Raw genomic sequence first — 57671 nt, forward strand, 5'->3', positions numbered from 1 at the left:
GTGGTGATGGACCGCTGGTCGAGCAGCCCCACCCGCCCGCTCGACCAGCGGTCCATCACCACCTGGGCGACCTGGTCGAGGTAGAAGTCCGGGGTGTCGTCCAGGTGCGCGAGGATGCGCGGGGTCAACCAACCCATCCCGGCCATCCGCTCGCGCAGTAGGCGCTTCTGGGCCCCGACGTCGCGGTAGTCGACGTCGAGGTCGGCCGCGGCGAAGGAGAACATGGCCATCGCCCGGGTGGCGTCCTGGATGGGCCGCAGACCGGCGGAGCGCCCGGACTCCTGGCAGTCGATCACCCAGCGGTCCAGCCCGAACTCGTTGGGCACACTGTAGAAAGCCAGCACGAGACCGAGATGGCGGACGAACCGCTCGCGCGGCCCGAAGACCATCGCTCGCAGCGCCGAGTGCAGCCCGTCCGCCCCGACCACCAGGTCGAAGCGCCGCCGGTCGCCGCCCGCGAAGACCACGTCGACCCCGTCCGAGTCCTGGGTCAACTCGGCGATTTGGTCGCCGAAGATGTACTCGACACCGTCGCGGGTGTCGTCATAGAGCACCCGGGACAGGTCCCCGCGCAGAATCTCGATCTCCGCGATGAACCCGTCGCCGCCGTCGTCGTCCGCGCGAAAGGTCTCCAGCACCGTCCCGTGCACGTCCACGGTGTACGCGCCAGCGGTCTCGGTGCGCGCCGCGCGCACCGCCGCGTCCAGCCCCATCCGCCGGATGACCTCCTTGGCCACCCCGCGCGCGTCCACCGCCTGCCCTCCCGGACGCAGCGCTGGGGCCCGCTCCACCACGGTCACGTAGGCCCCCCGCCGATGCAACCAATGCGCCAACGCGGGCCCCGCGATGCTCGCCCCCGCCACCAACACCCTGACACCACTCACTGCGCCCCCTGCTCACCCGTCCGGCTCACGGTCCGGATCGTTTGCTCCTGCGCGGGGTCGTCGACGCTCATCATTGCCTCCATGTGTACTTGCCCGCGCTGGAACGGTCCCGGCACAGGCCCACCGCTGTCGGTGTATCCAGCGGTAACGACGACGGATCCACCCAAAATTCATCGGTGCAGCCGAGATCGTTGTCCACGCTCCTGCGAACACCCAGAACTCGGCATGAGGGAGCAGTCGGTCGGCCCGCCGAGTTAGCGAGACGCACTGATCCCGGGAAACTCCGAGGATCCGGCACACGAACGAAGCACGAAAGGATCCCGTGCGCTGGGAACGCCCGTGGACTGGGAGCCGCTCCCATACTGCCATCCGTCATCGGGCTCGGCTTGGCAACGCCGCCGGGTGACCGCCGGAGATGGTTGAGCAACCAAGGGGTGAGACCTGCACGACACGGCCACTTATCTCGACCGCGTGTGAAATGATTTCTGCCACCAGATCCCGCGCATCCGGGGGTGCGCTTGAACGGCGAATGAGGCAGGGGATGGACGCTCGGATTCGGCTGGTAGGGCGCGACGTGGGCGCGCAGTTGAACGATCTAGAGTCCTGGTTGGGGCGGGAGGATGAGTTCCGCGGTCGGGTATCGATCGAACAACAGCCGATAGCGCCCGATGAGATGGGCGCGGTGTCGGATGTGCTGATCGTCGCGCTCGGCTCCGGCGGTGCCGGTTCGGCTTTGGTGACGACTTTGATCGTGTGGATCAACCACCGCAAACCGAAGGTGGATATCGAGATCACTCGCGGCAGGAACCGTTCGGTGAAGATCGCGGCACAGAACCTACCTGAGGAACAGGTGGTGAAGTTGCTGCGCGAAGCGTTGGAGGACTAGTTGCGGTTGCCCGACCCGGCTCGGTCGCGGGCGGTGTTGCTGGGCACCAGCACGTTCACCGATCCCGAACTGCCCGACCTGCCCGGAGTCCGTAACAATCTCACCGACTTAGCCGCGGTGCTGACCAGTGACTGGGCAACAGCACTGCCTCGGGAGCATTGCGTCGTACTGTCCGATGAATCCGACCGCGGCATCATCGGCGGCGCGTTGAACGCCGCCGCCGCACAGGCACAGGATCTGCTGCTGGTCTACTACGCAGGCCACGGTTTGATCGGCCGGGCAGGCTCCCTGTATCTGTCTCTGCCGAACACACGCAGCGCCCGGGAGATGGTGGAGTGGACGGCATTCCCGTTCGGTATACTGCGCGACACCCTCGCCGGCGCTCAGGCTGACAACCGAGTGTTGATTTTGGACTGTTGCTTCTCGGGTTTGGCCATCGACCTCATGACCGATGTCAGCTCCGCAGTGGCCGGCCAACTCGAGGTGGCCGGTACCTGCACGCTGACATCATCGCCGGCCAACCAGCCCTCCCGAGCACCTGCCAGCGCTCGATTCACCGCCTACACCGGCGAGATGCTGGAGCTCCTGCACCGCGGTCCCGCCGACGACGCCGAGTTGCTGACGATCACCGCGATCCATGAACACCTGTCGAAAGTGTTGCCGTCCAAGGGATATCCGCGTCCCGAACAACGCAACACCCGCACGATCGGGCGTCTGGCGCTCTCGCGCAAACCCCCACCTTCCGTCCGCACTGGCGAAGAACTCGACTTGGAAGCCGAACATCTTGTCCTTCATCCGCCTAGCACCTCGCTCGACCCCGAGACCCATCCCTTGCCGAATCCGTCGGCTCCGACCGCGCAGCACCGCGCTCGACCACTCGAAATGCATTCCGCACCGAATCCACTGGCCTGGGATCCCTGGACAATCCGCTCTGCTAGGGGGCCTAACCCTCCACCGAGTCACGGCGGCGGCATCCAGACCTCGCCAATCTCTCGCCGCAGTGCATTGATAGGGGGCGCCGCCCTGCTGGCCGCCGGGGCCGGCGCGGTGGCCGCGCTGTGGCCGGACTCCACTGCCGACCTAGACAGATACTCACAGGTGGTCTACACGGTGGCGTTCAGTCCCGACGGCGCCCTGCTGGCCACCGGAAGCAATGAGAGCACAGTCCGGTTGTGGGATGCGAAAACCCGGCAGGAAACGGCACCGCCCATCAAAGGGCACAGTGAAAAAGCACGAGCGGTGGCGTTCAGTCCCGACGGTGCCCTGCTGGCCACCGGAGGCGACGACAACACAGTCCGCCTCTGGGACGTTAAAACGAGACAGCAGGTTGCTCAACCCATCAGCACCGACGGATCTGTACGGTCGCTGGCGTTCAGTCCTGACGGCACCCTCCTCGCGGCGGCAGGCACCGATGGCTTCGTTCTGCTGTGGAACATGAAAGCTGGAAGCGCATTCTGGCAAATCGCCAACACCACCCAGTACGGCCCATACACGGGCACGATTGAAACAGTAGCCTTTAGTCCCGACGGTGCTCGAATCACCACCTCGTTGTGGGTCTGGGATCTAACCACCCATCAGCTCGTAGAACACCTCCCGAACTTCAACGGCAATCTGTACTCCGCGGTATACAGGCCTGACGGTGCCCTGCTTGTAACAGGTCACGAAGACGGCGAGATCCGCTTCTGGGACACGAATACCTACCAACTGGTTGGTCAATCGATCGATGCCGTGTTTGCGGGTGGAAGATTGCCGGTGGCGCTGAGCCCTGACGGGACTCGCCTCGTGGGAAGCGCTACTGGCGGCCGCTTCCAGATATGGGATGCCGCTACGCGTCAACCGATCGGGCAACCCCTCGACGCTCAAGCCGTGACCTCGTACTCCGTTGCATTCAGTCCCGACGGTACGCAAATCGCTGCCGGCGTCGGAGGAAACTCTGGCAAAGGTGCCGTACTACTCTGGCAAGTGCTCCCAGCGCAGTAGCTCGAGTTCGGCCATGAGGACGTGCCTACGGCTATCCGAGGCCTGCGCGCCGCGCGGGCGCGCAGGACCACAGCTAGCCGACCAGCTCGCCGGTCATCCAGACAGCCGCGGCCCGCGGCACGACCTCCGGGGGTTGACCTGCGCCTCGGCGAGACCGTTGACCAAGCGGTCCAGCGCAGGCATCGCATCCGGGAACCCCGATGTCGCCGCCCTGGTTTCCGAGCTCGCAGCTCGCGCAGACGGCGGTACCGCGACCGAAGAGCGCGAATGAACGACACCTGGTACGAGATCTATCTTGCCTCCCGGCAATCTCGACACGACAGACGGTACTCTCATGAGAATCCGAATCCAGCCGAACGACAACACGCCGCTGAGCATTGCGGTGGCACCGGCCGATCCGGAGCCCGTCCCCTTCGGCAGTGCGATCGCCCTCGACCTCGATCTGTTCTTCCACGGCAGCGCGGGGGCCGTCGACGAGGACCTGCAGGACTACCTCGACGACATACGAGAACGACGGCTGCACCCGATCGAGTTCGACAGCCGGGGATTCGCGCCGATCGGCTCGATACGCCTGATCGTCTCGCCCCGGGCCGAGCGGGATCCCGACTACGCCTGCATGTCCTTCTACGCCACGACCTGGTCGATGGCGCTCATGTTCTACCGTTCGAACAATCTGCGGGACATTGTTCGTCGGCCTCACCGAGGCGTTCGGCGGAGTGTGCTGTGCATGGAGCATCGCGGGTATGGACGCCATCCAGATCTGCTGGCTGCCAGGCAGCTTCTCGATTCCCACGATCCGCGAGGGCGAGTTCCCGGTGATGCGAACCCTCCTCGCCTCCGTCAGGCGGGACGAGCCCAGGTGAGGTCGGATAGGGCGGTGGGCGCGGAGGTGCGGCGTTGGCGTTCGAAGATCCTCGCGCCGAGGATGCGCGCGGACGGGTATCGGTGCGGCGGTAGACCGCCCCCGGCGTGATCGTCACCAAAAGCGGGGCGTACTAGTTTGCAGATCGGTTCTCGAGCGTGATTCAGCGCGCCGATCGTTACCTATACTGTACTGCGGGTTTCGGCGTCTCGGCGCATCTACCTGACATGGCGCGACAGCGAGCTCGCCAAATACGGACGCGCGCAAGCCCGGCGCGTCGCCGCGGTGCGCACTCATTCGCTCATGGTGCGGCAATCAGCTGGGGGGAGACACGGTGGCGGTCGATCCGATCCGGACTAAGATCCGCGCCGACTTGCAGGCGGCGCTGAGACTGCTAGAGGCCGATTCCGGCCTGAGTTGCGGGTCCGCTCGCCGAACTTTCGGACGTGGCGAACGGCTCGATCTACAACTGGGTGAAGGGATCGGCGTTCCTCGTGTGGCCGCATCTCGAGTCGTTGCTCAAAGCGTGCAAGATCACCGATGAACGCGAATTGAGCAGTGGCAACAGACGTGGCAGCGTGCCGAGGTCGACAAGCTCGGAACACCCGTTGGCAAAGGTCAATGCGCCGATCGTACGCGCCGCGGATGCGAGGCGTGGGAAATATACGAGGTAGAGCAAGTTATTGGACCGGCCCCGGCTCACTGGCAGACACACCTCGGAATCGTCTTGTAGCGCGAATCTCTGGTCCAGATACTGCCTCGAGGTGGTCACCGGCCTCAAACCCCACCTCGGCGAGCAGCCGCATATCCCGGTCTCCATATCCCGAGTCTCTTGCCCACTGTGTCCCCAATGATTCGAAGGTCTTGCCGTCACGTGGTCGGTGCAGAAGCCAATTGGACCCATATGAGTAGGCGGGAACCTTCAGAGGTAGCGAGAAATAGACACTGTCTAGGAGGTCTGCAACTGTGAAATTATCAGCTGTCGGGACAGAGATCGAGCCAAGATTTTGGTCAAATGTGGATAGATCGACGAAGATCGAGCTTCGATCGATTTCCAAACGGGCTTCCTGCACAATATCGTGTGCGCTGGCCGTTGGTAGCGCTGTCCGTTCAAGCGATCTCTCTACGGAAGCCATGACTGCTTCAGTAGTATTCACCACCACCCGTGCACGTGCAACCGCCCTCGAATACTCCTCGACAGTTGCACCGCCGCGATATTCCCTCGGCGAGTAGAAGACCTGCGCTTTGCTGACGAGCATGTAGAAAAAACCTGTGGTCACCGCCGTTGTGTAACCTACCATGAATACCGCGAACAGTCCTTGAATCCAGCCAGAGGTCAAACTTGTCGCGGCTCCGAGGGTCAGTTCGCAGATCCCGAGCAGTAACGCTATGATCCACAGGGGATTCGTGACGCTTGGCGTATTCACTTCTCCAGTCACCGGCTAAGTGTGGCTTACACCACCCTTCCCCGCAAGCTCATACTGTCGGCAGTCGATCGATGTCGTCAAACCATGTGTTCCGTATAGGATTCTTCGTTCAGTTCGGCGCGTGACCGCACGATGCTGATGTACTCATCGCGGTCCATTTACAAGCTCAGCTGAGGTCGTCGAGACGATGCCTTGCCCACGATCAGAGGCGGGCTCGAACCGACGCCAGTACGCAATATGCGGCGATATCGGATGTTCCCGACCCGCGTTCGGTCTCGCCCACCGCTCTCACAGTGCGAGTCCAAAACGGTTGATACCGAGAGGAACTGACGGTCGGAACCCGGCATTTCCCACCGACCTGGCGTGTCTACCACACGCTGCACCGACACCGAAGTGCGTCGGCCCCCGCCGTTATGGTTCGGACATGGCAGACCTACCAAGCAAAACAGTCCTCGTCCGCACCTGGTTCGGTGACGACAGCGCATGGGGATCTCTGGTCCGGGAGACCCTCACCCCCAGCAAAGAGGGATTCCTGGCCAATGTAACCCTGGTGGACGACCCGGAGTTCGAAAACCTGAGCCCCGAAGCGCTCCAGGCGAAGCAACCGGGCAGGGCGATCGTGTCCTTCCTCGCCGACGAGACCACCCTCACCCACCCCGAGCATCCCATCCTGGCAGTCTGGGTCCTGCCACCCCAGGATCACGACCAAGACCACTCCAAGCCGTTCCGAGTCGTGCCCGACCAGCTGTGGAACGTGGAGAACAACATCAACCAAGCGAACCTGGGCTGGGAGGACTATACGAGCAGGGTAGACGCAGACGGCATCTACCGCGGGGAAGCGGTTGCGAAGGAATCCGATTTCGAGTTCAGCGTGCGGTCCATCATGGCGCAACGACTGGCACATCTCACCCCGGGTCTCGCCGAATCGATTCGCAACGCCGAATCTCCGGACGGGATCGCGGATATGGCGATCATCAACCGCGAGCAGGACCCCCAGTCTGTCCGCGAGCAGTTGGCATCGCTGAGGTCCTGTCCCGCGGCGCTGCCCTGGGATTGGTTCGCCGCCTTCGACGCCGAGCAAGCCGACTACCATCGAGCCGACTACATCAAAGCGTTCCTCGAAGAGATCGGTGAGCGCGCGTCTGCCCTCGGCACTGTACTGGCGTCGCTGGATTCCGACGAGGACTACTACCTGGTCTTCGTGACGCCGACCCAGTTTCAAGAGCTCTCGCGGCTTCTCACCGCGCACAGGATGGGCGCTGAAAGCGTACGGCGTGGCTGCTGGACGCAGCGCATGAGCCCGGAACAGAGCGCCGCGATCAGAGCCTGGGCTCAAGCCCACGGCGGGAAGGTCGAAGCCCTCGGGACGATCACGGCCATAATCAAAACCCCCGGCGCACACGAGGAGACCGAACCGGACCCACTCGCCTGACGCATGGTTCAGCGCCGGGAAATCCCGCCCTGGGGCGGGGGTGGGTGGCCGCGATCCGCGCGTGGGCCGAAGACTGACCGCACACGTCTCGCCGGCAGCTCAGTCCTTCGGTGCGGGGTTGATGGTGTCGCCGTCCCAGCTCAGATCCGAATCCTCGGTGATCTCGAAGGACTCGAAATGATCGTCGGCCAGCACTGCGTCGATCAGAGCCCGTGAGCCGGCGACGATCGTGGAGTCGAAGTCGATTTCGCTGGCCACGACCCATGCGTGGTCGGCGGGCCAGAGCAACTGGGGCGTCACTCCGGGGAAGTCGGTCGTCCATCCCAAGCCCGCCCCATACACCCAGCCGGGGTCGGCGAGTTCGGACAGACCGGTGTCGAACAGCAGGAAGTCGCGTCCCGGCCACCGCAGGAAAGGCCCTGCCTCGACCGCCCGCCTGACCTGCGGTGCGACAGAGGCAGCCAGCTCGGCGTCGATGCGAGCTCGCTCGCGCTCGAGGTTGCCCGGATCGCCGTCGGTGGAGGCGACGAACACCGCACCCGAGGATGTGTTCAGCTCGCCGAATCCATTCCACACTCCCGCCGTCACCTGTTCCGGTGTCTGGGTGGCTGCGCGAAGGTGGACAGTGAGCGCGGCCAGCAGGCTCGGGTCCAACCACCCCTCGACACTCTGGCCGACTTCCCAGCCGTCGTCGAACGACATCGCCGCCTCGTTCTCACCGTCGGTGAGGTTGCGCCACTGCACAAGTGGATGCATCACTCGGCCGTTGCGCACAGCGACCTGCGCCCACGGCCACATCGCCTCCTCCACGATCTCCGGATTGCCCCACTCGTCGGTGACCGTGACGTCGCGGCGGATCGCCTCGACCGGATGCAGGATCCGCGCATAAGCCTCGAAACCGGTACCAGCGACACTGCCGACCCCGTGCTCACCGACCCGCGCCAGCAGCCACCCACCACGCTCGACATCCGTTGTGAACTGCACCCGGCCAGCCTAATGAGTCATGCTGGCCGGGCAGCTGCTGATCCGGCGGTCCGCACCCGCTCGCGACCGGGTAGTCGGAAACCTGGCATCGGGTTCCGATCCCGGCACGCGGCACTCGACACCACCCCAGGCTGCCGCCTGGTCTTCCACGTATATGCCGCCTTGGCCGAATTCAACCGCGAGCTGCTTGCGCAAGGCACCACCGACGGCCTCGCCAGCGGCTCGGCCGGCCGTGCATTGTGCTTACGGTGCTTGCACCAGCGCCGCGGTGATACGCCGCACCGCGGGCAACACCAGCAACAGCGTCGGGAAGGCGATGGGCCAGGATACGGCCCAGGAACGCAACCACACCCCGATCACGAGGCCGTCGCTCATCAGGGTGCTGATCAACGAGACGATGCAGGTCATCAGGACCGACAACAGCATCGGCATGATCACCGAGGTGTAGCGGGCGGGCAGCTTGCCGAAGCCGGTGCGGGACTGGGGATTTGCGGAATTCATCGGTCGCTCCGTAATCGTCTCGTCAATCAACGACGCCGCCTGATGGCGGGCCGGTGCGTTGGTTGACGTGAACGCTTACGGCGAGCGAAGTCGCGGCCCCGAGCTTAAGCAGCCGCATGCCGTCAGGGCAAGTCCGGCTCGCGCCGCCGCACGGCGCCGAAGGTCGAACGCGCGCGCCGGCGCCGATGCGGCGGGTGCCCAGGTTGCCGGACCGCCGGGTGTAGCGGTACGGGAAAGTGTGTACACCTCAGCCTTCCAGGCAGCTTGACGGACTGCCCACGACCGCGCAAACTGGTTAACACATTGGTATCGGAGGTGTAATGCTCTCTCCGGCAAGCTTTTTCATTTTGTAGCGGCTGCGGCCCCGTCAGCGCGGCGCCGACGGTAAGACCGAGTGCACCACACCGACACGAGCCCTGTCGCATCCAGACTTCGGCAAGACAGGCGACACCACACGTGGGGGGAGGACTTACCTGTGGGCAGCGGCGACAAACAGACTCTCCCGGGCACTCGTGATCCGGGCGCCCGCTCTCCTCGGCCTAGGGAGACGGATTTCGGCGACCCGATGTTCCGTCAAAACGTGATCACGTCCCTCGAGGATGGACCAGGGCAGGTTGGGGAACGACAGGTTCGCGGGCTCGAGTGTCGGGCGAAGAAGTGGTGAGCAGTGAGGCGGAACTCGACGACCAGAACTCGACCGATTTGGACGTGCTCGCGGCCCATCTGGCCGGGCTCGGCGACCCACCGGTTCTCGATTGGGCGGACACAGCGCTGCCCGAGCGGTTGCGGAATACGCTCGCCACTTTTCCCGGGCGCAAGCTGGAGGGCATCGCGGGCTCCGGGCGACCGCAGATCGACCAGGGCCGTGCCGAGTTGACACTGGTCCTCACCTGCGCCGCGCAGGCCTGGCCTGCCGACGCCATGGTGGCCACCACTGTGCAGGCTGCGACTGTGACGGTTTCTCGCCGGGGCGAGGTCACGGTCACTCTCGACGGTCGGTTCGACGGAATCGCGGTGGTGGTCACGCTGAACACGGACAAGTCCGGCGGCCTGACCGCAGCGGTGCGGTCACAGAATGCCGGCGCGTTCACAGTCGACACGCTCGTGGGGACGCTGGCCGGGAACGATGCGTGGCGCGCGGTCGAGAGCGGACTGGCGGACCTCGGGCTGGAGCGCGCACTCGGACAGGTCACCGGTTTCGACTATCGCCTCGGGAAGGACTTGTCGGCCGAACCGGTCGGCTATGTGGTGACGTCCGCGGCGGTGGCCACCGCATTCACGCTGCGCGATTTCGTCTTGGACGTCGAATTGTGGTTGCCCGACCTTTATCTCACCGGCGGCCTGCACGAGCACGAACCGATCGGCGTCGCGCAGTTGCTGGGCTCCTTCGGCCTCCCGGTCACCCATGTGCCGACCGACCTGACCGTCGCCCAGTTGAACTTCGCCGTCGGCCTCGGCGACACCTATCGGATCACGACGACGCTCACCGGAGATTGGTCCATCGGCCACTTCACTCTGCAGGATGTGTCGGCTTCGATCGCCTACAACACCTTCGAGAAGTTCGTGGCCCGGTTCTCGGGCACAGCGAGGCTCGGATCGGTTCCCGTCGCCATCAGCGCGGCGAAGTCCTCCGGTGCCGCCGGCGGCTGGACCTTCGAAGGTGGGATACCGGCCAACGACGAACTCACGATGGGTGCGCTGCTCGAGCATATGGGTCTGACCGGAGCGCCCAAGCCGGTGGAAACCCTCGCGCTGAGCAGTCTTTGGTTTTCCTACACCACCGGCAGCGGCCGATTCGCCGCCAGTTGCCGGGGCGAACTGGAGATCGCCGACGGCATCACGGCATCGGTCGGCATCGCCATCACTCGCGACGAGACCGGTACGCGGTATGAGGGATCGCTGTCGGTGGGCGAGCTGGAGTTGGACCTCTTCTTCGATGCCGAGCGCGGCATAGACGCTTTCGTCGCCACCTATCGCAATGCCGACGGCGGCGCAGTCGCGTTGCGGGAGTGGGTAGCCGCCGTATCCACCGATCTGGCGGCGGATATTCCCGAGAGCTTGCGGGTCGGGTTGACCGATGCCAAGTTCGTGCGGGTGAAGCCGGCCGCCGGGCCTGCGGTATTCGCGGTAGGTTTCGACCTGTCGGCCGGTATCGATCTCGGCCAGCTGCCATTGATCGGGGGGTTCCTGTCCGAGGTGGGCACTCTCGGGGTGGACAACCTCCAGATCCTCTACAGTACCGCGGCTATCGATGCCACGACCAGCGCGGCGCTCGACGCGCTGCTCGCTCGCGCCAAGGTGGTGCCGCTGCCGAGCGGGGGCCTGACCAAGGGCCTCGCCGTGCAGGCGGTGCTGCGGATCGGTGCGAACCGGACACCGGTGGCGCTGGGCTTACCCGCCGCATCGTCCCAACGCTCGCCCTCCGGTACACCCTCGTCCGCTGCACCGACGCCCGATATGCCCACCGACCCGCCCGGATCGGGTCCGGCCACCCCGAATACCCCCGCACCGCAGAGCACGACGAGCGTGTGGCTACAGGTGCAGAAGCAGCTCGGCGTGCTGCACGTCAACCGCGTGGGCATGCTCTACCAGGACAACGCGCTGATGTTCGCGCTCGACGCCGCGGTCACTCTGGGGCCGCTGAAGTTGTCGTTCGACGGCCTGGCGGTCGGCTCACCGCTGGACAAGTTCGTCCCGACCTTCAGCCTGTCCGGGCTGGGCGTGGCCGTCGACACTCCGTCGCTGACGATTTCCGGTGGCCTGCTGCATGTTCCGAACCCGGCCGCCGGGATCGAGTTCCAGTACGACGGCACTGCGGTCATCGCCGGCAAGTCTTTCGCTCTTGCCGCGATCGGCTCGTATGCCCAGCTGACCGGCGGGGATCCTTCGCTGTTCATCTTCGCTCAACTGAACGCCGAGCTGGGCGAGCCGCCGGTGGTGGTCAGCGCGCTGATGGCTGGGTTCGGGTTCAATCGCGAGCTGGTCGTTCCCACCGCGCGAGAAGTGCCGAACTTCCCGCTGCTCGCCCTCAACGGACAGGGTCAGGAGCCCACCCACGTCCTCGACGTTCTGGAGGGCCGCGCCCAAGCCGCGCCGGGAAGTCCAGCGCGGCAATGGATTCCGCCGAGCAAAGGCAGTTACTGGCTGGGCGTCGGGGCGGAGCTCACTCTGTTCGAGGTGGTGAAGACCAAACTGATGCTCGTGGCGGAGTTCGGCCACGAACTGATCTTCACTCTGCTGGGCACCGCGACGCTGCAACTTCCGCTGGCCGGCCAGTCACCGCACACCTACGTCTATGCCGAGCTGGGACTGCAGGCGTCTCTGCGCCCCGCCCAGGGCACCCTGACGGCGCAGGCCCAGCTTTCCGACGCCTCCTATGTGCTGGTGAAAGACTGCCATCTGACCGGCGGATTCGCCGCCGCGGTGTGGTTCGGGTCCAATCCGAACGCCGGGCAGTTCGTCGTCACGCTCGGCGGCTACCACCCGAGATTCGACCGCCCGTCCTACTACCCCGTCGTGCCCCGGCTGGGTATCAGATGGGCACCGAGCACCGCGGTGTCGGTCGCCGCCGAAGCCTATTTGGCCGTGACACCGTCGTGCGCGATGGCAGGCGCCAGGCTGGATGTCGTCTTCCACGAGGGGCCGGTCCGGGCCTGGTTCACCGCTCACGCCGATCTCCTGGTGTCCTGGCACCCGTTCAGCTTCATCGCCGAGATCGGGGTGTCCATCGGTGCGTCGGTCCGCGTCGACGCGTTGTTCTGCCATGGGACGCTCAGCGTCACGGTCGGGGCCAGGCTCACCCTGTGGGGGCCGCCGACCGGCGGTTCGGTGACCGTGCACCTGGTCGTCTTCACCGTCACCATCGGCTTCGGCGCCGATCCCGACCAGGGGCAGACCACACCGCTGGACTGGGCGCAACTCGCGGGCATGCTGCCCAAGCGCGAGCAGGTGGTCACCCTCACCCCGGTGAGCGGTCTGGATACCACGGTGCCGGACATCGGCGCGGGTGAGCCCAGCAGCGGCGGCCGGCGGTGGCTGATGCGCGCCCGGGACCTGCGTTTCGTCACCGGATCCGCGATTCCCGCCAGCCAGCTGCGGATGGGCGACGAACTGGTGGAGACCGGCGCCGACATCGACGTCCGGCCTATGAATCAGACCGGCCTGGCGGGGATGCACCGGCTGAGCGTGCGGCACGGGGACCGGCCCGTCGAGGGCTGGACGGTCACCGCTCGAAGACAGAATCTGGCCGCGTCGCTGTGGGGCGCCCCGCCGGTTCCGTTCAGCCACCGGCCCGCGGAACCCAGCGCTGACACGGTTGCGGATCTGCTGGTCGGTTGCGCGGTGCAGGCGCCCCGGCCGGTGCTGGCGGCCTCGCGCGGGGTCTTCCCGCTGAGCGCGTATGACGCCGAGGAGATCCCACCCGGTCTGTCGCCGTTGCCACTGCATCCCGAACCGAACAGCGACCACGTCTTTACACCCGATCCAGCCGCCGTGCGGTTGATCGGCGACGTCGACACCGATCCGGTGCGAAGCCGACGCGAGCAGGTGTTCGCGGCGCTCGCCGACGCCGGACTGCTCACCGGTCCCAGCGACGGACTGGCGGAATTGGCCTCCGGCGTGGGTCACCTCTACAGCCAGGCGCCGATGATCCGGAAAGCGGGTAACCCGACATGAGTTCGAGCCCGGCCCATCCCGCGCGCGACTCCATCCCGGTCGGCGATATCGAACTGCACGACAACTACCTGCCCGGCGTGACGGCCGGCGACTACACCGTCGAGGTCACCCACGACTTGCAGGCGGGTCCGGACGGGCGGTCGATCATCACGGACGGGGCGTTGCGAGCGGTGCAGCAGTTCACCATCCGGGGCCCCCAGGTGGCGATCGACACCGGCGCGGTGCTCGCCACCCAGCCGCCGGACGGCGGCACCGGACGATTCGCCGAGGTCCTGCCCCATGTGGTGCTCGGTGACCCCATGCTGCCGTGGGAACGCGACATGGACGCCGCGCCAGGCACTCCGTGGCTGGCGCTGCTGGTGTTGACCGACGACCAACTCGTCGGTGCCACCGCGGACCCGACCCGGGCGCTCTCCGGGATCGTGCGGGATTTTCTAGCCTCTGACCCGGCGGTGCGCAAACCGGCTCTGGTCCTGGAGTCCGACATCGCGCCGGACGCGCCGTGCCGCTACATCCAGCTCACGGCGGAGGCGTTCCGGGCGGTCGTGCCCCGGCTGGACGAGGCGCGCTGGCTGACCCACTGCCGTGGCGCCAATACTGGCGACCGACCCATCCTGGGTATCCAAGAGGACGGATTGTTCTCCGTGGTCGTCGCGGGCCGCTTCCCGGCTGTGGGCCCGCCGGGGTCCGCCGACGCGGTCAAGAACATCGCGCACCTGGTCTCGTTGGAAGGCCACCAGCAGATTCTGACCGAGGATGCCGACTTCGGTGGTCACACGTCGGTGGCGCTGCTGTCGTTGTGCAGTTGGACGTTCTGGTGTCAGGCCGACCGCAGGATCGACTTTCGCGAACTCGCCGAGGGGCTCGCCCACGACCCGCGCTCGGGCACATCGGCCGCGCGCGAGCAGATGTGGTTGCGGCTGCCCAACCCCTACCCGCAGACGAATACCACCGACGCGCGAGGCCAGGTGGCACGGCGGATCGACGACGGCTACGCCCCGCTGCCGTATGTGACCCGGTCCGGTGAAAATACCTACGGCTGGTACCGCGGCCCATGCACGCCAGTCGTGCCGGTCGGCACGCCCCAGGCGATCACCGCCACCACAGCGGACGCCCTCATCGGCTACGACCCGGTCTGGGGAAGTTTCGATCTGTCGCTCGCGACCGCGTTCGAGACCGGCCGAGCGCTCGCCGTCGCCGATTCGGCATTCGCCCAACAGCTGACGAGTTTCAAACGTGCGGCGCGGACGCTGGTCGACACCCTGCACCACCGGGAGATCAGCACCCACCTCCCGGACGCGGATGACAGGCACTCGGGGGTCACGTCAGCGCGCGCGGCGTTCGGCGCGATGCTCGACGGCCGACTGCTCGCTGTGCTGGGTGCGCCGGCGCCCGCGCCGTCGCAGCCGTGGTCGCCGCCCACCCCCGATGCGCCGCCGAGCGATCCGGCACAGGCACTGGCGGAATTCCTCCGCTCCGCCGACACCCGGGCCGCGCTGGACCAAGCGCTGCGCGAGGCCCCGCTCGCCGACGAACTCGCCCCGGTCGTGACCTGGCTTGCACAACGGCTACTGCTGCACGGCATTCCGTTCACCCACCTGGTCCCCGATGAACGGATGCTGCCGCCCGAGTCGTTGCGCTTCTTCCACATCGATCACACGTGGCTGGACGCGCTGGTCTCGGGAGCGTTGAGCGTCGGTGCGCAGTCGAGCCGTGACACCGTCCAGGACCAGATCATCGGCGCCGCGGTCCGTGCTGCGGCAGCCACGCAGGCCACCACCCATCGCGACACGCTGCGAGCCGCCGAGTCACGTCCCTGTTCTGACGAAGAAACAGCGGCGGCACAACAGATCTCGGGCTTCCTGCTGCGATCGGCGATCGTGTCCGGATGGCCGAATCTCGCTGTGCGAGGCTACGATCCAGCGGGCGGGCTGCTGCGGATACTGCGGCTGGACCATCTGTCACCGACCGTGCTGCTGTGCTTGTTCGACGGGATCCCGCAGACGGTCGAGCTGGCCGAACCGCAGGAAGGGTTCCGGTTCGGCGTCGACGACGAGGGCCTCATCCCGCTGCGCAACCTGCGGGCGCACGACCTGCAACTGGGGGCGCCGTTCGACCCGGAGATCACCTTCCCGGTGCTCGACCATCTACGTGGCGACGACGGCTGCCGTGTGCTGGCGCCGAGTTCGCTGGTGGCCGCTCTCGGCCGGGCCCTCGACGCCGCGCACGGGACCTCCGTCGGCCCGATCACCCCGGCCGATCTGGCCCTGCAGATGGTCAGGGTTCCCGAGGCGATCCGCTTCACCGGCCCCGCCGATCAGACGAAAGGCCGGTGACCATGCGCCCTACCCTCGTCGTCCCGATCGCCCTCGACGCCCTCGTGATCACCTCGGCCGTCGTGGGCGAGAACACCTTTCGCATCTGGCCGCGGACCTACCGAGCTCTGGAGGACTACGCCAGTCCCGAACCCGACGCAGGCGACCGGCAGATCGAGGATTCGCAATTCGCCGCGCCGGGAGTCCATCTGCACTGGACACTGCCACGCGGGCTACGTCACGGTACGCAGGACCCGCGCACCGGGCGGCTGCGGTACCCGCTGGTCCCCAACCGCTGGCTGCTCACCCGTTTCAGCGGGACCCCCGACCGCCGGGTAAAGGCATGGGTGATCGAAAGCGACTGCCCGCACAGCACCTACGCCCGCCGGCAAGGACACGACGCGGTGCACTCCAGCGACTTCCTGGTCGACCAGAACACCGTCGACGCCTGGAAGGCCAGCGCCGACCCGTACCGCAATCAGGTCAAACCACGCAAGCCGGAACCGGGCTTCTACCAGCTGCCCATCGGGCTCGCCTTTTCCGCCGACACCCCCGGGGCGTGGTCCGAACGCGCGGGTGACGATCGGCTGTTCCTGACCGCTATGGGTCCGGGTGACCCGTATTTCCCCACCTACGTCCCGCACAACAACAACGTCATCTCCTTCATCGACGACCTCACCGACCTCGCCGACGCGGCAACCCTCGGCTATCACCTCGTCGGCTGGTACTCCCACCCCGACGCTGATGTGCTGGCCCCGCCTTCCGGCACCTCCTACGCCGAGGTGCTCGCGCACCTGGGCTGGCAGGATCCGCGCCTGACCGGAGACCCCCGCCACGACGGCGCGGTCGAACCGGCCACCCGCAGCCTTTACACCGGCCAGGTGCTATCCGTCGCCTGGGACCCCGACGCCACCACCGCGCCGTCCGACGACCCGCTGCGCCGCATCCGCGAGGACGGCAGGATCGACGTCGCCATCGCCAACACCACCGAGGACGCCTTCGCGGCACTATCCGGTCGCGCGCTGGCGGTCGCCGGTCACTCACCCACCGCCGCCGACATGCAGTTGCTGCGGGCCTTCCTGCACGGTCTGCTGCCGCTGGCCGACGAGAAGGGCGGTGACGCCCGGATTCGACGCCGCATCCACGGCGGATGGTTCGCCGCCTCCGCGGGCGGCCACCGTTGGACCGTGACACCCCCGCCTGCCGCGAACGACGCCCCGCAGTCGTTCACCGCACCGGTGTGGCTCGACATTCTCAACACCGATCAGCGCGACCTGGACACGCAGCTCGGCGAATTGACCTCGCTGCAATGGCGATTGAACGCGCTGTGGCTCAAGAACGGCATCTACGCCAATCTGCTCGTCCCGCCGGGCGACGCACCCGACCAGCAGCAAATGCAGGCCCATCTCGACCCTGGCATCGACGGTTCCCTGGCCCAGCGGGTGCGCCACAAGACCGCCGCGGTCCGCGACCAGGCCGCCAAGGTGCCCCAGCCCGACCCCGGCGGCACGCCTGCCGAAGCACAGGACGCGCTGCAGACCTCGATCACCGCCTTCGCCGCAGCCAAGGGTCTGCCGCAGGGTGCCACCCTCAAGGCGATACCCGCAAATCCCTTCTGGCAGAGCAACAATCCGGTCGTCACCCTGTCAGGGGTGCTGCCTCCCCCGGACACCGCCGACGCCGACCAGCCGCTGCCGGTGCGGCCGGTCACCGCCGACACCTCCAGCCTGATCGCCGCCGTCACGATAGACGGCACACCGATCACCGTCACCCCCGGTCACGCACCGATGCCCGAAATCCCCACCAGCGCCTCGTTTCCGGACCTGCTGGGTGCGTTGCTCGCCGAATTCTTCCTGCTCGATCCAGACAATGCCGCCGCCCTGGCAACCGCCACGGGCCTGCCCGCCGACGACGTGAGCGCGACCCTCACCGCGCACCGGACCGACGACTACACCGGCACCCTGCCCGCCCTGGGCCTGACACCTTGGAGTCAGCCCTGGCAGCCGGTGTTCATGGAATGGAAGGCGGCCTATCTCCCCATCCCCTACAGCGTCGGCGCCCAGCGCTGTTGGAGTTTCGACGGCACCGACTACCGCTTCACCCCCGGTGCCACCCAGTTGCGGTACTCCCTGGACGACATCGTCGAGATCGGCGGGATCTCGGGCCTGAGCCCGCACCCCCGGTCCCTGTTCGCCGACCGCCTGGAGAAGTACGTGGCCGACCACGGCACTCCCGATCAGGCCGACCGGTTGGACGGGTGGCTGGCCGATATCGGCGACTGGAATTTCCTGGCCCAGGAACTGACCGGGTTCAACGAACGCCTCGCCGCCCGCGATATCCGCGCCTCCCGCCGCCCGACACCCAACGACGAGGACTTCCCCCACATCGCCGGGCTCGCCGGATATTCGGACGCCGCGACCGAGAACAGCCTGCCCGCCCGCTACCTCGACCGGGTCCACAGCGTCCCGTACCTGCCCGCCGGAAGCGACCCGAAGTTCCAGGAGATCCGGCAAGGGCAGATCTACCTGTCGCAGCTGTTTCTCTACGACAAGTTCGGCCGGGTGCTCGACGTCGTAAACTCCGACACCGAATACGGTGGGCTGCACGATCACCGGAACTTTCCGCTGGTCGTCGATGATGCCTTCGCCCCCGCGACCTCGCTCGCCCCGAAGGTCGCGGCCGTGGCCCAGTTGACGCCGCGTCCCCTGCAACCGGCGCGGCTGGACTTCGATCTGCTCGACGGTATGACCGCCCGCCGCATCGTCGGCACCGGGGCCGAGGCCAGCCCGATCGGTGGGTGGCTGTTACCCAACCACCTCGACCGCAGCTTGTTGCTCTACGACCCCACCGGCTTACTGCTGGGCACCTACCGGCTGGTCAGCACCCGCGACGGGCAAATCGGACAGTGGGAACCGCCACCCGACGGCACCATCACCGGTCTCGACGAGGTAGCCGCGCGGGCACCGGTCGTGGCCGGGCTCCTCCGCTCCTCACGGCTCGCCGCCGCGGCGAACTTCACGGCCTTCCTCGATGCGATCGACTCCACCTTGTGGACCACCGACCCGCTCGGTGCCCGCGCCGACAAGAACCTGTCGGTCCTCATCGGACGGCCGCTGGCGCTCGTACCCGCGCAACTTCGACTGTGCCTGGACGGTCCGCCGCTGTTCGACACCGGCTGGGCCGCAACCCTCGAACCGCCACAGCCGCAATTCACCGCCTACCAGTTCGCGGTCCGGCTGGGCGACCAGCATGCCCGTGACGACGGCCTCATCGGTTATTTCACCGCCGACCGGCCCGGCGCTTATCAATTCGACCGGTTCAACAGCGTGACCGCACCCGACGACCGGCAGGACTTCGTCACCCAGATCGGCCCGCTGGGGCCCGGCGAGGCGCCATCGAACGCCAACTACCTCCAACTGACCTTCGGCGACCCGGCTCCGACCGCGCTCCTGCTGCTGATGGACCCGCATGCGAGCGTGCACGCCGTCACCGGCATCACGCCCACCGCCGAGGTCGCCGTCGCGGCCGACCATCGAGATACTCCGCTCGCCCATATCGAGGCCCTGTTCCGCTTCGGGCCCATCCTCACCACCTGCCACGGTCAAGGCACGGGTGACGGATCCATCACCTTCCCACGGCCCGCCGAAAAGCACGGCGGCTGGACCTGGTTGCATCCCGCGCCGGGGCACACCCCTTGGACCTCCTACACGCTGGCACCGACGACACCGAACGCCCAGTTCCCGGACGACCCCACGACACTCCAAGACGGCCTGCTCCGGTTCACCACCAACCTCGACGACAACCCCGACCCCACCTGAGAAGAAGGGCGCACCCATGACCGAGCAGCCACTGTTGAACTTCCAGCCCTCGACCAGCCCGTCACCACTACAGGCCGGAACCAAGGACACCCCCGGTCACGCCCGCATCGTCATCGCCGTCACACCCCGCAGCCAACCGGTCTACTGCGAAGAGATCCAGATCGCCGTTCCCAGCGAGTCCGATGGCGGCGCTCCCTACTTCACGGCCAAACCGACCTGTTCGTGCACCCCCGAGGGCAAATGGGAGGTCTTCACCGCTGCGGCGGCGGAAGAGGAAGGCGCCAGAGGTCCCTATCAGTTCACCTTCAAGAACACAGCCACCGACGATGATGACGACACCGATCTCATCGACTACCCGATGAGCATCATCCTCACCGGCCCCCTCGGAACTCCCACCGGCACACTCACCTGCACCATCGGCGAAAAATCCACCGACGACAACGAAAAGCGCCACAAGCTCCGACAGAGCAAAGTGGACATGCTCGTGGAACCGCAGCCTTTCTACCTGCGCAACTTCATCACCCACAGCCCGAGCAGAACCTCGGTTCCGCAAACCAGATTCACGGCAGGAGACCGGGTCGATTTCACCTGGGAAAGCAACGGCACGTCCTTCACGCTCTACGACGGCGACGGCACCGTGCTCTACGCAGGTACCGACACTCACGTCACGCTCCCCGACGGCGCCGCCGACACGGGGCGCGCGTTCGCCCTCACCAGCGACACGACCTTCACGCTCGTCGCCGAGTACACCGCCCACGGTTTCGAACCCACCTACCTGAATGCCCTGGTACCCGTCACCGTCACCAACCCGACCGTCGCCGCACTGACGGTCAACGGATCTCTCGCGGCCAAAAGCGATCTCAACGTCTCTGACGGCCTCGTCGTCCAAGGTGATCTGCAAGTCCACCGGACGGCCACGGTCGATCAGCAACTGACCGCCACGGGAGGAATCTCCGGTGGTTACAACGCTCTCGCCATCCGCAACGGGCTCAACGTCTACGGCCAGACCACCCTGAACTCCGACTGCGATGTCAACGGGTTCCTCTCCGCCAGAGGCGATTTCAGCGTCTCCAACGGTGGCACCGAGAAACTGACCACCAGCGGCACCAACGGCCTCCGGGTCGATGGCGACCTGACCTCCGAGGGCAAAGGAGTCGTCCGCTACGGCGATGACGTCGCCATCACCGGTGGATGGGGCGGCCAACGGTTGTATGTGAGCGATTTCAATCGACCGGACAACGACAACTGGCACGTCTACGCGATGCGTGCGGGCTACGGCGTGTCCTTGTCCACCTGGAAGATCGAACGCGACTGACCACACCGGATCCGGATCGATCACCATCGGCCGCTACAGCCGATCGGGTGCCCCTGATCAGCGCGAGAACCGCGGTCGGGGGCAGGCCGCCGAACTGGCCGCCGCTCGGCAGATCGCTAGGGTCGCCACCTAGCACCGGCGACGCCCAAGACCTCGGCGGCCTGTCCCTCGGACACCTGGGCACCTTGCCATTGCAGTGAGTCGGCGCCCCCAGCGGCCTTCTTGGTGTAGTTCTGCCAATCGGTGACCACATCCGCAAACGGCGGGGTCTTCCGTTGCCCGTCGCCCCATTCGAACGCAGAGTCGAGGCGGAGGGTTTGCGCTATCCCACCTTCCAGGTTGTCTCGAAATTTCTGACAGAACAGGTCGAACCGCGCCATCTCCGAAGTCATCCTGGCAACAAGATGGAAAGCCGCCGTCGCACCGTCGATGCCATCAGCGAGTTGCTGCGGGCGCTGCACCAGCCGAGACAAGTAGTTGTAGAGAACATCGAGACTTCGGAAAAATATTTCGAGGTTCAGCGCAGGATCGGCGGCAACACCACCGTATTCCGACGGGATATGAGGACCTCTGGCCCGGCCACCCCGGTACAACGCGCGAGGCGGCAGCTTTCCCAGCTGATTCTCTGTCCAGCCGGTCCTCTCTTCCCCCGACCATGCCGCCATGAACGACCAGTCACGCTCGATCGTCCAGCCTCGCAGATAGAGGTTCTGCCTCTCGAAGCACAATCGAATAATCGGATCGTCACTATCCGTGACCAGATACTTCGAGTACGCCAACCTGATGGCAACCCACATGAACCTCTCGGCTCCGGCGGTATAGCTGTTGTACTCAGCACGCAAGTGTTCGATCATCGCCATGTACGCCTTGGGACCGAACCCGCATTCCCGCAACGCCCAATCGTCATCAGGGCTACATCTCACCATGTCCGGCCTCGCCGACCAGCTCCACCGATCATCCGGCCGCCACCAGCCCATGCACTCCGCAGCGACACCACCACTGAGCCGACCCGCTTGTCTGCGACGATGACCGCGCGAGAAACGAAACACGTTACCAGAGAGGACATCTCACCCCCATAGACCAATATGACGACAAGTCTGCACAGCCATCGCAGGAGGGTCAAGAACACGAAGCCCAACCCCCATCCCACCCGGATGCTCCAGCGACCGCGGTACCGAATTCAGCCCCGCTTGATGGCCCACCACCTCGACGCAGTGGACGGCTCCCTGACGTACCGCCGCGGCTTCCCAGTCGTCGATGTTCGGACAGGCAGCGCAGTCAGCACGCGGACCGCCGTCCGGATCGAAAGTCGTGACGCCGCAGGTGGTTCGTAGCCGAGCTTGGTCACGACATCATCCCGGTGGGTCACATCCCGCAGGACACCAGTCGCGATCCGTCCGCCGCATGCCCCCGGAACAGTCGTGTGTCCGGGTTGTCGTGGCCGACGATGTCGAGGCGCTGGATGACCGATGCCGGAATTCATAAGGTCGTGTTAACGATTTTCCAGGTGGGGTCCGCGATATTGCTTCCGGCACAGCGGAATCAGCGAGACGGGAATCCATGATGACAGATGACTTCGAGCACCTCGATCACGCGAATCGAGACGTCGGCGGCGACAGGGACTCCCACCCAACGGACGCAGCAGCCCCGGCTGCCGTGCCGACGCGGCGGGTAGGCGTCATCGTATGCATAGTGGTCGCGGTGCTGTGTTCGCTCATCGCCGCGGCCCTCGATCCGCACCACGAAGACGACCACGATCGGTGGTCGCGGTATCAGGAGTGCATCAGCCAGGAGCAGGCTCGCATCGCCCGCGAGGGCAGCCTCCTGCAAGCCCACGACTTCTGCGACCTCTACCCTGGCCGCTAGCCCGGCGATCGCCACGCGTTCCGCGCGGCGCCGTTTCCTCTCTTCTCGAGCGGCGGTCCCGGTCAGTCCGGTACGACGACGGCACGGGTGCGCCCTTGATGCGCCCAGGCCTCGCCGACCCGGCTGAGCGGGTAGTCGGTGTATGGCGCGTCGAAGGTGCCGTCGGCGAACCTGGCGAGGACCTCGGGAAGCTCGGCGATCATCGCGGCCTTCGATACCGAACCGGCGCCGCTGCCGCTGATCCGGATCCGCCTGCTGCGCAGCAGCGCCGCGGGCAACGCCGCCTCGGTTCCGGCGAGCGAGCCGATCTGCACGTAATCGATCGTCGTGCTGTCGTCGTCCGTGCCGCGCTTCTCCAGTGCGGCGAAGGTGGCCTCGGCGACCGGTCCCCAGACGAAGTCGAGCACGAGCGTGGGCTGCGCCTCGGCGACAACGGCGGCGAGGGTGGCAGGTCCGGCGCCGGGTGTGGCGGCCGCGAGCGGAACGGTGACGGCGCCGAGGCCGCGCAGTCGTTCCAGCGCCTCGTGGTCGCGCCCGGCCGCGATGACCTGTTTCGCGCCGAGAGATATCGCCGCCCGCACGGCCAGGCCGCCTGACATGCCGGTCGCCCCGAGCACCAGCACTGTGCCGAGTTCGCCCGCCTCCTTGAGGTGGGTCATCAGGGGCATCCAGCCCGACAAGGCGGGGTTCACGCCGGCGGCGGTCGCGAGCGGATCGGTCCCGGCGGGCAGCTCCACCTCGAAAGGAGTGACCAGTCGTTCGGCCATCGTTCCCCACGGCGGCCGGGCGAGGCCCGTATAGACCAGCCGTCCGTCGTCGGTCCGGGCCACGGCGTCGACGCCCGGCACGAGGGGGTAGGCGTGGTCGCTGCCGTAGTGGCGGCCGGAGGCCAGCCCGCGGACGACGTGGTGCAGACCCGCGCCTACGAGTCTCAGCGGCGCCCGGCCCGGCCGCTGTTCCGGGTCGGGAAAGTCCGCGCATACGGGTGTGGCTCCTGGGGCGTTGACGACTGCAGCACGCATGACAAGCTCCTTAACTAAGTTAGGTCGACCGTGCCACCTACCCTCCCTGAACTTTGTTAAGGTGTCAACCGTGGCAAAGGGCATCACCCGGGAGCGGATCGTGGCGGCGGCGCTCGAGCTGCTCAACGAGAAGGGCATGGACGCGCTCACCGTCCGCGCGCTCGCCTCCCGGCTCGAGGTGAAGGCCCCGGCGCTGTACTGGCACGTCCGCAACAAGCAGGAACTGCTCGACGAGATGAGCACGTTCGTGATGCGCCGCGTCACCGGCGCCCTCTCGGCGATAGCTTCCGGCGCCGACTGGCGTGACGACGTAGCCGCCTACGCCCGCGTCTTGCGCACGGAATACCTTCGCCACCGGGACGGCGCGCGCATCTTCAGCGGCACGCGCTTCTCCGACCCCGACGTGGTGAAGACGAAGGAATCCTGGCTCGCGCGCTTGACCGCGGCCGGGTTCTCGTTGGCGGAGGCGGACGATGCCCTCGACCTGGTCACCGCGTTCGTGGTCGGCTTCGTCATCGAGGAACAGGAGCGCAGCCAGCCGGCCGACGCCGCCCCGGCCCGGTACTCGCTCGTCGAACGCGATGCGTGGCTGGGGGAAGGCGCCGATCTGGTCAAGGCCGCCGGGCACCTCCGCGACGACGGTGACAGCAGGTTCGAACGCCATCTCGGCGTCGTCCTCGACGGGCTCGCGGCCCGGTTGCGCTGACGGCCCCGGCCCGGTTGCCAGACCGTACCCGCCGAAACTGCTGTGCGCGGGCCTCACCGGCGGTCAGCGACACGGAAGCCCCTGCGGTGTTGTCTGCGAAACAGGGGGCCACTAACTGGTCGGTGCCGATGGCTGCCCTGGTTCACTCGAAAGAGGTGAATCGGTAGGGCTCGGATGTTCCTACAGTCGACCATGTGGCCTTGGCTGCTCGGCCAGGAGTCGCATCAGTAGCCGGGGCTCCGCTGGATCTGCGGCGGAGTCGATCTGCGTGGCGCAATCGCTCATCTCATGGCATATCCAGCCCCGAGAGGATTCGACTATGACGACGTATGCACCGGTCACCATCCAGCAGGCGCAGTTCCCGATCGTCGAATCGTTCACCCAGGACACCGTGACCAACCCGCACTGGCAACTGCTGGGTAGCGCGCGGCTGAACGACGGCAGCCTGGAACTCACCCCCAACCTCAATTCCCAAGCGGGGACGGCGTTTCTCGATCAGCCGTTCTCCTCCACGCTCGGCGTCACCATCGACTTCGACTACTCCTGCGAGGGAGCAGTCATGCTCGGCGACGGCTTCAGCGTCTACCTGATCGACGGCGCGCACACCACCCAGCCCGGCGGAATCGGCGCCGCACTCGGCTACTCCGTCACCAAGTCCTCGCCCGGGCAGATCGTCGCGCCGGGAGTCACCGCAGGGTTCGTGGGCGTCGGTTTCGACAACCACGGGAACTTCGCCACGCCGCTGGCCGGTACGGGAGGCGGCGCGCAACGGCCGAACACCGCCGGGGTGCGCGGAGCCGGCAATCTTCGAGAAGGGTTCGGTTGGCTCACCGGCGTTCAGGTGCCAGGTGGATTCCGGGCGGATTGGGAGCGCGGCGCCCATATCCAGGTCTCCGTCATCGGCGGTCGGCTCACCGTTCGCCACGCCGACAGAACCAACCCGAACGGAACCCTGCTCATCGACAACTTCGATCTCGCCGGCGCCGACGGTCAGCCCCCCGTGCCCGAGACCTTCAAACTGGGCTTTGCAGCCGGAACCGGCGCAGCGACCGCCTACCACCGGATCAGGAACCTCAAGGTGACCCTGCCCGCGGAAATGCCTCTGGAGATCAGCGGCCCGCAGACCGCGGAGTCGGGACAGCGGATCACCTACACCATCGGCGTGCAGAATCGCGGCCCCAACGACGCCCCCGACGCCCTGTTGGAGGGGGCGATCCCGACAGAACTGACCGATCTGGAGCTGACCTGCCAGGCCGAGAACGGCGCCGTCTGCGGCACCGGTTCGGTCCGCGACGGCTTACACATGCCGATCGACCTGCCCAAGGGCAGCAAGGCGACCATCACCCTGGCCGGCACCATCGACCCGCAGTACGAGGGCCGACTCACCTGCACCAGCCTCATCACCTCGCCTTCCCGCGCCAATACCGCCGAACGGCACTCCGGCTCGGTCACCACCGAGGTCGATCGGCCCCCCGTTACCGTCTCCCCCGTGATCGTCGGGCAGTGGCCCCAGACGTGGCCCGAGGACGCGAAGGGCTGGGTCATCAGCTACGACCTCACTTTGGCCGCCCACGAGCAGCGGGTGGTGTGGTGGGAGATCCGCTTCGACGTCCCGGCACGAACCCGCATCAATCCCCAGCAGACGCAGTGGTACAGCGTGATCGACGACGGCACCGACGGATCGGTCGTCATCGCCACGCCGGATGACACCCACACCATCGAGCCCGGCACACCCCTGACCGTCGCCGTTCAACTGCTCTACCCGTCCCAGCACGAGGCCGGTGACGGCACCCTGCGCAATCTCCACGCCACCGAGGTAACCAGCCCATAGCGCGCGATATCCGACCGCTCACTCGGAGCCGATGTCCGTCGAATCCGCAGGGACCTGGCGAGCAGGTCGAGCAGTCGATCGGACTCGAATCGGAAAGTCGAAAGTTGAGCCGAACAGCGTCAGGATGGCGCGAGAACCACTTCATCCTGGCGCTGTTCGCACCGTTGTCGGGCTGCGCCTCAGGTAGACGGATACGCGGCCGACTCCGTCGGGGGCGTCTCACAACCCGGGCTGGCCCGGTCACCCCGAGTACTCGTCCGGGGGTTGATCCGTGATGGGGGTTGCAGCGGAACGGATCATTCCGCTATGTTTAACGGAACAAAGTATTCCGTTCCGAGGAGTAGTCATGAACGCCATCCACCCCTTCCGCGTCGAGGTTCCCCAGGCCGATCTGGATGATCTCCGCGACCGGCTGAACCGGGCCCGCTGGACCCCTGCCCTGCCCGGCGCGAACTGGAGCCGCGGGGTGCCGGTGGACTACCTGCGCGAGCTGGTCGCCTACTGGGCGGGCGAATTCGATTGGCGACAGGCCGAATCCGAGCTCAACCGGTGGCCGCAGTTCACCACCGAGATCGACGGCCAGACCATTCACTTCAAGCACATCCGCTCCGCTCGCCCCGGCGCGCAGGCGCTGCTGCTGCTGCACGACAACCCGGGCGGGGCCATGGGCCTGCTCGACGTGCTCGAGCCGCTCTCCCGCGACTTCCACCTCGTGGTGCCCTTCATGCCCGGGTTCGGGTTCTCCACGCCGCTGGCCGACACCGGCTGGACCGTCCCGCGCACCGCGGCCGCGATGGCCGAACTCATGACCCGCCTGGGCTACGAGCGCTTCGGCGCGCACGGCGGCGGTGGCGGCGCGAACCTGTCCCTCGAACTGGGCCGCCAGATCCCCGAGCGGCTGATCGGCCTGCACGTCAACGCCTACGTCGCCATGCCCGACGAGAGCGCCGGTGAGTTCACCGACACCGAAAAGCAGCGCATGGCCACCATCGACGCCTTCATGCGCGACGGCATCGGCTTCAACATCATCATGTCCACCCGCCCGCAGACCCTCGCCCACGGCCTCAACGATTCCCCCATCGGCCTGCTCGCCTGGGTGGTGGAAAAGTTCAAGGAGTGGAGCGACCCGCAGGCCGAGCTGCCCGAGCACGCCATTTCCAAGGACCGGATGCTCATCGACGCGAGCGTCCAATGGTTCACCGGCACGTCGGGTTCCATCGCGCAGAGCTACCACGACTTGGCGCACGACCCCATGACCTGGGCGCCCAAACAGCGCGTCACCGTCCCCACCGCCTTCGTGGTCGCCGCCGGTGACGTCACCATCCGCCGCTTCGCCGATCGCGACACCACAGTCGCCCGCTGGACCGAGTTCGACAAGGCCGGTGCCTACATCGCCCTCGAGCAGCCCGCCCTGCTCGTCGAGGACATCCGCGCCTTCTTCGAAAACCGCTGAACTCGATCCTGATTCCCCCGGCCGCCGCTGCACTGCGGCGGCGGCCTACGGTACTTGCTGATCGAATCCGCTGTCGACATCACGCGGCCCGCAGCGGTCCGGCGAACGTCTTGCGCAATGACGACGGGCCGACCAGCGGCAGCAGCGTCGCCAGGATCTTGCCCTTGAACGCCTGCGGAGTGCGGGTGAGTTCGACATCGACGCGGCTGCCCAACGCGTCGGGGGTGGCGCGGAAGACCCCGCCGCCGCCCGCGCCGAAGAGTTTGGAGTCCAGCGTGGTGATAGTGACGGTGTCACCGGCGGGATCCCATTCGTAGCGGGCGCGTTCCCAGGCGGCGGCGGTGCCCTCGGTGACCTCGGCCCAGGTGTCGCCGCGGTCGTGGATTTCGAAGTGCTCGGCGTCGATGCTCGGCCACACCTCGGCGCGGGCGGGTCCGAAGTCGGTGAGTACCCGCACGACCTCGGTGGGAGTCAGGGTGGACTGGAGGTGGAAACGTACCGTAGTCATGGGACCACCTTCGCCGCCGCGACCAGCGCGCGAATCTGTCAGTTGACGCTGGGGTGACGTAATCCTGTTTCGGTAGGGTCGCGACGGATCCCGCAGCACGTGTCGGGGCCGGGAGGAGAACGCCTGCCGATGTTCGGACGAGAGACCGAGCTGAAAGACCTGGTCGCGCTGGTGGGCGGTCCCGGAGAGCGAAGCGGCATCCTGATCGAGGGGGAACCCGGAATCGGCAAGTCGGCACTCGTCGAGGAGACGGTCGCCGCCGCGGCCGCCGCGGGGCTGCGGGTACTGCGGACCGCGGGTGTGGAGGCCGAACACGGCCTGACCTACGCCGGGCTGCAACGGTTGCTGTATCCGCTGCGCCGCGCGTTCGATACCTTGCCGAGGCACCAACTCGAGGCGTTGACGAACGCTGTGGGCATGTCGGATGCCGCCGTGGAGCCGAGCCTGCACCTGGTGGGGCTGGCCGCGCTGACCCTGCTGGCCGACCTGGCGGTGGAACGGCCGCTGGTGGTCGTAGCCGAGGACGTGCACTGGCTCGATCCCGCCAGCGCCGAGGTCCTCGCCTTCGTCGCGCGCCGCATCGACTCCGAACCTGTCGCTGTGCTCGCCACCGTGCGCCACGGTGCGGATTCACCGCTGCGCGAGGCCGGACTGACCACCATGCGGCTGGGTCCGCTGCCCGAGCACGACGCGAACGCGCTGCTCGACAGCATCGCACCGGAGTTGCCTGCCGAGGTCCGCCGCCGGGTGCTCGCGCAGGCGCACGGCAACCCGCTCGCGCTGATCGAACTGCCCACGGCGGTAGGGCATCTCAGCGAATCCGCTCCAGCGCTGCCCTTGACCGAGCGCCTCGAACGCGCCTTCTCGGCGCGTGGTGCCGCGCTGCCCGAGCGCACTCGATCGGCGTTGCTCGTCGCGGCGCTGGATGACAGCGATTCGCTCAGCGAGACGCTGATTGCCGCAGGGATTCTCCTGGGATCCGAGGTGGGGACCGAGATTCTCGCCCCCGCGGTGGCGGCCCGGTTGATCGATATCGGTCCCGGCACGGTGACATTCCGGCATCCGCTGATTCGTTCGGCCCTGGTGGCGGCGGCGATGCCCGAGGAGCGCCAGCGGGCCCACCGGGCCCTCTCGGACCTGCTCACCGAGTCACCGGATCGCCAGGTGTGGCATCGGGCGGCGGGCGCGGTCGGCGCCGACGAGGAGGTGGCCACGGCGCTCGAGGACGCCGCCGAACGGTCCAGGCACCGCGGCGGCGCGATCGCGGCGCTGGAGCGTGCCGCGGGGCTCAGCGCCACCCCCGGCCGACGCGCGGATCGACTCCTGCGCGCGGCTGAACTGGCCGTCGACGCCGGTCACCGCGACACGGCCGATCGCCTGGTCGACACCGCGCGTACCCTCCCGCTCACCGCCGCGCAGGAGGCCACCGCGAACTGGCTGCTCAGCGGGTTCGAGGACGGGATGCGCGAAAGCCCCTCGCGCATCGCCGAACTGGCCGCGCTCGCGGCCGCCGTCGCCGCCGACGGGTATGAGGATCCCGCGCTGCGAATCCTATGGGGTGCGGCCATGCGGTGCTTCTGGGTCGAACCCGGACCCGAGGCCCGGCGCGCGGTGCTCGCGGTCGCCGACACCTTCGGCATTCCCGACGGTGATCCGCGCAAGCTCGCGGTCGACTCGATCGTGGCCCCGTTCGAGCGCGGCGAACAGGTCCTCGGCCACCTGCGTGCGCTGGCCGCGACCACGGGGCGCGATCCGGAGGTCGACCACTTTCTCAGCAGTGCGGCCTATCAGGTCGGCGCTTTCGACCTCGCGGCGCAGTTCGCGGCCGCCGCCGCACCCGGATTCCGCTCCGCCGGACGGCTGGGGCTGCTGACCCGGGCACTCGCGATCCAGGCTTGGAGCCTGGCACGGCTCGGCGACCTCGCCGCCGCCGCGCCCATCGCAGCCGAGGCAGCGGCCTTCGCCGGGGAGACCGGGGCGCCGTTCATGCATGCGGTGGTCGTCGCGGTACAGGGCGAAATCGCGGCGCTGCGGGGCGACTACCCGCAGGCCGCCGCGCTCGCCGCGGATGCCGAACGGACCGGACTGGCGGCAGGCGCGCGGCCTGTGCTGGCCACGGTGCAGCTCACCCGCGGGCTCATCGCGCTCGGCGAGGGCCGATTCGATGACGCCTTCACCGATCTGGCCCGCGTCCACGATCCGCGGGATCCGTCGTATTCACTGACGCTGCGCGCGTGTTTCCTCACCGAAATCGCCGAGGCCGCGGTCCGCGCCGGACAGACCGATGCCGTGGCGGAACTGTTGCGGGAACTGGAACCGGTCGCGGCAGCCACGTCATCGCCCGCCCTGCACATCGGCATGCGTTACGCCCGAGCGGTGCTCGCCGGCGATATGGCCGGAAAGCTGTTCGCCGCCGCACTGGAGGCGGATCTCACTGGTTGGCCGGCCGAACGCGGCCGCCTGCATCTCGCCTATGGCGAGTGGCTGCGGCGGCAACGGCGAGTCGTCGAATCCCGCACCCATTTGCGCAAGGCACGAGAGACTTTCGACGCGCTCGGCTTCACGGCGTGGAGTGAACGGGCCCGCCTGGAACTGCGCAGCGCGGGCGAGTCGAGCCCGAATCGCGACCCGGACGCCCGCGACCGGCTCACCCCGCACGAGCTGAGCATCGCGCAACTCGCGGCGCAGGGGCTGACCAACCGGGAGATCGGGCAGCGGCTGTTCCTGTCGCACCGGACGGTGAGCACCCACCTGCACCGGATCTTTCCGAAGCTCGGGATAAGTTCGCGCGGTGACCTCGCAGGGCTGCTGCCGACCGAGGAAGAGACGGCGCAGTAGAACGGGCCGGGGCAATGGACACCGATTACGTCATCCGACGCTCGCGACCACGTCCACGCGCTACCTAGCGTCGGTGTATGGATATCAGCAGACGATTCTTCGGTGGTGCGCTCGTAGCGGGTGCCGCGAGCCTGACCGCGGCCTCGCTCAGCGCCTGCGGCACGGATCCCGCCACCGCACCGGCGGCCACGACCCCGGTCCCCGGCGCGGATCTGCGGAAGGGCTCGGGCGACAACACAAGCCTGGGACCGATCAGGCAGATCGACGCCGGTGTTCTCAGCGTCGGATACGCCGAGTTCGGGCCCGGTACCGGGGAACCGGTGATCCTGCTGCACGGCTGGCCCTACGACGCCTACAGCTATGCCGATGTCGGTCCGCTGCTGGCGGCCGCCGGCTACCGGGTTCTGGTTCCGTTCCTGCGCGGCTACGGTCCGACCACCTTCCGCTCCACCCAGACCGTCCGCAACGGGCAGCAGTCGGCCATCGCGCGCGACATCGTCGATTTCATGGACGCCTTGCACATCGACAAGGCCGTACTGGGCGGGTTCGATTGGGGCGCGAGGACCGTCGACATCATTGCCGCGCTGTGGCCGCAGCGGGTCAAGGCGATGGTCGCGGTGAGCGGGTACATCGTCACGGTGCAGGCGGCACAACAACAGCCACTGGCTCCCGAGGCCGAACTCGGCTGGTGGTACCAGTACTATTTCGCCACCGAGCGTGGCCGCCTCGGCTACAGCCGCAATCGGCACGACTTCAACAAGCTGATCTGGAAGCGCGCCTCCCCGGCCTGGAATTTCGACGACGCCACCTTCGACCGCAGCGCTGTCGCCTTCGACAATCCCGACCACGTCGACATCGTCATCTCCAACTACCGCTGGCGCTTGAGCCTGGCGCCGGGCGAGCCGCAATACGACGGTTACGAGCAGCAACTGGCCGCCGCACCGGCGATCACCGTGCCCGCGATCACGCTCGGCAGCGACTTCGACGGCGCGGCCAAGGACGGAAAGGTCTACGCCGCGAAGTACACCGGCAAGCATGAGCACCGCGTCCTCGACGGCATCGGCCACAACGTGCCGCAGGAGGCGCCGCGCCCGTTCGCCCAGGCGATCATCGACGCCGACCACCTCTGAAAGCCGCAAAGGCCGGGCCCGGCGGTGCGACCGGGCCGGGCCTTTGCGCGTCTATAAGGAGTCGCGTAGCTGCAATCCGCCGTCCGCATCGAGTTCGATCACAGTGTCGATGCCGATCCTGCGCAGAAACGGATAATCGTGGCTGACCACGAGGATCGCGCCGCGATAGTCGGCTAGGGCCTCCACGAGCTGGTCGACGCTGGCGATGTCGAGGTTGTTGGTCGGCTCATCGAGAATGAGCAGCTGCGCAGGCGGATCGGCGAACAACAAGCGCGCCAGAGATACTCGGAAGCGCTCCCCGCCCGACAGTGTCGAGACCGGCCGTTCGACACTGCTGCCGCGCAACAGGAGCCGGGCCAGCTGATTGCGGATCGTGCCCGGCGCGGTGGCAGCGGCCACCGCATGGACGTTCTCGAGCGCACCGGCCTGCTCGTCCAGATTGTCCAGGCGTTGCGGCAGATACCCGACGCGGTCGGTCAGCAGCGTGCCGCGTTCCGGATCTCGACCGTGAATCAGATCCTCGAGGAATGTCGACTTGCCCGCGCCGTTGCGGCCGATCAGAGCGACCCGCTCGGGCCCCTGAACGACGATGGAGCGGTCGCCGTCGCGGAGTTCCGCGATGCGACGGCTGCGCGGCACATCCGGGTCGGGCAATTCGAGACGAATGTGCTCGTCACGTCGGACACGGGACGCGGCGGCATCCAATACCTCCTGGGCCGCGGACACTTTCGCGTCGAGTGTGGAGCGCATCGCGCCCGCCGAGCCCTGTGCCCTACTGGCGCGGTTGCCCGCCAGGATCCGGGGTATGCCGCCGCCGCGCTGGGTCGCCCTGGCGGTGCGTTCACGTCTGGCGAGCTTCGTCTCGGCCTCGATGCGCTGGCGCTTCTCGACTTTCAACGCCTGCTCTGCGGTGCGCGCCGCTTGCGCGGCCGCCGCCTGCTCCTGCTCGACGTGCTGCTTCCAGACACTGTAGGGCCCGCCGAACACACTCAGCGACGCCCCGTGCAGTTCGGCGGTGGCGTCCATGTGCTCGAGCAGTTCGAGATCGTGGCTCACCACCACCAGGGCGCCGGGCCACGAGTCCACGAATTCCGCGAGCTTGGAACGTGTTTCGCGGTCGAGGTTGTTGGTCGGCTCGTCGAGCAGCGTGATCGGTGTGCGCCGAATCCGCAGACCCGTGACGGCGACCAGCACGGCTTCGCCGCCGGAGATCTCCCCCACCTTGCGGTCGAGATCGGCGGCGCTGAAACCGATGTCGTGCAGCGCTTCGTCGGCGCGGGACTCGATGTCCCAGTCGTCGCCGATCGTCTCGAAGTGCGCTTCCCCGGTCTCGCCGGATTCGATCGCGCGCACGGCCGCGAGCGTGCCCGCGATGCCGAGCAATTCCGCGATGGTGTCGTCATGGCCGAGGGTCAGCGTCTGCGGCAGGTAGCCCACCTCTCCGGTGGTTTCGATGCGTCCGGAGGTCGGGGTCAGGATTCCCGCGATCAATCGCAGCAGTGTCGATTTGCCGGAGCCGTTGCGCCCTACCAGACCGGTGCGCCCGGTGGTCAGGGTCCCGTTCAGCTGGGAGAGCGCGACGGTTCCGTCGGGCCATTCGAAGGACACGTGCTGCAGGGTGATCGCTGATTGCGTGGATGTGGACATGGGTCGTCGACTCTTTCCTGCTCGTGAACGAGCGGGCCGCGTGATTTCAAGACAATGCGGAAGCAGACGAAGGCGAATCAGGCTCGAAAAGGTCTCGGTTTATACCCGTCCGGGAACCGAGAGAAATGTGCGAGGAATGCGCCGCCTTCGACTGGGCGGCTAGTGTCTGTCGACTTCCTCGATAATCACGTGACCACCCTACCAGCGGTGTCAGACGGTGATCGTCTGGTATTCGGTGTACTGGCCAAGCCCGACCACGCCGTACTCGCGTCCGATCCCGCTGGCCTTGAAGCCACCGAAGGGACCGTCGAATCCGATCGGCGCGCCATTGATGGTGACCGTGCCGGTCCGGATTCGCCGGGCGACGGCCAGCGCCGCGGCCTCGTCGGCCGACCACACGCCGCCGGAGAGGCCGTATTCGGAGTCGTTGGCGATACGGACCGCGTCGTCGATGTCGTCGTAGGCGAGCACGACCAGGACCGGACCGAAGATCTCCTCCCGCGCGATGCGCATGGTCGGCGTCACATCGGCGAACACCGTGGGGGTGACGTAGAAGCCGCCCTGCAGGCCGGGCGGGACCTGCGGGCCGCCGCAGACCAGGCGGGCGCCTTCCGCGATGCCGATCTCGATGTAGTCGCGGACGCGCTGTTGCTGGTCGCCGCGAACCATCGGGCCGATGAAGGTCTCCGGGTCGCGGGGATCACCGACCGCCAGGGACTCGACCAGCGCGGCTAGCGCCGAGATGACCTCCTCGTAGCGGGAGCGCGGGGCGAGGATCCGGGTTTGGGCAATGCAGGATTCGCCGTTGTTCAACAGCGAGCCGAACTTCAGGCCGTTCACCACCGCCGTCAGATCGGCATCGGGCAGGATCACCGCCGCCGATTTGCCGCCCAGTTCGAGACTCACTCGTTTGAGCTGGGCCCCTGCGATGGACGCGATCCGGCGACCGGCCGCGGTCGAGCCGGTGAACGCGATCTTGTCCACCCGCGGATGGGAGATCAGATACTCGCTCGTTTCGCGATCTGCGGGCAGCACGCTGAGCACGCCGTCCGGCAGACCGATTCGATCCACCAGATCGGCCAGCAAGCCCATGCTCAGGGAGTTCTCCGGGGAGACCTTCAGCACCACCGAATTCCCGGCGAGCAGGGCGGGCAGAATCTTCGATGTCGCGGAGGAGAAGGGTGAATTCCACGGGATCACCGCCGCCACGACGCCAACCGGTTCGCGCCGCACCACGCTGCGCACGCGGGAATTCGGGTCCGACGGTTCGAGGGTGCGCTCCCAGTCGAAATGCTCGGCGGCAGCGAGGTAGGCGTTCGCCTGGCGCGTCAGTCCGGCCTGGCCGGCCTTGGTGAACCATGCGGCGGCACCGTTTTCGGCGGTGATGAGGTCGGCGATCCGGTCGGCCTCGTCTTCGCGCAACTTATTGAATCTGCGCAGCAACGCGATTCGCTCGGCGGGCGGGGTGTCACGCCAGATGCGACCTTCGAACGCCGTGTACGCATGCAATGCCGCGCGGTCCACATCGGCGGGTTGCGCCTGCGCCGCCCGGCCGATGACCGAGCCATCGTGTGGCGAGAGGATTTCCAGCAGTGCCGGTTCGCTCGGTTCGGTCCAGGAACCGCCGACGTAGAGCCGTTCGTAGGTGATCATCGGATCTCTCCCGGGGCGAGCGAACGCTGTTGGTCGCGATAGGTTTCCAGCAGGCGGAGCCAGACTTCGCTTATGGTGGGGAACGAGGGGACGGCATGCCAGAGCCGGTCGAGAGGGACCTCGGCGGTGATGGCGATAGTGGCCGAGTGCAGCAGCTCGGTGACGCCCGCGCCGGCGAAGGTCGCGCCGACGATGACTCGGTGGTCCGGATCGATCAGGACGCGGGCCCGCCCGCGATAGCCGGGATCGTGCTGGATCGCACCGGCGACGCGGCCGCTGTCGTAGTCGACCACGTCCACCGTCCGTCCGGCGCGGGCGGCGTCCTCGGTGGTGAGGCCGACCGCCGCGATCTCCGGATCGGTGAACACGACCTGCGGCACCGCCTCGAGGTCGGCGGTCCCGGCATGCGGGCCCCAACGATTGGTGTCGAGCGCATTCCCCAGCGCGCGGGCGGCGATGACCGACCCCGCGATGCGGGCCTGATACTTGCCCTGGTGGGTGAGCAGCGCACGGTGATTGACGTCGCCGACCGCATACAGCCACTCGCCGTCGACGGCGGTCACGGTGAACGTGTCGTCGGTGGTGAGCCACGCCCCCGGCTGCAAACCGACCGTGTCGAGGCCGAGGTCCTGCGTGCGGGGTGTGCGTCCGGTCGCGAGCAACAGTTCGTCGGCGACCAGCCGGGTGCCGTCGGCGAGAGTGAGATGGATGGTGTCGTCGGGGCCGCCCGCGCGATCCACTGCGGTGATGGTGGTGCCGAATCGCAGGTCCACCCCGGCTGCCCGGAGCCGCTCGGCGACCAGGTCCGCGGCGAAGGCTTCGACGCGGCCCAGCAGCCGGGACTCGCGGGCGATGAGTGTGACCTGGGCACCCAATGCCTGCCAGGCGGCGGCCATTTCGGTGGCGACCACCCCGGCGCCGAGAATCGCGAGCCTGCCCGGTACTTCGGGGGCGCTGGTGGCTTCGCGACTCGTCCACGGCCGCACCGCATCCAGGCCCGGCAGCGGCGGCAGCGCCGCGGAGGTGCCGGTGCACACCGCCACCGCGTGCCGGGCGGTGAGCCGCACGGTCTCGCCTTCGGGAGTGTGGACCGTCACCTGACGGGGCCCGTCGAGGCGACCGTGGCCGCGGATGAGGTCGACATCGACGGAGTCGAGCCACTCGACCTGGCCCCGATCGTTCCAGTCGGCCGCCATGCGGTCGCGATGTGCGAGCACCGCGGTCGCGTCGAGCGCGCCGGTGACCGCGGTGGCGACTCCCGGGAAGGTCGCGGCCTCACGGTAGAGCGAGGCGGGGCGCAGCAGGGCCTTGCTGGGTTCGCACGCCCAGTACGAACATTCGCCGCCGACCAGTTCGGATTCGATGATCACGGTGCTCAGCCCGGCAGCGCGAGTACGGTCGGCGACATTCTCACCGACCGGTCCGGCCCCGATGACCACCACGTCGTAGTTACGAGGTTTCTTGTCGGACATGGGTTCCACCTTCGATGGAGGTCAGCGGCCGGGTGCGCGCTGGGTGATTTCCCGCAGGAACCAACCATTGCCATCGGGATCGGTGAACGCGGCGAACGATCCGCAGCTGCGACGCGCCTTCGCGCGGTCGACATCGGCGACGGGCACGACGGCGACCTCCAGCTTCATGTCCATGATCTGTCCTTTCCAGGAGCGTTGAAGCACGTTGTCAGCCTCAACTCTGGTTCCCGCTCCCCCACCGCCACATCTGTCAACTGACGCAGCCCATGACGTAGTCAGCCGACACCGCCACCAGGAAGGCGGACGGATCGGCCAGCGTCCTACACGCCGATCACGAATAGCTTCCGCTGGTGAGAGGCGTCTGCGTAGTGGTCGCGTCCCCCTCCGGCCATTCGCAGAACTGCCGCGCGTGCGTGTCATTGCGGGCGATCATCGAGGTGTGGGGTGAGCGGAAGCTGCCCGAGCCGACCACCACATCGAAGAACTGATGGATGCGCATCAGATTCGTTCTCGGGGTTCGGTGTTGCGGCTTTTCTCGGTCGTGCCCGAGGAGCCCGCGTTGTTGCAGAACAGCTTACGGCCGGTGTCGGTGTCAGCGACCGAATCCGGGGAGTATCCCATGCAGGGCATGTTCTCAGTCCGTAGTTTCTGATGTCGGCGGATCTTCCGGGTGGGGGGTGTGGTGGGACCAGGTGGCGTAGCGCCGGGCCAGTGGTGCGGCGCTGAGTCCGTGGGCGATCACCGAGAGCCCGATCGTGACGACGGCGGTGCTCAGGAGCAGATCCTGATGGGGTAGCTCCCGGTGTTCTTCCAAGATCAGGATGACGAAGACGATGGTGGCCAGTCCGCGGGGACCGAACCAGCCGACGAAGGCGACAGTCGGGGCGCGAGAGTGCGTCCCGATCAACGACAGGGCGACGGGCGTCATCCTGACCACGGTGAGGCTGAGCACCGCGTACCCGCATACCGCCCAGGACAGCTGGTCCAGGGCGGTCCCGAGCAGCACGGCACCGAAGACGATGAACGTCACCGCGCTGAACAAGTCACCGGCCTCCTCGAGTAACCCTGCCGGTGCGCTGTCGTGCTCCTTGCGGTCTCGGATGGCCCCGAAGGTCAGTCCACCGACGAACGCGGCGATGAATCCCGACCCGCCGACCGGCGCGGCGACGGTGTAGGCGAGCGCGGCGGCCGTCAGGGGAACGATCTGCGCCCATGCCCGGTCGATGGTGTGGTGTCGGTTTGCGGTGGACAGGACCGCGGCGGCGATCGCGCCGGCACCGACACCGGCCGCGATGCCGTAGCCGAGTTGTTCGCCGACCAGCCGAGCCGCGGCGCCGTGGCCTATGGCTCCGGCTTCGGTTTGCGCGAGCGCGAGCACGATCAAGAACAGGGGCACGCAGATTCCGTCGTTGAGGCCGCTTTCGACGTTCAACCCTTGCCGCACCGGCAAAGGTAGGACCGGCAGCGTGACCACGGCTTGGCCGAGGGCGGCGTCAGTGGGGGCGAGGACGACCGCCAGCAGCAGCGCTTCGGGCCAGCTGAGTTCACCCAGCACGACGAGCGCGGCGCCGAACCCCGCCACGATGGTCAAGGGCAGCCCGATGCCGAGCAGCCGGACCGGCAAGGAGATCTCGGCTCGGAGCTCGGCCAGGTCCACCTGGGAGGCGTCGGAGAACAACACCAATGCGAGGGTGATCTCGGCGAGCAGTTTGACGGTCTCGGCGGTCGTTTCGACCTCGATCAAACCAACGCCCGTGCCTCCGACTACCAGACCACCGGCGGTGAAGATGATCGGTGCGGTGATCGCGGTGCCCGCGATACGGCCGGAGATCGCCGCGAAGGCGAGCAGTACCGCGGCGATGGCGGGGAGAGCCCACGTCACTGTGTCACCGCCTTGCCCCGTCCCGTGGTTGTCGCCGGGGATGCCAGTCGTGTCGACGGTGAACGACAGGGAGCGGCCTGGACGCGGGACACGAACGCTGCTCAGCCGGAACGAGTTGGCGTCTGGCTGCCGTCGCGGAATCTGGCCGATCTTCGGAAGGACGATGCGTCGGCGCCAGAGCGGACCAATTCGGTCGGCACCACGTGGGCCACTGTGCCGATCCGCGCCATCGACCAGGTCTGGTTACTCGTTCCAGCGGGCCGTGGCGGATGCTCATGTCTCGGTTGTCCCTTCGAACCGGGAGGGCGCTGGGACCTCGATAGCGGACAGATTGCGCCTACGGTGGATATGCGCGCATCACCCATACCGGGTGACGCCACGTAATCGTTCGAGATTTATCCGCCGAGAAAGCCGACGTTCTACCCGACCGGTCGAACTCGTGTTGATCGGAGTCGGTCGGGATAGGGCACATCCGCGTCAGTACATGAGGCCCCACTATTTCGATATTTGTGACCGAGACGAGACCGTTCTTCGAAGAACGAAAGCTGCCGCCCGGGAGGTCGGTTCTGATTGAATCGTTGTATGTGCCGGTGGATGGCGTACTCGGGTCAGCCGATCCTCGTCCAGGATCTGTTGTTCCGCCCTGAACATTCGTTGATCGACCAGAGTCTGCACTCGAGTCTCGGCGAGACGACGACCAACGGTGATGGTTTCGGCATCGGCTGGTACGGCGAGGGTGCCGAACCAGCGGTCTACAAGAGCATCGAACCGGCTTGGAACGACAGCAACCTGCGCGAGATCGCCAAACAGGTGCGAACACCGATAATGCTCGCGCACGTGCGGTCCTCGACCGGGACCGCGGTGCAACGCAGCAATTGCCATCCGTTCCGATACGGGCAATGGTTGTGGGTGCACAACGGCGTCCTGCGCGGGTTCCAAAAGATCAGGCGCGACCTTCTGATGGCCGTCGACCCGGATCTGTTCCCGTACATCGAGGGTTCCACGGATACGGAAGCCCTGTTCTATCTTGCCATGACGTTCGGACTCGTCGATGATCCCTTCGATGCCGTCGCTCGCGCAGTCGGCTTCGTCGAAGACGTCGGACATACGTATGACGTCGACCATCCGGTTCAGATGACCGTCGCGACCACAGACGGCGAGTCGTTATGGGTATTCCGGTACTCCAGCGAGCGCCACTCGCGGTCGCTGTTCTTCTCCACCGAAATCTCCCAGCTGCGCGCACTGCATCCCGAAGTCGAAGTCCTGCGCCAACTCGGCGCCGAGACCCGCTTCGTGGTGTCCGAGCCTCTCCGTGACCTCGAGGGCGCGTGGAACGAAGTGCCCGAATCCGCGGCCGCGGTGGTGGGACCAGGGACCACGGCACTGCGGCCCTTCGCGCCGATCGCACCCGGCTGACCTCGGCGCCTCGCTCAAAGGGGGTTGCCCAAGGCTTGAGCCTTCAGACGCTGGAATTCCGCGTCGGTGATGACACCGGAGTCGTGAAGTGCCTTGGCCTCGGAGATGCTCTCGGCGGGAGATTTACCCGCGACCTGCCTGATGTACTCATCGGTGGCATGCTTCGCCTCGACCTGCGCTCGTTGGGAACGCAGCGCCATCCCCCGCCCGCGCACGATCAGGTACACCAACGCCGTCAGATAGGGGAAGATCACCAAGCCGATCACCCACACGGCTTTGGCTACCCCCGAGACGGAGTGGTCGCGGAACAGATCCACCAGAATTTGAAACAGCACGATCAGGTACGCGACGAAGGCGAACACGAGGATCGTGTACCACACGTAATCCCAGAACGAATCCATATTGTGAGCCTCCTTGGGCGAATCGTTCCCGTGTCGTTGCCGACGCGCAGTCCGCGTACCGCATGATCGGAGCACCGGTCGGCCCTCGGTTGAAAACGAACTTCGTGTTTGCGGGTTGTTCGTCGCGCCCGCACGACGGTGAGAGTGGCGTACACCGTTCGAACGTTCGAAAATCGGCCCAGAGAGATGACGGTACCAGGGCTGGAGGATAAGCGCCGAAACATCGGATATACGTGCACCAGCTTCTGTCGCATGTAACTGCTCGCCTGACGAGCGACCGCGTCGGACACCGACTGAAGAGCGTCGTCGCAGATCGGCGCAGCTGATAAACTCACCGCGTGAGTACCGCCGCGGTGCGGTCCGCAGTATCCTGGCAGGATCTGCGCCAGCTGTCGACACCACGAGTGGCTCTGGCGGCGGCAGGCGTCGTCATCCTGTTCGATGCCCTAATGATCTGATAGGTCATAAGTGCCGGATCGTTCGTGACAGATGAAAACACTCATTTTGCGACCGGGTTGCCGAGAGAGCAGACCATTTTTCCGTCCACGCCGATGCCGTCACGCTCCGCTCGATGGTCAGGCGACGGGCACGACGACGTGCTCAGCCCCGGACCCCGCACGAATCGATCGACAAAACGGCGTTGCGCGGTCTCGGAGACTCGGGCTCTGCCTGAACCGAACCGCCGGAGACGGAGGCGGGCATGACCACAGGCGATGGGAACTGGTCCAAGCCGGCGGCGATGGCCATTCCGAAGGAGGGGTACTTCGAGCTCGAGCAGGGACGTTACGGGCCGATTTTCCCCCGCACACCGGCCAATTATGGCTTTTCGATCATCGCGAAGGTCAGACCCGGTCGTGAGGCGGCGATCCGGGAGTACGGCAAGCAGATCGAGGCCGCGGTCGCGGAAGACCCCACGGTGCTGGCGCCGCTTCGACTGCACTACCTGCGGTGGGTCCTGTTCGACATCGGTGACGGGTTGTGTTTCCAGTATCAGGGGATCTTCGACACCGACTTCGACAAGTACGTCGAGGACGCTGTCGCCTTGTTCCTGGCCACCGGTATCACAACCGTCTTCGTGAACCTCGAAGGGTTCCCCGACGACTGGAGGACCAATACCGATGCAGTGGTCGAATTCTTTCGCAAGCATCAGTGTCCGAGCTTCCTCGAGTACGGCGAGTACCCCTACGTGACGGCGGAAGAGATCAAGAAGGCGCTGCGCGTGAAGGCGGCGTTCTCCGACATGCTCGACCAGATGCAGTAGCGCCACGAGGTCCGCTGATGCTCGAACTCGACGATATCCAGCACATTCTGCTGACCCGCGTCCCCGCCCTCACCGGGCGCTACGAGTTCCTGTCGTTCGCCGGAGCCACTGGTGGGCGAGCCTGGCTGTCGGCCATGGCCGAGCGAGCGGCCTCGGCCGCCGACGCACAGCGCTCCGTGACCACCGACCGCCGATGGGTAGCGCTCGCCTTCACCTGGACTGGATTGCGCGCACTCGGTGTACCCGATCGGTCGCTGGCGACGTTTCCCGAGGAGTTCAGGCAAGGCATGGCGGCACGGTCGAGCATCCTCGGTGACACCGGGGCGAACCACCCCGAACACTGGGTCGACGGATCGGCCGGAGACGAACTGCACGCGATCGCGATTCTCTTCGCCCGAGACGACGCCGAGCGCGCTCGCTGTGTGCGAGCACACGATCGACTGGTCGCCGGCTGCGCTGGAGTGACAGTGCTGTCGTCGCTCGATGTGGCGGCCGTTCCGCCGTTGGAGTACGCGCACGACCATTTCGGCTACCGCGACCGATTGTCGCAGCCGGTGATCGAAGGCTCCGGAGAGCGCGCTACGCCAGGCACGGGCGCTCCGATCAAGGCCGGGGAGTTCATTCTGGGATATCCGGACGAGGACGGCCCGCCGACGGGATTGCCGCAACCGGAAGTGCTGTCACGCAACGGCAGCTACATGGCCTACCGACGCCTACAGGAACACGTCGGGAGATTCCGTGAGTTTCTGGCCGAGCACACCGACACCCCCGAGGAACAGGAGCTGCTTGCCGCGAAACTGATGGGTCGCTGGCGCAGCGGCGCCCCCTTGGTGCTCGCACCCGAGCATGACGACCCCGAATTGGGCGCCGATCTGCAGCGGAACAACGATTTCAATTACAAACACATGGACCCCTACGGCTACGCGACACCTTTGGGCGCGCACATCCGCAGAATGAATCCCCGCGACACCGCCGTGCACATGCAGCGCCGGCGGCTGATCCGTCGCGGCGCAACCTACGGACCACACCTTCCGGAAGGCGCTCCAGAGGACGGCGCCGAACGTGGAATCGCGGCCTTCGTGCTGTGCGCGAGCCTGGTGCGCCAGTTCGAATTCGCCCAGAACGTGTGGATCAACGACAAGACGTTCCACGAACTCGGCAACGAGCGGGATCCGATCATCGGCACTCAAGACGGCACCCTGGAATACAAGATCCCCAAGCGCCCGATCCGCAGGACCATCAGGGGATTACCTGCGTTCACAACGCTCAGGGGTGGCGCTTACTTCTTCCTGCCCGGTCTTCGAGCCCTGCGGTACCTCTGCACTCTCACCGACAACGAAGCAGCACCATGAGCACCTTCACTCCGGCACGCACCTACAACCAGTATCAGCTGCCGCGCTCATACACTCCCGGCAGACGTCGATTGAGCATCTATTGGACCTGGAGCTATCCGTGGGAAGCCCAGCGCGATCCCGCCGCGCTGGACAACCGCTTCTCGACCATGACCGAAGTGCGCCAGGCCACCTGGCCCGCCTACGAGACACCCGAATACGACACCGCCCACTTCCTGCAGGGCATCGCGGGAACGCTGGAGCTGTTCCACCGCTCCACCCTCACCTTCCAGCAGGTCGCCGCAGAGGCCACCGGCCATCCTGTCGCAGTCTTCCAGCGCATCGATCAAGCCGGATTCGAACTACCCATCGACGAACGCATCCTCGCCGACACCGACACCCTCATGGTCTTCGGCCTCGATCATGTACTCGGTCAGGCAGCTGCCGAGCCCGAGGAGATCGCGGCCATCGACGAGTGGCTACGACGCGAAGACACCTGTCTGCTTCTGGCGCCACACCACGACGTCGGCGGCACCGACGACCTTCAGCAACGCCAAGTCGAATACGACCACCACGCCGACCCACTGGTACCACGCCAGCAACGCTTCAGCGCCTACACGCGCTCACTGATGAAAGCCCTCGACGTTCCGGTGCACAACATGTACGGACTCCGTCCCGCCGTCGTCCGAGACACGAAATCCATCGCGCCGTTGACCACGTTCCGCGACCTCGATGCCCCGCATCTGCTCGAGAATGTCACCACGTTCAACTTCCACCCCCATCTCCCGCACTATCACCTCACCGCACCCGGGAGCGAATCCGTGCGGCTCCTCGCCCGCCAGCCCATCGACCTCCACCGACCCCATCCCTTCACCGCCGAGGGCAATACCGAATTCAACACCCTCATCTGGTTGCCACCCACCGACCGTCGCGCCGGCGACATCGTCATAGTCGACTCGACCAACTTCACCACCTTGTTCGGAGGAACCGAAAGCCTCGTCAATTTCTGGCGCAACGTCGCACTCATGAAGTGAGACCGCATCGAACCTGCACCGCGGGACATCTCCACCGACAGCGGGTAGCGCACGCGTTTCGTGGAGGGCGGGGGAACTCGACACATCCGGCCACGCCACGTTATCTGTCGGCTTGCACTCCGGCCTCGGCGTCCGTCCCGAGTCCTTGCTGTTGCTGCCAGTCGCGGGCGGGACGGATCAGCAATTAAAGTGCGAGTAATGCCCGCGGTCCACCGCCACCCGTGCCGGGGCGGTCGGCGTACCGACTGTGCGGCGCCGCGACTCTTCGTTCGCAGCGCGGCGACCTCGGCACGCAGCCGCTTCAACTCGGCGCGTTCATCGGCTGTCAACTTGCCGCCGGGCGTATCCTCTCGCGCATCGGAAGCCATCGGCACCCCTCACTGAGAATGGAGACGGGCACAACGCAAAGGTCGCGGAAGCCAACGGTGCCGGTGGCTCGTGCGCCTATTCTTCGTCGTCCACGACGCACCCGTTGTCGTGCGGTCGGGGTTGGCGGCGGCGCCCCGGTCTCGGGCGAGAGCGGCGCCGCCCCGGTCTCGGGCGAGAGCGGCGCCGCCCCGGTCTCGGCGGAGCGATCCGCCGAGCGTGCGGTGAACTGACCTTTCCAGGTCGCAACGGCTGAATCGCCGTGATGTCAAGGGCGGCGACCGAAGTCAGCCGAAGCGGTACTACGGCCGTCCGCTTCGAGGCAGAACTCGTATGAACCATGTGCCGATTCACGCCGGATCGGATCCGGTAAGTACTCTGCGGCACCAGCCGAGAAACAGCGACGTGGCGCCGATCAAGCGCGTACGCTGGGACCGACATCAGCACCACTGAGCCGATGACTTCGAGCATATTCTCGGGCAGCGGCAATCGGTTCGAAGCAATTCTAGAGCGAGTTCTGTAAGTGAGTCGTGGTCGATACGACTGCCTTTCTCGCGACAGAAAGAGGGCTACAGTGACCGAAACCGATATCGACGCGTTAGGTCCCATCGACTACGTCGTGATCGAATTTCCCGCCGATCGGCCTCCGAACGGATCGGCTCGGCCATTGTTGCGCGACCTCGTCGAGCGCGGAATAATTCCGATACTCGATCTGGCGTTCGTCCGCAAGGATACCAACGGCACCCTCTCCGGAGTCGACATAGCCGATCTCGGCCTCGAAGGGGATATCGACATCACTCTCCTCGCGGAGGCGGGATCGGGACTGCTCGACGACGCCGACTCGCTGCTACACCACTGCTCGACGGAATCCGGACGGTCGCAACGCGGAAACCCGACGCGAAGGGCTTGCTGATTCGAGCGCGGCTCACGACTGTGGGGCGAAACCATGACCGAGCGAAACGATCAATCCGTCGCGGAGCCCGACGAGCGCACTGACGCGTCCGCCCGATCGACCAGTGCCGACCGTGCCGAATACGGCAGGTCCGTCCGGCGCCGGACACCGTCCGGCGTGCTGGCCGAGTACCGGCCCAGCGTTGACCGGGATCCACTCGGGCTGCTCGAAGCCCAGGCCGCGACACGAATTCCCGAACTCGTTCCGGTGCGATACGGCCGAATGGACACCACGCCGTTCGCGTTCTACCGCGGAGCGGCCGTGGTCATGGCCGAGGATCTTTCGCAGGCTCCGGACACCGGCTTGACCACTCAACTGTGCGGCGACGCCCATCTGAGCAATTTCGGACTCTTCGCGACGCCGGAACGCAACCTTGCCTTCGACCTGAACGACTTCGATGAAACCTATCCCGGTCCGTTCGAATGGGACGTCAAACGACTGGTCGCGAGCCTCGCGGTCGCCGGACGCGACAACAACCACACCGGCAAACAACGCAGGAAGTACATCCGCGCCTGCGCCGCCGAGTACCGCGAAATCATGAATCAGCAGTCCACACACGGAGAGCTCGAGGTCTGGTACTCCCATATCGACGCCGTGACCCGAGTCGACGAACTGCGCGAAGTCCTTGATTCCGCGACCAGGAAACGGTTGAAGAAGACGATCGACAAGTCCTGGAGCCGAGACAGTGTCCAGGCGCTGTCCAAACTGACCACCGTCGTGGACGGGCAGCCGCGGATCACGAGCACGCCGCCGCTGATCATCCCGGTCGAGCAGATCTTCACCGGCGCCGACGCGGAGCAGTTGAACCGGGCGCTGATCCAGCGGCTCGGTCAGTACCGCGACACGTTGCAACCCGACCGGCGAGCCCTGTTCGAGCGATTCGAGTACGTTCAAGCGGCACGAAAGGTCGTCGGTGTGGGGAGCGTCGGCACCCGGGCATGGATCGTCCTCCTGCGCGGGCCGAGCAACGACCCACTGTTCCTGCAGGTCAAGGAAGCCCAGCCGTCGGTACTCGAGAAGCACCTCGATGGCCCGTCGTTCACCAACCAGGGCGAGCGGGTCGTGGCCGGGCAGCGGCTGATGCAAGCTGCCAGCGATATCTTCCTGGGCTGGCAGCAAGGCGCGGGCGAAGACGGAGTGGTCCGGGACTTCTACGTTCGTCAACTGCGTGACGGCAAAGGGTCCGCCGACATCAAGACCATGTCCCCTGAACTGATGACTCGCTACGGCCGCCTGTGCGCATGTGCGCTCGCCTACGCCCACGCACGCGCCGGTGACCGGTTTGCCATCGCCGGCTACCTCGACGCGGAGGACGACTTCGAGGTAGCGATGGCCGCATTCGCCGAGAGTTACGCCGACCAGAACGCCCGCGATCATGCCGCGTTGCGCAAGGCGATCGATGGCGGCACGATCACCGCGTGGCGGGAGGTGTAACGCGGTCCCGCGAGCCCGGCGTTGGTGGGCGCGGGCCGCGTTCGCACTGGCGTTTCTCGCGGCGGCCATTCCCGTCGACGCCACTACCGTCGCCCGGCAGGCGGTCGACCGAGGAGCCGACCTGCTGGGCGTGGCCGGCGGCGACGGGACACAGGCTCTCGTGGCGGTGGTGGCCGCCGAGTACGGCCTCCCCTTCCTGGTGATCAGTGCTGGCACACGGAACCCGAGCGATCCTGATCAGTAACAACCCGTATTGCAGCAGTGATCTCGCCGGCCTCAATCGCAGAGACCGGCCGCGGGGCTTCGAGATCTCCGTCGAGAACAACAACGCAGCCGGCGTCATCCTTGGTCGACGTCGGCCTGCCCGCGCAGATAGCGACCGACACATGTCTCGTCCAGAGCCAGTGCCTTGACGATCGATGCCGCACCCACGATCACCACCGAAATGACGAAAAGCCAACTCACCGAAGTGAAGGCCAGTCCCAGCGGGCCGAAGTTTTCTTGGGCGTTCGTCGTGATTCGAGGCAAGAGGATACGGCCTGCCGCGTGTACCGCGGTCAGTCCGACCGCGGTGAGCACGCCGGACGCCCATAGCAGACGCCCGGTCAGCGCTGCCTTCGTCAGGAGAAAGGGAGCCAGCATCCAGACGAACAGCCAGATGATTACCTCACTCAGCGAGGCGAGCAGTCGACCGGCGTAACCGATTGTCGTGAGTTCACGCGTCTGTCCCACCAGCCCGGCTGCGAGGGCGACCGCCAGCAGCGCGGCCAACCACCGCCAGGCATCTCGCGGACCGATCGGGGGAACCTTCCAGACCGCCTCATACACACGCGCGAGAGCCCGGGCGAACGACGTACCGCCGAGCAGAACCATCAGCAGGCCGACTACACCGAACGCGGCCATCGACGGATCGGCGGCAAGGGAAGCTTCGTCGACGTACAGCGATCTGGTGTCGAAGCCGAACTGGTCGTTGATCGTCTCGGCCGGCGCCTGCCAGCCACTGAAGACCGACGCGGCGATCATCACCGGCAATACCGACGTGAAGATCTGGGCGGCGAGCGCCAGCGACCGATCCACGAGTTGGACCTCGGCAAGGCCCTCGATCACACGGCGCAGCGTCCGGCCATACGGCGTTCCTCGCAGCCAGCCGGTCGCGGCCTGCGTGCGCGCAATGGATACTTCGCGAGCCAATGCCACCGATAATTTCACGGATCGCACCGCGCTCACTGTCCTTCTGCTCGTTCCGTCAGGAATGGTCGTGCGAACTGGTCTCGGTGGAGACGATTCGAACGCTACGCCGAGATCCCCGCGACCACGTCGACTAGTTCGACGCTCAGCCGTCCTCCCCGACTCCGGCGAGTATGTCGCGCAGGCGGTCGTTGTCGGCCGGCGTCCAGCCCTCGGGCGGCAGAATCGCGCTCCATGCGTCGGCGATGTCGACGACGTACGTGTGACCGTGGCCGTCGGGAACGCTGGTCGACACCGCCATGTCGGCGGCCACTTGCAGAAACGTCACGAACGGGTACCAGCGCGTGCTGTCGAGGACGTCGTACCCGCGCTGCTCCTGCAGCCAATCCGGCTCGTTCAAAACCAGTTTCGGGGACCACCAGACGATCGGATCCGAGGCATGCTGCAGATAGACCATCCGCGGCTGCCCCCACGGTGAGTCGGGGCGCGGAAGGTCCTGCGGTGCCCGCGCACCGAACCGCACTGTCTCCCCACGTTCATAGATCGGCAGCCACTCCGGCGAGCCCGGATCGCGGTTCGTGGTGACGTCGGTCCATATCTCGTTGGCGTTGGGGGGTCCCGTGAACAGCACGCCGTCGGTGCGCAGCTCGACGTTCTCGACGTCGCCGAATGCGCTTTCACCTCCGAAGGAGCCGAGGCTTTCACCCATGACGACGAGTTTCGGGCGAGTCTGCGATGGCAGTCGTTTCCATTTGTCGTACACGGCGTCGAATTGCGCCTCTCCGGCCTGACGGGCGCGCTCCCGGTCCACCAAGAACGACAGCCAACTCGGAAGGTAGGAGTACTGCAGCCCGACGATCGCGGTGTCGCCGTTGTACATGTACTCCAGCGCGGAGGCCAGACTCTCGTTGATCCAGCCGGTGCCGGTGGTGGTCGCCACGGCGACGACGGCGCGGTCGAAGCCGCCGGCGCGTTCGAGGTCGTCGGCTGCCAGCCGGGCGTTCTCCTGGATCGTCTGCCCCCCGCTGGCGAGCCCTGCGTAGGCCCGGATCGGCTCCAGCGCGGGGCGTCCCCCATGGAAAGCGGACAATTCCTCGACAGTGGATCCACGCGAGACGAACGCGCGGCCCTGCCTTCCCAGCGAATCCCAGCTGACGAGCGAGCCCGGTCCGCCCGAGCGCAGCGACGTGGTCGGCGGCTCGTCTCCGGCCTTGGTTTCTTGATTGAGAGCGGCGAAGGACTCATTGAGCCCGGACATGATCACGCGCACCGCCACCCCATTGACCAACACCACGAGTAGCGCCACCGTCACGACACCGATGATCGTCGCTGAGATCCGTCGCGGTACCACCCGGCTGACCTTGCGTTCGACCCCCGACACCGCGCGAGACAGCATCCGGGCCAGCGCCACCAACCCGACGAAAAGCAACACCGAAACAATCACCATGACGAGATAGCCCGGCCGAGGGAACGGCTCGGCATTCATCAGCGCCCGCAGGTCCGACTGCCAATCCCGGAACCAGGCGAGCATCAGCAAGGTTCCGATGATCCCGATGATCAAGACCACCCGACGCACGACCTTTTGCACACCGGGTGGCGCCTCGCGCTGCACGAGATACCGAACCAATTTCGAGCCGAGGACGCCGATGCCGTAGCCGATTGCCGCCGATAGCCCGGTGACCAGTCCTTGGAAGAACGGACCGCGCGGCAGCAACGTCGGTGTCAGCGACAGCCACACGAAGATCACTGCGATTAGCAGCCCACCGAACGAATAGCGGTGCGGCAGCCCGCGATGATGCCTACTCCGGACGCCGGAACCGGGTCCACGACCGGGTGCACTATCGGTCAGATTGGTTGGCACGCGGTAAGCGTAACCGTCACCGTACCGCGAACTCAGTAGGTTCTGGCAACTGTAGGGCAACTATGAATTCTCTCGGCGCGCAGCCACGTTTCCTGGTCGACGGTTGTCCCGTCATCGAGCGTCATCCGGCGGAATCCTCGATCCCGCCGAGCTGCGTGCCTCAGTGGCCGAGGAAGATCTTCACGATCACAACGGTCGCAGCGATGACCGTCAGCAGGACAGCACCGAATAGCGACTCTCGCGTCGGTCGCTCACCATTGAGCCGGCCGATGACGAACACAATGCCCCCGATGCGGATCAGAACGGTGATTTCCGCGACGACCTGCGCGGTCCTGGGCTCCAGCCACCCCAGCCATCCAGTCGCGAGAATGGTGCACGGTAGTACGGCGGAACTGAGGATCGGGACCGAGTTGCGCAAGTCGCGTATTTTCTCCGCCTTCGACAGTGCACTGCGCCGACGCACGCTGTGTCCGACTGTTTCGGCGAATACATGAGCGACGAACGTCGACAAAGCTGTCCCGAGGACCACGAGGATTCCTACGTGCTTGTCCCCCGCGGCGACCGGCACCAGTGCCGCGAGAACCAGGACGTTCCCGTAGACGTAGGCGCTGATGCGGCTGGCCGCATTGTCGCGATCCAGCGGCGCGGTGCGCGAGAACAAGGGCCCGTGCAACAACGCATGCGAATCGGCGTCCATCAGCCCTCTTCCTCGTCTGACCCTCCAGCCGCGTCGACCGCTTCCGGCGATCGGGCGCGTGCTGGTCCGCTGTCCTTCCTGCGCCGAACTTGTCGGGAACTGTAGACCTCGACACCGCGGCGCGGGATCCACCGGCGGGTGGTCATAGGCCCGGCACACCGCGGTCATCACGCACTCGGCGGCCTCGTGGGCTGTTGCCGCGGGGCAGCGACGCCGCGGCGAGTAATCCGACGATCCCCATGACGGCGAGGATGATCAACGCGGCCGCGTAGGCGTGACTTGTCAGGCCCGCGACCAGGATGGTCCCCGCGATGGCCGTGCCGAGTGCGGAGCCGAGGTTCGAGACGCTGCGTGACAATCCGGATATCTCCCCCTGCTGGTCCTCGTCGAAACTGGATTGGACGACAGTGACCGACGGGGTCAGCATGACGCCCAGCCCCACCCCGATCAGCAGCAGGCCAGGCGCGAAAGCCCACGGGTTGAGGGAGCGGCCTGCCAAAGCGAGCAACGCCCCGATACCCACGACTGTCACGATGAACCCGGCCATGATGAGAGTGCGCTGGGCTCGCCGCCGCGACAGCCGCGCCGCGGCCAGCGAGGACACCAGCAGCCCTACCGTGGCGGCGGTGAAGATGACGCCGGTCTGAATGGCGTTGTATCCCCGGACAACCTGCAGATATGCGGCGACTACGAAGGAAGTCCCCATCAGCATCAGCCATTGGACGTTCTGGGTGATCAGACCGAGGTTGGAAGTGCGGTTACGGAAAAGGCCGGTCGAGATCAACGGCTCGCGCCCAGCCCGTTCCTTCGCGCGGATCGAGAGGAAGAACCACGTCAAGACCACCGCCCCAGCGGCGAGCAGCCCGAACATCAGCCGGATGTCCTCGTCGGCGGCAAGGATCCCCATCACGAGCAAGACCAAGCCGATCGCAGACAATGCCGCGCCGGAGATGTCGAACGACTTGGCCGGGTCCGGTGACAACGGGTCGGTGATGCGGCGGCCGAGCAACACGATCAAGCCGACCACCAATGCTTGAAACGCGAAGGCCGCGCGCCAACTGAGTCCGGAGGTGATGAGCCCGCCGAGGAGGGGTCCCGCTGCGGCGCCGATCCCACCCATCGCCATGATCGCGCCGAACGCTCGTGCGCGAGAGCTTGCTTCGGTGAACAGCAGGGTCGTCATGATGTAGACGGGCGGTATCAGCATCGCGGTGCCGACACCCTCGAGAATCGAGTTGCCCAAGATGAGCACGCCCAGCCCAGGCGCGAGGGCGCTGAGCACCGCGCCGATGCCGTACACGATCAGGCCCGCCATGAAGCAACGTTTGCGGCCGTACCGGTCGGTGATCTTGCCACCCGGAATCATCAGCGCCGCCATCACCAACAGGAAGATCGTGATCACGGTCTGCACACCCTGCACGGTGGTGTCCAGATCAGCGCTGATGTCGTTGATCATCACATTCATGTTGGACCCGGCGAAGCTGCAGATGAACTGAGCGAGCGCCAGCGGAACAAGCGCTCCCCGGGGTGGGCTGGACACACCGGTCCCGGCCATTCGGCGGCTCGGCCTTTAACCGGACATCGCCGCCGGCTGAGCTTCGGCGCGGTCTAGTTGTTCGTCGAGAGCCATGGCGGCCGCGACCAGGGCCAGGTGGGTGAACGCCTGCGGGAAATTTCCCAACTGCTCGCCGGAGGGGCCGATCTCTTCGGCGAAGAGACCCACGTGATTGGCGTAGGTGAGCATCTTGTCGAAGGCATACCGGGCCTGGGCCAGCCGTCCCGCGCGGGCCAGCGCCTCCACATACAGGAAGCTGCACAGGTTGAAGGTGCCTTCTACGCCGCGCAGACCATCCGGGGACGCTTCGGGGTCATAGCGGTAGACCAGGCTGTCGCTGACCAATTCGTCGTCCATGGCATCCAGGGTGCTCAGCCACGCCGGATCCTTGGGAGACAGAAAACCCATTCTCGGCATCAGCAACAGCGACGCATCCAGCACATCGGTCGCGTAATGTTGCACGAACGCCTGCCGCTTCGAACTCCAGCCGCGTTCGACGATCTGCGAGAACACCTCGTCACGCGCCTGCGTCCAGCGGGCAATATTCGCCGGACGAGAAAAGTCGGTGGCCAACCGGACACCACGGTCGAACGCAACCCAAGTCATCAGACGGCTGTAGGTGAACTCCTGCTGCCCCCCGCGCGTCTCCCAGATTCCCTCGTCCGGCCGGTCCCAGTGCTCGGCCAGCCAGTCGGTGAGATTCGCGAACGACCTCCACCCCCAGATTCCACCGATGTCCGGAGACTGAGCCAAGGCGTCGGCAGCCTCACCATAGATATCGAGCTGAATCTGATCCGCCGCCGCATTGCCGACCCGCACCGGTGCCGAACCCCGATAGCCCTCCAAGTGGTCGAGTACCTCCTCCTCCAACCGCGGGTCGCCATCGATCCGGTACATGATCTGCAACGGCTCACCCGAGGCGGTATCGCCGGCATCGAGACGGTCGCGCAACCAGCGCCGAAAGGCGTAGGCCTCCTCGGTGAAGCCCAAATCGATCAGCGCGCGCACCGACAGGGATGCATCCCGAATCCAGGTATAGCGGTAATCCCAGTTGCGCTCGCCGCCCACTTGTTCGGGCAGGCCCATGGTCGCCGCGGCGATCGGCGCCCCACTCGGCGCGTAAGTCAGCAACTTCAATGTGATGGCCGAACGATTCACCATGTCCCGCCACCGGCCCCGATACTTGGACGAACGCAACCAGGACTGCCAGAAGCTGCGACACCGCTCCAAGTCGGCCGCCGTATCGTCCCGCCCCGGATGCGCAGGCGCCGAGCCCCCGCTCGCCATGCTGGTCAACGCCACTACCGCGGTTTGGCCTTCGGAGAGTGTGAACCGGGCGGTGATGTCCCCGTCGTCGGACTCCAGCGTCACCGGATCGGTCACCTGCAGATGCAGGTCCGTTCCCGGACCGTGGAAGACCGCCGCTCGGTCGTCGACCATTTCGAGTTGGTGCGACCCACGACCGTAGTCGAACCGCGGTCGGCAGACGAGAGTGAACGGCAGGGTTCCTCGCACCACCCGGACCACTCGCACCAACCGGTGTCGATCGGTGGCCACCGGATCCGTGATCGGGTCCATGAAGTCCCCGACCTCACCGACCCCGTCCGGCGCCATGAACCTGGTGACGAGAATGGCTGTGTCAGGCATATACAGCTGCCGAACCGCCGCGTTCTCCACCGCAGAATCGACGGCCAACCTACAGAAACCACCGCGCTCGCTGTCCAACAGCGACGCGAAAACGCTCGGCGAATCGAATCTCGGGGTGCACCACCAGTCGATCGTCCCCGCCGCCGAAACCAAAGCCGCAGTCTGCAGATCACCGACGATGCCATGCTCAGCGATCGAAGGATAAGCGTTCACAAGCACTCCTTTACTCATAAATATTGGACATCGCGCATAATCAGAAGTTGTCTCACCCCAACGCCGCCCACGCCATACGCAATCGCTCTTGTTCAGTGTGCGCTCCCGTCGCACGGAAAGGGAGGGCCCGGCAATAGCAGATCAGCTCGACAACGTACTTCTCCGGGGGTCTCGGTAACGCTCACAAGACGATCCAATCGGACAGTTGCCACTGCTCGGAGTGGTTTTTGCTCGAGGCTCCGACGCCAATCGACGGGCGCGGTTGCCAGCGCGGTCATCTGGAGTGCACTCCTACCGAACCGGCTTCGGCACCTGCAGACAAGTGAGACCGGGCAGTGTTATCGTGGTCTGGATCACACACAACGCGGTGTGTGATCTAAAGATTTCCGCTGGCCCTCTCCAGCCGTGGCGGGCGGAATTACCGAATGTAAGTGGCCACGCCTACGAGAAACAAGGGGGAGTCGCGAAGCCCGCCGAGTCGAGATGCGAAAATGCTTTCCATCAAACCCGTGCATACATCAGTCATCCTCGGAAGACAGCGCCTTTCGCGACTGCTCCGTAAATCACTCTTCGGAAACGGCTCACTCGGAGCCAGCCGACTGGTCTCCGATCAACCGCGCGGCGGTTACGGGCTGTTGCGCGATATCCGAACAGACGACCACACAGTAGAGGTGTGACATGGCCAGGACAACCGAACCCGACCAGTCCCCGACCAGACAGGCCGTCGCGGCCGGCACGTCGATCGGTGCGGCGGCCCTCTTGATGATCACCGGCATCGCCTCGATTCTTCAAGGAATCTCCGCGATCGCCAAAGACGAAATCTACGTAACAGGACCTGAGTACACCTACCAGTTCAACACAACCGGATGGGGATGGATCCATCTCGTCCTCGGCGTCCTCTTGGTGATCGCCGCACTCGGACTGATGACGGGAGCGGCCTGGGCAAGAGTGGTAGCCGTGATGCTCGCCAGTCTGTCCATCCTCGGCAACTTTCTGTGGCTCCCCTATTACCCAGGGTGGTCGATCCTTGTGATCGCACTCGACGTCGCGGTCATTTGGGCGGTCACCACCTGGCACCCAGCTCGCGCTTGATATGAGCGGATTCGCCGGGAGCTGCCGCCACACCGCTTCCGGCGTGTCAGCACGTCACATGCCGTCTCGCAATCGGCCGGAGTCCGCGCTGTTCGAGCGGCGCAGACGCTTACGCCATCGTCAGTACCTGTGGTCGACGAAGCGCGTGTGCGTAGTAGTCGACTCCCCCTCTGGACACTTCTGTCATGCATTTTCCGACACCGATATCGCCGCGTGTCGCCGTGGCCGGCGGTCGGGCGAATAGTCCGTGGCCCAGCGGAACATGATCAGCATCGAGACCTCTGTCCCGTTGTGCGGAGCGGCATTTTATGTCCTCTGCGGCAGGCCAATAGCGTCGGATTCATGGAGTGGAATTTCCGGTCGGCCGAAGAACTCGCGGCTGCTATGCGTGTCGGCGCGGTGACCTCGGTGGAACTGACCGACGAGGCGATCGCCCGTATCGAGCGCGACGACAAGATGATCAACGCGATCTGTGTGCCGGACTTCGACCGTGCGCGGGCCGCCGCACGCGATGCCGACCAGGCGCGCGCTCGCGGCGAGGACCGGCCGCTGCTCGGCATCCCGGTGACCGTCAAGGAGTCCTACAACATCGCCGGGCTGCCCACGACTTGGGGCATGCCGCCGCAGAGGAACTATGTGCCTGCCGAGGACGCGGTACAGGTGTCGCGGTTGAAGGCGGCCGGCGCGGTGTTGCTCGGTAAGACCAACGTGCCGTTGATGCTGCGAGACATCCAAAGCTTCAACGAGATCTACGGCACCACCAACAATCCCTGGGATCATGGCCGCACGTCGGGTGGGTCGTCCGGCGGTTCGGCGGCGGCCCTGGCGGCCGGATTCGGCGCGCTGTCCATCGGCTCGGACCTCGCCGGTTCGCTGCGCACCCCCGCGCATTTCTGCGGTGTCTACGCGCACAAGCCGACACTCGGGCTGGCGCCGACCCGCGGCATGGTCGCGCCGCCCGCGCCTGCCTCGCCGATCGACCTCGACCTCGCCGTCGTCGGCCCGATGGCGCGCACCGCCCGCGACCTCGCGCTGCTGCTCGACGTGATGGCCGGACCGGACCCGCTGACCCACGCCGTCGCCTACGACGTCGCACTGCCGCCCGCGCGCCACGAGCGGCTGTTGGACTTCCGTGTCCTGATCATCGAGGACCATCCGCTCATTCCGACCGGATCGGCGGTGCGGGTGGGCGTGAACCGGGTCGCCGAGGCGCTCGTCGACGAGGGCGCCCGCGTCGAACGGCGCAGTCCGCTGCTGCCCGATCCGACCGAAGCGGCGACGCTCTACATGCTGCTGATGCTGTCGAACGCCGCCGCGGGTATTTCCGTCGACGTGTACGAACAGCTGCAGATTCACGCCGCCGCCCTGCGTGCGGACGACCGGAGTCTCGATGCGGCGCGGTTGCGCGGCATGGTGCTCAGTCACCGCGACTGGGTCGAGGCGAACAACCGTCGCGAATTCCACCGCCACGGCTGGCGGCAGCTCTTCACCGAGTTCGACGCCGTGGTGTGCCCCATCACGCCCACTCCCGCCTTCCCGCACGACCACAACGGAGGTCTGGAGAACCGGCACATCGACATCGACGGCGTCGAGTACCCGTACTTCGACCAGCTCGTCTGGGCCGGTGTGGCCACCATGCCCGGCCTGCCCGCCACCGCCATACCCGCGGGCCGGTCCCCCGAGGGACTGCCGGTGGGAGTGCAGCTCATCGGTCCGATGTTCGAGGACCGCACCACACTGCGGCTGGCCGAACTGCTCGAGGAGAAGATCGGCGGCTTCCAGGCACCAGAATAGGGCGCACTACCGGGCGTCCGTCGCGCAGCTAATGTCCGTGCTCGGGCGCGGTCTGCAGTTCGGGCGCGGCCGCGGCCAGCAATGCGTCGCGGTCGCGGTTCAACGGAGGATAGATACGCCGGGTGTTGATGGCGCGCTTGGTGTCTTTGGCCTCCTCGCCGCACGCGACCACGTGGCGGTCCCAGCCCTCGGTATACACCGCTCCTGCCGTTCCTAGATCCAGGACCGTGACATACCAGGGGATCCGCAACGGCTTCATGGGCTTGCCGAGAAGATCGCCGATGACGTTGTATCCGGCCCATCGGCCCATCGGGCGGCTGTGCTGGCAGGACATCACCGACAT

Annotated in this window: 41 protein-coding genes and 2 pseudogenes (1 of these 43 running past the window's edge); 23 read left to right on the top strand and 20 right to left on the bottom strand. The window is 66.2% G+C overall.

Going from position 1 to position 57671, the window contains the following annotated elements:
* A partial coding sequence (locus tag HOV91_RS20235) for an FAD-dependent monooxygenase (protein ID WP_174186974.1) occupies positions 1-884 on the bottom strand: 884 nt, incomplete at its 3' end.
* A gap of 574 nt (positions 885-1458) precedes the next feature.
* Here HOV91_RS20235 and HOV91_RS20240 point away from each other — a divergent pair.
* The 3 genes from HOV91_RS20240 (at position 1459) to HOV91_RS20250 (ending at position 4723) form a co-directional block, all read left to right on the top strand.
* Positions 1459-1770: an effector-associated constant component EACC1 gene (locus HOV91_RS20240; protein ID WP_174186975.1), complete on the top strand. Its 312-nt coding sequence runs from the start codon at positions 1459-1461 to the stop codon at positions 1768-1770.
* Positions 1771-3750, top strand: coding sequence for a WD40 repeat domain-containing protein (locus HOV91_RS20245; RefSeq protein WP_174186976.1), 1980 nt, complete (start codon positions 1771-1773; stop codon positions 3748-3750).
* A 334-nt stretch (positions 3751-4084) separates the two neighbouring features.
* Complete coding sequence (locus HOV91_RS20250; RefSeq protein ID WP_174186977.1) at positions 4085-4723, top strand: hypothetical protein; 639 nt, start codon at positions 4085-4087, stop codon at positions 4721-4723.
* Between the two features lie 569 nt (positions 4724-5292).
* On the opposite strand, the gene HOV91_RS20255 is transcribed toward HOV91_RS20250, so the two are convergent.
* A complete protein-coding gene (locus tag HOV91_RS20255) occupies positions 5293-6051 on the bottom strand; it encodes a hypothetical protein (RefSeq protein WP_174186979.1) in 759 nt (252 codons plus the stop codon).
* 412 nt (positions 6052-6463) lie between these two features.
* Here HOV91_RS20255 and HOV91_RS20260 point away from each other — a divergent pair, with 412 nt between their 5' ends.
* Positions 6464-7471: a DUF6630 family protein gene (locus tag HOV91_RS20260; protein ID WP_174186980.1), complete on the top strand. Its 1008-nt coding sequence runs from the start codon at positions 6464-6466 to the stop codon at positions 7469-7471.
* A 99-nt stretch (positions 7472-7570) separates the two neighbouring features.
* Here HOV91_RS20260 and HOV91_RS20265 read toward each other — a convergent pair whose 3' ends face one another.
* A complete protein-coding gene (locus tag HOV91_RS20265) occupies positions 7571-8455 on the bottom strand; it encodes a hypothetical protein (protein WP_174186981.1) in 885 nt (294 codons plus the stop codon).
* Positions 8456-8698: 243 nt separating this feature from the next.
* A complete protein-coding gene (locus tag HOV91_RS20270) occupies positions 8699-8956 on the bottom strand; it encodes a DUF2798 domain-containing protein (protein WP_174186982.1) in 258 nt (85 codons plus the stop codon).
* Between the two features lie 660 nt (positions 8957-9616).
* On the opposite strand from HOV91_RS20270, the gene HOV91_RS20275 reads away from it, so the two are divergent.
* Genes HOV91_RS20275 through HOV91_RS20290 form a run of 4 tightly spaced genes read left to right on the top strand, consistent with a single transcriptional unit; the run spans position 9617 to position 21078 of the window.
* A complete protein-coding gene (locus HOV91_RS20275) occupies positions 9617-13630 on the top strand; it encodes a DUF6603 domain-containing protein (protein ID WP_174186983.1) in 4014 nt (1337 codons plus the stop codon).
* Positions 13627-15966, top strand: coding sequence for a hypothetical protein (locus tag HOV91_RS20280; RefSeq protein WP_174186984.1), 2340 nt, complete (start codon positions 13627-13629; stop codon positions 15964-15966). The genes HOV91_RS20275 and HOV91_RS20280 overlap by 4 nt, the downstream gene beginning before the upstream one ends.
* Positions 15963-19763: a hypothetical protein gene (locus tag HOV91_RS20285; protein WP_174186985.1), complete on the top strand. Its 3801-nt coding sequence runs from the start codon at positions 15963-15965 to the stop codon at positions 19761-19763. The genes HOV91_RS20280 and HOV91_RS20285 overlap by 4 nt, the downstream gene beginning before the upstream one ends.
* 16 nt (positions 19764-19779) lie before the next feature.
* Positions 19780-21078 (top strand): hypothetical protein, encoded by a 1299-nt coding sequence (locus tag HOV91_RS20290; RefSeq protein ID WP_174186986.1) that lies wholly within the window; start codon positions 19780-19782, stop codon positions 21076-21078.
* A gap of 116 nt (positions 21079-21194) precedes the next feature.
* On the opposite strand, the gene HOV91_RS20295 is transcribed toward HOV91_RS20290, so the two are convergent.
* Positions 21195-21938, bottom strand: coding sequence for a hypothetical protein (locus HOV91_RS20295; protein WP_174186987.1), 744 nt, complete (start codon positions 21936-21938; stop codon positions 21195-21197).
* Positions 21939-22779: 841 nt separating this feature from the next.
* Between HOV91_RS20295 and HOV91_RS20300 the strand changes: the two genes are divergently transcribed.
* Positions 22780-22944: a hypothetical protein gene (locus tag HOV91_RS20300; protein ID WP_174186988.1), complete on the top strand. Its 165-nt coding sequence runs from the start codon at positions 22780-22782 to the stop codon at positions 22942-22944.
* A gap of 62 nt (positions 22945-23006) precedes the next feature.
* On the opposite strand, the gene HOV91_RS20305 is transcribed toward HOV91_RS20300, so the two are convergent.
* Entirely contained in the window at positions 23007-23966 is a 960-nt protein-coding gene (locus HOV91_RS20305; RefSeq protein WP_217440827.1) for a quinone oxidoreductase family protein, read from the bottom strand.
* Between the two features lie 70 nt (positions 23967-24036).
* Here HOV91_RS20305 and HOV91_RS20310 point away from each other — a divergent pair, with 70 nt between their 5' ends.
* From HOV91_RS20310 to HOV91_RS20320, 3 genes are all read left to right on the top strand, one after another.
* Positions 24037-24672 carry a TetR/AcrR family transcriptional regulator C-terminal domain-containing protein gene (locus HOV91_RS20310; protein WP_174186989.1) on the top strand — a complete coding sequence of 212 codons (636 nt, stop codon included), beginning with the start codon at positions 24037-24039 and terminating at the stop codon, positions 24670-24672.
* Between the two features lie 319 nt (positions 24673-24991).
* Positions 24992-26503 carry a DUF11 domain-containing protein gene (locus HOV91_RS20315; protein WP_174186990.1) on the top strand — a complete coding sequence of 504 codons (1512 nt, stop codon included), beginning with the start codon at positions 24992-24994 and terminating at the stop codon, positions 26501-26503.
* A 346-nt stretch (positions 26504-26849) separates the two neighbouring features.
* Positions 26850-27956 (top strand): epoxide hydrolase family protein, encoded by a 1107-nt coding sequence (locus HOV91_RS20320; protein WP_174186991.1) that lies wholly within the window; start codon positions 26850-26852, stop codon positions 27954-27956.
* A gap of 79 nt (positions 27957-28035) precedes the next feature.
* On the opposite strand, the gene HOV91_RS20325 is transcribed toward HOV91_RS20320, so the two are convergent.
* Positions 28036-28464 carry a hypothetical protein gene (locus tag HOV91_RS20325; RefSeq protein ID WP_174186992.1) on the bottom strand — a complete coding sequence of 143 codons (429 nt, stop codon included), beginning with the start codon at positions 28462-28464 and terminating at the stop codon, positions 28036-28038.
* 129 nt (positions 28465-28593) lie between these two features.
* Here HOV91_RS20325 and HOV91_RS20330 point away from each other — a divergent pair, with 129 nt between their 5' ends.
* Entirely contained in the window at positions 28594-31302 is a 2709-nt protein-coding gene (locus HOV91_RS20330; RefSeq protein WP_246350467.1) for an ATP-binding protein, read from the top strand.
* Positions 31303-31379: 77 nt separating this feature from the next.
* A complete protein-coding gene (locus HOV91_RS20335) occupies positions 31380-32432 on the top strand; it encodes an alpha/beta fold hydrolase (RefSeq protein ID WP_174186993.1) in 1053 nt (350 codons plus the stop codon).
* A 51-nt stretch (positions 32433-32483) separates the two neighbouring features.
* Here HOV91_RS20335 and HOV91_RS20340 read toward each other — a convergent pair whose 3' ends face one another.
* From HOV91_RS20340 to HOV91_RS20365, 6 genes are all read right to left on the bottom strand, one after another.
* Positions 32484-34079: an ABC-F family ATP-binding cassette domain-containing protein gene (locus tag HOV91_RS20340; RefSeq protein WP_174186994.1), complete on the bottom strand. Its 1596-nt coding sequence runs from the start codon at positions 34077-34079 to the stop codon at positions 32484-32486.
* A 210-nt stretch (positions 34080-34289) separates the two neighbouring features.
* Positions 34290-35732, bottom strand: a complete 1443-nt coding sequence (locus HOV91_RS20345; protein WP_174186995.1) for an aldehyde dehydrogenase — start codon at positions 35730-35732, stop codon at positions 34290-34292.
* Positions 35729-37204: a dihydrolipoyl dehydrogenase family protein gene (locus HOV91_RS20350; protein WP_174186996.1), complete on the bottom strand. Its 1476-nt coding sequence runs from the start codon at positions 37202-37204 to the stop codon at positions 35729-35731. The genes HOV91_RS20345 and HOV91_RS20350 overlap by 4 nt, the downstream gene beginning before the upstream one ends.
* 21 nt (positions 37205-37225) lie before the next feature.
* Positions 37226-37378 carry a hypothetical protein gene (locus HOV91_RS39980; protein WP_246350469.1) on the bottom strand — a complete coding sequence of 51 codons (153 nt, stop codon included), beginning with the start codon at positions 37376-37378 and terminating at the stop codon, positions 37226-37228.
* 157 nt (positions 37379-37535) lie between these two features.
* A complete protein-coding gene (locus tag HOV91_RS20360) occupies positions 37536-37703 on the bottom strand; it encodes a hypothetical protein (protein ID WP_174186997.1) in 168 nt (55 codons plus the stop codon).
* A gap of 135 nt (positions 37704-37838) precedes the next feature.
* Positions 37839-39086: a cation:proton antiporter gene (locus tag HOV91_RS20365; protein WP_174186998.1), complete on the bottom strand. Its 1248-nt coding sequence runs from the start codon at positions 39084-39086 to the stop codon at positions 37839-37841.
* Between the two features lie 594 nt (positions 39087-39680).
* On the opposite strand from HOV91_RS20365, the gene HOV91_RS20370 reads away from it, so the two are divergent.
* On the top strand, positions 39681-40502 hold the full coding sequence (locus HOV91_RS20370; RefSeq protein WP_174186999.1) for a class II glutamine amidotransferase: 822 nt from the start codon (positions 39681-39683) through the stop codon (positions 40500-40502).
* Between the two features lie 14 nt (positions 40503-40516).
* Here HOV91_RS20370 and HOV91_RS20375 read toward each other — a convergent pair whose 3' ends face one another.
* Positions 40517-40903 (bottom strand): SHOCT domain-containing protein, encoded by a 387-nt coding sequence (locus tag HOV91_RS20375; protein WP_174187000.1) that lies wholly within the window; start codon positions 40901-40903, stop codon positions 40517-40519.
* Positions 40904-41603: 700 nt separating this feature from the next.
* Between HOV91_RS20375 and HOV91_RS20380 the strand changes: the two genes are divergently transcribed.
* From HOV91_RS20380 to HOV91_RS20405, 6 genes and pseudogenes are all read left to right on the top strand, one after another.
* Positions 41604-42164, top strand: coding sequence for a hypothetical protein (locus HOV91_RS20380; RefSeq protein ID WP_174187001.1), 561 nt, complete (start codon positions 41604-41606; stop codon positions 42162-42164).
* Positions 42165-42181: 17 nt separating this feature from the next.
* Complete coding sequence (locus tag HOV91_RS20385; RefSeq protein ID WP_174187002.1) at positions 42182-43516, top strand: Dyp-type peroxidase; 1335 nt, start codon at positions 42182-42184, stop codon at positions 43514-43516.
* A complete protein-coding gene (locus HOV91_RS20390; RefSeq protein WP_174187003.1) occupies positions 43513-44529 on the top strand; it encodes a hypothetical protein in 1017 nt (338 codons plus the stop codon). Before HOV91_RS20385 ends, HOV91_RS20390 begins: the two co-directional genes overlap by 4 nt.
* A 940-nt stretch (positions 44530-45469) precedes the next feature.
* Positions 45470-45736, top strand: a pseudogene (locus HOV91_RS20395) (DUF6325 family protein); the annotation flags it as partial.
* Between the two features lie 105 nt (positions 45737-45841).
* The gene (locus HOV91_RS20400) at positions 45842-47281 is read left to right on the top strand and encodes a DUF2252 domain-containing protein (RefSeq protein ID WP_174187004.1); all 1440 of its coding nucleotides are present in this window, start codon (positions 45842-45844) and stop codon (positions 47279-47281) included.
* Positions 47247-47504, top strand: a pseudogene (locus tag HOV91_RS20405) (diacylglycerol kinase family protein); the annotation flags it as partial. The gene HOV91_RS20400 and the pseudogene HOV91_RS20405, both read left to right, overlap by 35 nt.
* Before the next feature lie 116 nt (positions 47505-47620).
* On the opposite strand, the gene HOV91_RS20410 reads toward HOV91_RS20405, so the two are convergent.
* The 5 genes from HOV91_RS20410 to HOV91_RS20430 form a co-directional block, all read right to left on the bottom strand.
* A complete protein-coding gene (locus tag HOV91_RS20410) occupies positions 47621-48508 on the bottom strand; it encodes a hypothetical protein (protein ID WP_438822680.1) in 888 nt (295 codons plus the stop codon).
* A 106-nt stretch (positions 48509-48614) separates the two neighbouring features.
* Positions 48615-50318 (bottom strand): alpha/beta hydrolase, encoded by a 1704-nt coding sequence (locus HOV91_RS20415; RefSeq protein WP_174187013.1) that lies wholly within the window; start codon positions 50316-50318, stop codon positions 48615-48617.
* 172 nt (positions 50319-50490) lie between these two features.
* Positions 50491-51027 (bottom strand): hypothetical protein, encoded by a 537-nt coding sequence (locus HOV91_RS20420; protein ID WP_174187005.1) that lies wholly within the window; start codon positions 51025-51027, stop codon positions 50491-50493.
* Positions 51028-51169: 142 nt separating this feature from the next.
* Positions 51170-52582, bottom strand: coding sequence for an MFS transporter (locus HOV91_RS20425; protein WP_174187006.1), 1413 nt, complete (start codon positions 52580-52582; stop codon positions 51170-51172).
* Between the two features lie 15 nt (positions 52583-52597).
* Positions 52598-54460 carry a glycoside hydrolase family 15 protein gene (locus tag HOV91_RS20430; RefSeq protein WP_217440840.1) on the bottom strand — a complete coding sequence of 621 codons (1863 nt, stop codon included), beginning with the start codon at positions 54458-54460 and terminating at the stop codon, positions 52598-52600.
* A gap of 660 nt (positions 54461-55120) precedes the next feature.
* Here HOV91_RS20430 and HOV91_RS20435 point away from each other — a divergent pair.
* Both HOV91_RS20435 and HOV91_RS20440 read left to right on the top strand, forming a co-directional pair.
* Positions 55121-55534 (top strand): DUF7144 family membrane protein, encoded by a 414-nt coding sequence (locus HOV91_RS20435; protein ID WP_174187007.1) that lies wholly within the window; start codon positions 55121-55123, stop codon positions 55532-55534.
* A gap of 291 nt (positions 55535-55825) precedes the next feature.
* Positions 55826-57328 (top strand): amidase, encoded by a 1503-nt coding sequence (locus HOV91_RS20440; RefSeq protein WP_312884713.1) that lies wholly within the window; start codon positions 55826-55828, stop codon positions 57326-57328.
* A gap of 28 nt (positions 57329-57356) precedes the next feature.
* Here HOV91_RS20440 and HOV91_RS20445 read toward each other — a convergent pair whose 3' ends face one another.
* Positions 57357-57671 carry the end of an NAD(P)/FAD-dependent oxidoreductase gene (locus tag HOV91_RS20445; protein ID WP_174187008.1) on the bottom strand. The gene runs 918 nt beyond the window's last position, so only the last 315 of its 1233 coding nucleotides appear in the window; its start codon lies off the right edge, out of view; its stop codon occupies positions 57357-57359.

The organism is Nocardia barduliensis (assembly GCF_013315795.1).
Taxonomy (GTDB): domain Bacteria; phylum Actinomycetota; class Actinomycetes; order Mycobacteriales; family Mycobacteriaceae; genus Nocardia; species Nocardia barduliensis.

Bases quoted from the DNA above. Each gene is read 5' to 3' on its own strand.
- HOV91_RS20400 (WP_174187004.1), top strand. From the start codon at position 45,842: ATGACCGAGCGAAACGATCAATCCGTCGCGGAGCCCGACGAGCGCACT.
- HOV91_RS20385 (WP_174187002.1), top strand. From the start codon at position 42,182: ATGCTCGAACTCGACGATATCCAGCACATTCTGCTGACCCGCGTCCCC.
- HOV91_RS20425 (WP_174187006.1), bottom strand. From the start codon at position 52,582: ATGGCCGGGACCGGTGTGTCCAGCCCACCCCGGGGAGCGCTTGTTCCG.
- HOV91_RS20370 (WP_174186999.1), top strand. From the start codon at position 39,681: ATGGCGTACTCGGGTCAGCCGATCCTCGTCCAGGATCTGTTGTTCCGC.
- HOV91_RS20315 (WP_174186990.1), top strand. From the start codon at position 24,992: ATGACGACGTATGCACCGGTCACCATCCAGCAGGCGCAGTTCCCGATC.
- HOV91_RS20420 (WP_174187005.1), bottom strand. From the start codon at position 51,027: ATGGACGCCGATTCGCATGCGTTGTTGCACGGGCCCTTGTTCTCGCGC.
- HOV91_RS20350 (WP_174186996.1), bottom strand. From the start codon at position 37,204: ATGTCCGACAAGAAACCTCGTAACTACGACGTGGTGGTCATCGGGGCC.
- HOV91_RS20330 (WP_246350467.1), top strand. From the start codon at position 28,594: ATGTTCGGACGAGAGACCGAGCTGAAAGACCTGGTCGCGCTGGTGGGC.
- HOV91_RS20295 (WP_174186987.1), bottom strand. From the start codon at position 21,938: ATGGCGATGATCGAACACTTGCGTGCTGAGTACAACAGCTATACCGCC.
- HOV91_RS39980 (WP_246350469.1), bottom strand. From the start codon at position 37,378: ATGGACATGAAGCTGGAGGTCGCCGTCGTGCCCGTCGCCGATGTCGAC.
- HOV91_RS20390 (WP_174187003.1), top strand. From the start codon at position 43,513: ATGAGCACCTTCACTCCGGCACGCACCTACAACCAGTATCAGCTGCCG.
- HOV91_RS20435 (WP_174187007.1), top strand. From the start codon at position 55,121: ATGGCCAGGACAACCGAACCCGACCAGTCCCCGACCAGACAGGCCGTC.
- HOV91_RS20270 (WP_174186982.1), bottom strand. From the start codon at position 8,956: ATGAATTCCGCAAATCCCCAGTCCCGCACCGGCTTCGGCAAGCTGCCC.
- HOV91_RS20335 (WP_174186993.1), top strand. From the start codon at position 31,380: ATGGATATCAGCAGACGATTCTTCGGTGGTGCGCTCGTAGCGGGTGCC.
- HOV91_RS20430 (WP_217440840.1), bottom strand. From the start codon at position 54,460: ATGAGTAAAGGAGTGCTTGTGAACGCTTATCCTTCGATCGCTGAGCAT.
- HOV91_RS20360 (WP_174186997.1), bottom strand. From the start codon at position 37,703: ATGCGCATCCATCAGTTCTTCGATGTGGTGGTCGGCTCGGGCAGCTTC.
- HOV91_RS20375 (WP_174187000.1), bottom strand. From the start codon at position 40,903: ATGGATTCGTTCTGGGATTACGTGTGGTACACGATCCTCGTGTTCGCC.
- HOV91_RS20320 (WP_174186991.1), top strand. From the start codon at position 26,850: ATGAACGCCATCCACCCCTTCCGCGTCGAGGTTCCCCAGGCCGATCTG.
- HOV91_RS20260 (WP_174186980.1), top strand. From the start codon at position 6,464: ATGGCAGACCTACCAAGCAAAACAGTCCTCGTCCGCACCTGGTTCGGT.
- HOV91_RS20290 (WP_174186986.1), top strand. From the start codon at position 19,780: ATGACCGAGCAGCCACTGTTGAACTTCCAGCCCTCGACCAGCCCGTCA.
- HOV91_RS20340 (WP_174186994.1), bottom strand. From the start codon at position 34,079: ATGTCCACATCCACGCAATCAGCGATCACCCTGCAGCACGTGTCCTTC.
- HOV91_RS20345 (WP_174186995.1), bottom strand. From the start codon at position 35,732: ATGATCACCTACGAACGGCTCTACGTCGGCGGTTCCTGGACCGAACCG.
- HOV91_RS20250 (WP_174186977.1), top strand. From the start codon at position 4,085: ATGAGAATCCGAATCCAGCCGAACGACAACACGCCGCTGAGCATTGCG.
- HOV91_RS20380 (WP_174187001.1), top strand. From the start codon at position 41,604: ATGACCACAGGCGATGGGAACTGGTCCAAGCCGGCGGCGATGGCCATT.
- HOV91_RS20325 (WP_174186992.1), bottom strand. From the start codon at position 28,464: ATGACTACGGTACGTTTCCACCTCCAGTCCACCCTGACTCCCACCGAG.
- HOV91_RS20280 (WP_174186984.1), top strand. From the start codon at position 13,627: ATGAGTTCGAGCCCGGCCCATCCCGCGCGCGACTCCATCCCGGTCGGC.
- HOV91_RS20305 (WP_217440827.1), bottom strand. From the start codon at position 23,966: ATGCGTGCTGCAGTCGTCAACGCCCCAGGAGCCACACCCGTATGCGCG.